The sequence below is a fragment of the Streptomyces sp. NBC_01520 genome (assembly GCF_045040375.1).
GTDB lineage: Bacteria > Actinomycetota > Actinomycetes > Streptomycetales > Streptomycetaceae > Streptomyces.
The window spans coordinates 1,259,249-1,316,919 of record NZ_CP109404.1 but is presented as its reverse complement, the minus strand read 5'-3'; the positions used below and the strand labels follow the sequence as shown (position 1 = coordinate 1,316,919).

At 71.2% G+C, this 57,671-nt stretch carries 50 protein-coding genes, 1 pseudogene and 1 riboswitch (2 of these 52 running past the window's edge); of the genes and pseudogenes, 38 read left to right on the top strand and 13 right to left on the bottom strand.

Features of this window, described 5'->3' with window-relative positions:
• Both efp and nusB read left to right on the top strand, forming a co-directional pair.
• On the top strand, positions 1-124 hold the end of the coding sequence (gene efp, locus OG524_RS05985) for an elongation factor P (RefSeq protein WP_031097761.1). The gene continues 443 nt to the left of window position 1, outside the view; only the last 124 of its 567 coding nucleotides appear in the window; its start codon lies beyond the left edge, outside the window; it ends in the stop codon at positions 122-124.
• Positions 125-126: 2 nt separating this feature from the next.
• Positions 127-558, top strand: a complete 432-nt coding sequence (gene nusB, locus OG524_RS05980; RefSeq protein ID WP_056787023.1) for a transcription antitermination factor NusB — start codon at positions 127-129, stop codon at positions 556-558.
• Positions 559-843: 285 nt separating this feature from the next.
• On the opposite strand, the gene bldD is transcribed toward nusB, so the two are convergent.
• Positions 844-1,344, bottom strand: a complete 501-nt coding sequence (bldD, locus tag OG524_RS05975; RefSeq protein WP_014157378.1) for a transcriptional regulator BldD — start codon at positions 1,342-1,344, stop codon at positions 844-846.
• 220 nt (positions 1,345-1,564) lie between these two features.
• Between bldD and pyrR the strand changes: the two genes are divergently transcribed.
• The 14 genes from pyrR (at position 1,565) to OG524_RS05905 (ending at position 18,227) form a co-directional block, all read left to right on the top strand.
• Complete coding sequence (gene pyrR / locus OG524_RS05970; protein ID WP_405391981.1) at positions 1,565-2,149, top strand: bifunctional pyr operon transcriptional regulator/uracil phosphoribosyltransferase PyrR; 585 nt, start codon at positions 1,565-1,567, stop codon at positions 2,147-2,149.
• A gap of 93 nt (positions 2,150-2,242) precedes the next feature.
• The gene (locus tag OG524_RS05965; RefSeq protein WP_405391982.1) at positions 2,243-3,226 is read left to right on the top strand and encodes an aspartate carbamoyltransferase catalytic subunit; all 984 of its coding nucleotides are present in this window, start codon (positions 2,243-2,245) and stop codon (positions 3,224-3,226) included.
• Between the two features lie 2 nt (positions 3,227-3,228).
• Positions 3,229-4,515, top strand: a complete 1,287-nt coding sequence (locus OG524_RS05960; protein ID WP_405391983.1) for a dihydroorotase — start codon at positions 3,229-3,231, stop codon at positions 4,513-4,515.
• Positions 4,512-5,099, top strand: a complete 588-nt coding sequence (locus tag OG524_RS05955) for a hypothetical protein (protein ID WP_405391985.1) — start codon at positions 4,512-4,514, stop codon at positions 5,097-5,099. The genes OG524_RS05960 and OG524_RS05955 overlap by 4 nt, the downstream gene beginning before the upstream one ends.
• Positions 5,096-6,238, top strand: coding sequence for a glutamine-hydrolyzing carbamoyl-phosphate synthase small subunit (gene carA / locus OG524_RS05950; RefSeq protein ID WP_405391986.1), 1,143 nt, complete (start codon positions 5,096-5,098; stop codon positions 6,236-6,238). The genes OG524_RS05955 and carA overlap by 4 nt, the downstream gene beginning before the upstream one ends.
• Positions 6,231-9,539, top strand: a complete 3,309-nt coding sequence (gene carB / locus OG524_RS05945) for a carbamoyl-phosphate synthase large subunit (RefSeq protein ID WP_405391987.1) — start codon at positions 6,231-6,233, stop codon at positions 9,537-9,539. Before carA ends, carB begins: the two co-directional genes overlap by 8 nt.
• A gap of 54 nt (positions 9,540-9,593) precedes the next feature.
• Positions 9,594-10,703, top strand: coding sequence for a quinone-dependent dihydroorotate dehydrogenase (locus tag OG524_RS05940; RefSeq protein ID WP_405391988.1), 1,110 nt, complete (start codon positions 9,594-9,596; stop codon positions 10,701-10,703).
• Entirely contained in the window at positions 10,700-11,539 is an 840-nt protein-coding gene (pyrF, locus tag OG524_RS05935; protein ID WP_405391989.1) for an orotidine-5'-phosphate decarboxylase, read from the top strand. The genes OG524_RS05940 and pyrF overlap by 4 nt, the downstream gene beginning before the upstream one ends.
• A gap of 244 nt (positions 11,540-11,783) precedes the next feature.
• On the top strand, positions 11,784-12,107 hold the full coding sequence (locus OG524_RS05930) for an integration host factor (RefSeq protein WP_056787057.1): 324 nt from the start codon (positions 11,784-11,786) through the stop codon (positions 12,105-12,107).
• Positions 12,108-12,145: 38 nt separating this feature from the next.
• Positions 12,146-12,763 carry a guanylate kinase gene (gene gmk / locus OG524_RS05925; RefSeq protein ID WP_405391990.1) on the top strand — a complete coding sequence of 206 codons (618 nt, stop codon included), beginning with the start codon at positions 12,146-12,148 and terminating at the stop codon, positions 12,761-12,763.
• A 94-nt stretch (positions 12,764-12,857) separates the two neighbouring features.
• On the top strand, positions 12,858-13,130 hold the full coding sequence (gene rpoZ / locus OG524_RS05920) for a DNA-directed RNA polymerase subunit omega (RefSeq protein WP_003970369.1): 273 nt from the start codon (positions 12,858-12,860) through the stop codon (positions 13,128-13,130).
• 170 nt (positions 13,131-13,300) lie between these two features.
• Positions 13,301-14,503, top strand: coding sequence for a bifunctional phosphopantothenoylcysteine decarboxylase/phosphopantothenate--cysteine ligase CoaBC (gene coaBC, locus OG524_RS05915; protein ID WP_405809364.1), 1,203 nt, complete (start codon positions 13,301-13,303; stop codon positions 14,501-14,503).
• A 241-nt stretch (positions 14,504-14,744) separates the two neighbouring features.
• Entirely contained in the window at positions 14,745-15,953 is a 1,209-nt protein-coding gene (gene metK / locus OG524_RS05910; protein ID WP_056787082.1) for a methionine adenosyltransferase, read from the top strand.
• 129 nt (positions 15,954-16,082) lie between these two features.
• Entirely contained in the window at positions 16,083-18,227 is a 2,145-nt protein-coding gene (locus tag OG524_RS05905) for a primosomal protein N' (RefSeq protein WP_405809362.1), read from the top strand.
• A gap of 307 nt (positions 18,228-18,534) precedes the next feature.
• Here the strand turns inward: OG524_RS05905 and OG524_RS05900 are convergent, their stop codons facing one another.
• Complete coding sequence (locus OG524_RS05900) at positions 18,535-19,074, bottom strand: hypothetical protein (protein ID WP_405391993.1); 540 nt, start codon at positions 19,072-19,074, stop codon at positions 18,535-18,537.
• A 295-nt stretch (positions 19,075-19,369) separates the two neighbouring features.
• Here OG524_RS05900 and fmt point away from each other — a divergent pair, with 295 nt between their 5' ends.
• Both fmt and OG524_RS05890 read left to right on the top strand, forming a co-directional pair.
• The gene (gene fmt, locus OG524_RS05895; RefSeq protein WP_405391994.1) at positions 19,370-20,302 is read left to right on the top strand and encodes a methionyl-tRNA formyltransferase; all 933 of its coding nucleotides are present in this window, start codon (positions 19,370-19,372) and stop codon (positions 20,300-20,302) included.
• 89 nt (positions 20,303-20,391) lie between these two features.
• Complete coding sequence (locus OG524_RS05890; protein ID WP_405391995.1) at positions 20,392-21,825, top strand: RsmB/NOP family class I SAM-dependent RNA methyltransferase; 1,434 nt, start codon at positions 20,392-20,394, stop codon at positions 21,823-21,825.
• Positions 21,826-21,896: 71 nt separating this feature from the next.
• Here the strand turns inward: OG524_RS05890 and OG524_RS05885 are convergent, their stop codons facing one another.
• The 4 genes from OG524_RS05885 to OG524_RS05870 all read right to left on the bottom strand — a co-directional run bounded on the left by OG524_RS05885 (position 21,897) and on the right by OG524_RS05870 (position 25,767).
• Positions 21,897-22,859 (bottom strand): TauD/TfdA dioxygenase family protein, encoded by a 963-nt coding sequence (locus OG524_RS05885; RefSeq protein WP_405809359.1) that lies wholly within the window; start codon positions 22,857-22,859, stop codon positions 21,897-21,899.
• A gap of 67 nt (positions 22,860-22,926) precedes the next feature.
• On the bottom strand, positions 22,927-23,772 hold the full coding sequence (locus tag OG524_RS05880; RefSeq protein WP_405391997.1) for an ABC transporter ATP-binding protein: 846 nt from the start codon (positions 23,770-23,772) through the stop codon (positions 22,927-22,929).
• Positions 23,756-24,811: an ABC transporter substrate-binding protein gene (locus OG524_RS05875; RefSeq protein WP_405391998.1), complete on the bottom strand. Its 1,056-nt coding sequence runs from the start codon at positions 24,809-24,811 to the stop codon at positions 23,756-23,758. The genes OG524_RS05880 and OG524_RS05875 overlap by 17 nt, the downstream gene beginning before the upstream one ends.
• 71 nt (positions 24,812-24,882) lie before the next feature.
• Positions 24,883-25,767, bottom strand: a complete 885-nt coding sequence (locus tag OG524_RS05870; protein ID WP_405809356.1) for an ABC transporter permease — start codon at positions 25,765-25,767, stop codon at positions 24,883-24,885.
• 664 nt (positions 25,768-26,431) lie between these two features.
• On the opposite strand from OG524_RS05870, the gene rpe reads away from it, so the two are divergent.
• Together rpe and OG524_RS05860 are read left to right on the top strand one after the other, a co-directional pair.
• Positions 26,432-27,115 (top strand): ribulose-phosphate 3-epimerase, encoded by a 684-nt coding sequence (gene rpe / locus OG524_RS05865; protein ID WP_405392000.1) that lies wholly within the window; start codon positions 26,432-26,434, stop codon positions 27,113-27,115.
• Positions 27,116-27,254: 139 nt separating this feature from the next.
• Entirely contained in the window at positions 27,255-28,241 is a 987-nt protein-coding gene (locus OG524_RS05860; protein ID WP_203187585.1) for a sugar-binding transcriptional regulator, read from the top strand.
• A gap of 137 nt (positions 28,242-28,378) precedes the next feature.
• On the opposite strand, the gene OG524_RS05855 is transcribed toward OG524_RS05860, so the two are convergent.
• The gene (locus OG524_RS05855; protein ID WP_405392001.1) at positions 28,379-29,443 is read right to left on the bottom strand and encodes a terpene cyclase; all 1,065 of its coding nucleotides are present in this window, start codon (positions 29,441-29,443) and stop codon (positions 28,379-28,381) included.
• A 296-nt stretch (positions 29,444-29,739) separates the two neighbouring features.
• Here OG524_RS05855 and OG524_RS05850 point away from each other — a divergent pair, with 296 nt between their 5' ends.
• The 5 genes from OG524_RS05850 to OG524_RS05830 all read left to right on the top strand — a co-directional run bounded on the left by OG524_RS05850 (position 29,740) and on the right by OG524_RS05830 (position 36,270).
• A complete protein-coding gene (locus tag OG524_RS05850) occupies positions 29,740-31,206 on the top strand; it encodes a GuaB1 family IMP dehydrogenase-related protein (protein ID WP_405393309.1) in 1,467 nt (488 codons plus the stop codon).
• A 198-nt stretch (positions 31,207-31,404) separates the two neighbouring features.
• Positions 31,405-32,865, top strand: a complete 1,461-nt coding sequence (locus OG524_RS05845; RefSeq protein ID WP_405809354.1) for an aldehyde dehydrogenase family protein — start codon at positions 31,405-31,407, stop codon at positions 32,863-32,865.
• A 111-nt stretch (positions 32,866-32,976) separates the two neighbouring features.
• Positions 32,977-33,432 (top strand): Lrp/AsnC family transcriptional regulator, encoded by a 456-nt coding sequence (locus OG524_RS05840; protein WP_384500113.1) that lies wholly within the window; start codon positions 32,977-32,979, stop codon positions 33,430-33,432.
• A 259-nt stretch (positions 33,433-33,691) separates the two neighbouring features.
• Entirely contained in the window at positions 33,692-34,489 is a 798-nt protein-coding gene (locus OG524_RS05835) for a carbon-nitrogen hydrolase family protein (protein ID WP_405392003.1), read from the top strand.
• 89 nt (positions 34,490-34,578) lie between these two features.
• On the top strand, positions 34,579-36,270 hold the full coding sequence (locus tag OG524_RS05830; RefSeq protein WP_405392004.1) for a flavin monoamine oxidase family protein: 1,692 nt from the start codon (positions 34,579-34,581) through the stop codon (positions 36,268-36,270).
• A 60-nt stretch (positions 36,271-36,330) separates the two neighbouring features.
• Here the strand turns inward: OG524_RS05830 and OG524_RS05825 are convergent.
• The 3 genes and pseudogenes from OG524_RS05825 to OG524_RS05815 all read right to left on the bottom strand — a co-directional run.
• Positions 36,331-36,558: pseudogene (locus OG524_RS05825) on the bottom strand (DUF5995 family protein); the annotation flags it as partial.
• 78 nt (positions 36,559-36,636) lie between these two features.
• On the bottom strand, positions 36,637-38,040 hold the full coding sequence (locus OG524_RS05820; RefSeq protein ID WP_405392005.1) for a uracil-xanthine permease family protein: 1,404 nt from the start codon (positions 38,038-38,040) through the stop codon (positions 36,637-36,639).
• 167 nt (positions 38,041-38,207) lie between these two features.
• A complete protein-coding gene (locus tag OG524_RS05815) occupies positions 38,208-39,437 on the bottom strand; it encodes an MFS transporter (protein ID WP_405392006.1) in 1,230 nt (409 codons plus the stop codon).
• Positions 39,438-39,578: 141 nt separating this feature from the next.
• Between OG524_RS05815 and OG524_RS05810 the strand changes: the two genes are divergently transcribed.
• A complete protein-coding gene (locus OG524_RS05810; protein ID WP_405392007.1) occupies positions 39,579-40,796 on the top strand; it encodes an ROK family transcriptional regulator in 1,218 nt (405 codons plus the stop codon).
• A gap of 183 nt (positions 40,797-40,979) precedes the next feature.
• Here the strand turns inward: OG524_RS05810 and OG524_RS05805 are convergent, their stop codons facing one another.
• The gene (locus OG524_RS05805; RefSeq protein ID WP_405809350.1) at positions 40,980-43,319 is read right to left on the bottom strand and encodes a chitinase C-terminal domain-containing protein; all 2,340 of its coding nucleotides are present in this window, start codon (positions 43,317-43,319) and stop codon (positions 40,980-40,982) included.
• A 286-nt stretch (positions 43,320-43,605) separates the two neighbouring features.
• A riboswitch (FMN riboswitch) is annotated at positions 43,606-43,736 on the top strand.
• Between the two features lie 159 nt (positions 43,737-43,895).
• Here OG524_RS05805 and ribD point away from each other — a divergent pair.
• The 10 genes from ribD (at position 43,896) to OG524_RS05755 (ending at position 52,496) form a co-directional block, all read left to right on the top strand.
• Positions 43,896-44,996, top strand: coding sequence for a bifunctional diaminohydroxyphosphoribosylaminopyrimidine deaminase/5-amino-6-(5-phosphoribosylamino)uracil reductase RibD (ribD, locus tag OG524_RS05800; protein WP_405392010.1), 1,101 nt, complete (start codon positions 43,896-43,898; stop codon positions 44,994-44,996).
• Positions 44,997-45,617 (top strand): riboflavin synthase, encoded by a 621-nt coding sequence (locus OG524_RS05795; protein ID WP_405809348.1) that lies wholly within the window; start codon positions 44,997-44,999, stop codon positions 45,615-45,617. It abuts the gene before it with no gap.
• Positions 45,614-46,258, top strand: a complete 645-nt coding sequence (locus tag OG524_RS05790) for a nicotinamide riboside transporter PnuC (protein WP_405392012.1) — start codon at positions 45,614-45,616, stop codon at positions 46,256-46,258. Before OG524_RS05795 ends, OG524_RS05790 begins: the two co-directional genes overlap by 4 nt.
• Positions 46,255-47,544, top strand: coding sequence for a bifunctional 3,4-dihydroxy-2-butanone-4-phosphate synthase/GTP cyclohydrolase II (locus OG524_RS05785; RefSeq protein WP_405392013.1), 1,290 nt, complete (start codon positions 46,255-46,257; stop codon positions 47,542-47,544). Before OG524_RS05790 ends, OG524_RS05785 begins: the two co-directional genes overlap by 4 nt.
• Positions 47,545-47,610: 66 nt before the next feature.
• Positions 47,611-48,096 (top strand): 6,7-dimethyl-8-ribityllumazine synthase, encoded by a 486-nt coding sequence (gene ribH / locus OG524_RS05780; RefSeq protein WP_362839990.1) that lies wholly within the window; start codon positions 47,611-47,613, stop codon positions 48,094-48,096.
• Positions 48,097-48,131: 35 nt separating this feature from the next.
• The gene (locus tag OG524_RS05775; protein WP_384501740.1) at positions 48,132-48,404 is read left to right on the top strand and encodes a phosphoribosyl-ATP diphosphatase; all 273 of its coding nucleotides are present in this window, start codon (positions 48,132-48,134) and stop codon (positions 48,402-48,404) included.
• A gap of 53 nt (positions 48,405-48,457) precedes the next feature.
• Positions 48,458-49,306, top strand: a complete 849-nt coding sequence (gene hisG / locus OG524_RS05770) for an ATP phosphoribosyltransferase (protein WP_405392014.1) — start codon at positions 48,458-48,460, stop codon at positions 49,304-49,306.
• A 76-nt stretch (positions 49,307-49,382) separates the two neighbouring features.
• The gene (locus tag OG524_RS05765) at positions 49,383-49,853 is read left to right on the top strand and encodes a PH domain-containing protein (protein ID WP_405392015.1); all 471 of its coding nucleotides are present in this window, start codon (positions 49,383-49,385) and stop codon (positions 49,851-49,853) included.
• A 184-nt stretch (positions 49,854-50,037) separates the two neighbouring features.
• Complete coding sequence (locus OG524_RS05760; RefSeq protein WP_405392016.1) at positions 50,038-51,405, top strand: hemolysin family protein; 1,368 nt, start codon at positions 50,038-50,040, stop codon at positions 51,403-51,405.
• A complete protein-coding gene (locus OG524_RS05755; RefSeq protein WP_405392017.1) occupies positions 51,402-52,496 on the top strand; it encodes a hemolysin family protein in 1,095 nt (364 codons plus the stop codon). The genes OG524_RS05760 and OG524_RS05755 overlap by 4 nt, the downstream gene beginning before the upstream one ends.
• A gap of 101 nt (positions 52,497-52,597) precedes the next feature.
• Here OG524_RS05755 and OG524_RS05750 read toward each other — a convergent pair whose 3' ends face one another.
• Both OG524_RS05750 and OG524_RS05745 read right to left on the bottom strand, forming a co-directional pair.
• Positions 52,598-54,499 carry an AAA family ATPase gene (locus OG524_RS05750; protein WP_405392018.1) on the bottom strand — a complete coding sequence of 634 codons (1,902 nt, stop codon included), beginning with the start codon at positions 54,497-54,499 and terminating at the stop codon, positions 52,598-52,600.
• A gap of 373 nt (positions 54,500-54,872) precedes the next feature.
• On the bottom strand, positions 54,873-55,487 hold the full coding sequence (locus OG524_RS05745; RefSeq protein WP_405809345.1) for a uridine kinase: 615 nt from the start codon (positions 55,485-55,487) through the stop codon (positions 54,873-54,875).
• Positions 55,488-55,672: 185 nt separating this feature from the next.
• Between OG524_RS05745 and OG524_RS05740 the strand changes: the two genes are divergently transcribed.
• Positions 55,673-57,043: a peptidase C39 family protein gene (locus OG524_RS05740; RefSeq protein ID WP_405809343.1), complete on the top strand. Its 1,371-nt coding sequence runs from the start codon at positions 55,673-55,675 to the stop codon at positions 57,041-57,043.
• Between the two features lie 627 nt (positions 57,044-57,670).
• A protein-coding gene (locus tag OG524_RS05735) for a polysaccharide deacetylase family protein (RefSeq protein WP_405809342.1) crosses the window boundary here: on the top strand, position 57,671 shows a 1-nt sliver of it. Its footprint extends 1,088 nt past the window's final position; a 1-nt sliver of its 1,089-nt coding sequence is all that appears in the window; the start codon is cut by the window's right edge — 1 of its three bases falls inside, at position 57,671; its stop codon lies beyond the right edge, outside the window.

The window sequence follows — 57,671 nt, the reverse complement described above, 5'->3', positions numbered from 1 at the left end:
CGGCAGCAAGCCCGCCACGCTGGAGACCGGTTACGAGATCGGCGTGCCGCTCTTCATCACCACCGGCGAGAAGATCAAGGTCGACACCCGTACGGGCGACTACCTCGGCCGGGTGAACAGCTAACCGTGGCTGCCCGGAACAAGGCCCGCAAGCGCGCCTTCCAGATCCTTTTCGAGGCCGACCAGCGCGGTGAGTCCGTGCAGACGGTCCTCGCGGACTGGGTCCGGCTCTCGCGGACCGACGACCGTCAGCCGCCGGTCGGCGAATTCACGATGGAGCTCGTCGAGGGGTACGCGCAGTACGCGGACCGCATCGACGACCTCATCGTCACCTACGCGGTGGACTGGGAGATCGACCGGATGCCGGTCGTCGACCGGAGCATCCTGCGGCTCGGTGCGTACGAGCTGATCTGGATGGACTCGACCCCGGACGCCGTGGTGATCGACGAGGCGGTCCAGCTCGCCAAGGAGTTCTCCACGGACGACTCCCCGTCCTTCGTGAACGGCCTGCTGGCCCGGTTCAAGGACCTCAAGCCGAACCTCCGCCGGGAGCAGTGATCCGGCGGCTTTCAGCCGAACGAAGGGCCCACGGTTGATGCGACCGTGGGCCCTTCGGCATACACGCGCGGTCCCGGGCGGACCGCCCCTGTCGCGCCGGGACCAAGCGGGTGACGCAAGCGGGGCGGCGGGTGCGGGTCAGGACGTCCCCGGCACCCCGGGATGCCCAGGGCGCGGGTCCGCAGGCCCCCGGTGACAGGGCCCGGCCGCCCCGGGCAACGAAAACGCCGGGCCGGCGGGGCTCAGGGCCCCGCCTACCCGGCGGTACGTTTCTGCGGGGGCGGCTCAGCCCTCGTCGTGAGCCACGGCGCGACGCGCGTCGGCGTCCAGCACGCCCCAGCTGATCAGCTGTTCCGTGAGCACGGACGGCGACTGGTCGTAGATCACGGCCAGGGTGCGCAGGTCGTCCTGGCGGATCGACAGCACCTTGCCGTTGTAGTCGCCGCGCTGGCTCTGGATCGTCGCCGCGTAACGCTGCAGCGGTCCGGCCTTCTCCGGCGGGACGTGGGCGAGGCGCTCCAGGTCCAGGACGAGCTTCGGCGGCGGCTCGGCGGCCCCGCCGGGCGTCGTGCCGGGCAGGAGCTCCTGCACCGGGACGCCGTAGAAATCCGCCAGCTCGGCAAGGCGCTGTACGGTCACGGCACGGTCGCCGCGCTCGTACGAACCGACCACGACGGCCTTCCAGCGGCCCTGGGACTTCTCCTCCACGCCGTGGAGGGAAAGGCCCTGCTGGGTGCGGATGGCGCGGAGCTTGGCCCCGAGCTGTTTTGCGTATTCGCTGGACATAAGGCTCCCCGGACGCTGGAACATTCTGCGGCTCCGCCGCGTGGCTGGTAACTCACTGTGAGGTTACGCAGCGTTACTTGGATGCGTCAAGCTGAAAAGTCCGGACTCCCACCTCCCGGGGGTGCGACCGGGGCCCGTACAAGCCCTGGTAACGTAGACGACGCAAATCCGACGTCCTTTAACGTCCGTCCAGTGAGGCGGAGAAGGAGGTCCGTTTCTTATGGACGCACAGCACGACCACACCGGCAATGCGGCACGCCCCGTTCTCGAGGCTCCCGACATCGCCCGGGTACTGACCCGGATCGCCCACGAGATCGTCGAACGCGCCAAGGGCGCCGACGACGTGGTGCTGCTCGGCATTCCGACGCGCGGCGTGTTCCTCGCCCGCCGACTGGCCGGGAAGCTCGAAGAGATCACCGGCCGGAACACGCCGGTCGGATCGCTCGACATCACGATGTACCGCGACGACCTGAGGATGCGCCCCGCGCGCGCCCTGGCCCGTACCGAGATCCCCGGTGAGGGCATCGAGGGCAGGCTCGTCGTCCTGGTCGACGACGTGCTCTTCTCCGGCCGCACGATCCGCGCCGCCCTCGACGCGCTCGGCGACATCGGCCGGCCCCGCGCCGTACAGCTCGCGGTCCTCGTCGACCGCGGTCACCGCGAACTCCCGATCCGGGCCGACTACGTCGGCAAGAACCTCCCCACGTCGCTGCGGGAGACGGTCAGGGTGCAGCTCGCCGAGGAGGACGGCCGCGACGCCGTGCTGCTCGGCCTCCAGCAGACCGTCCCGGCAGGCGAGCAGTAGCTGCTTTCCCGTCCCGTACGCCTCGTCGGCCGTACGGCCGCTTCTGCACGCCCACATGCCTGATTTCCTCCACCATCCACGGAGAACTCCCAGATGAAGCGACACCTCATCTCGGCCGCAGACCTCACCCGCGACGACGCCGTCCTGATCCTCGACACCGCCGAGGAGATGGCCCGGGTCGCGGACCGGCCGATCAAGAAGCTGCCCACCCTGCGCGGCCGTACCGTCGTCAACCTCTTCTTCGAGGACTCGACGCGCACCCGTATCTCCTTCGAGGCCGCCGCCAAGCGCCTCTCCGCCGACGTCATCAACTTCTCCGCGAAGGGCTCGTCCGTCTCCAAGGGCGAGTCCCTCAAGGACACCGCCATGACCCTGGAGGCGATGGGCGCCGACGCCGTCGTCATCCGGCACGGCGCCTCCGGCGCCCCCTACCGCCTCGCCACGTCCGGCTGGATCGACGGCGCCGTCGTCAACGCCGGTGACGGCACGCACGAGCACCCCACCCAGGCGCTGCTGGACGCGTTCACGATGCGCCGCCGGCTGGTCGGGGCCGACGCCGGGATCGGCAAGGACCTCGAAGGCCGCCGGATCACGATCGTCGGCGACATCCTGCACAGCCGGGTTGCCCGCTCCAACGTCCACCTGCTCACCACACTCGGCGCGCACGTCACCCTGGTGGCCCCGCCCACCCTGGTGCCGGTCGGCGTCGAGCAGTGGCCCTGCGAGGTCAGCTACGGCCTCGACGAGGTGCTGCCGAAGTCCGACGCGGTGATGATGCTCCGTGTGCAGCGCGAACGCATGAACGCCGCGTACTTCCCGACCGAGCGCGAGTACTCCCGCCGCTACGGCCTGGACGGCCTGCGCATGGCGCGGATGCCCGAGCACTCCATCGTCATGCACCCCGGGCCGATGGTCCGAGGCATGGAGATCACCGCCGAGGTCGCCGACTCGGACCGCTGCACCGCCGTCGAGCAGGTCGCGAACGGGGTCTCCACCCGTATGGCCGTCCTGTACCTGCTGCTGGGCGGCTCCGAGACCGCCCTGCCTTCCGCCGCACGCACCGAGGAGAACAAGTAACCATGAGCAAGATTCTTATTCGCGGCGCGAAGATCCTCGGCGGCGAGCCCAGGGACGTCCTCATCGACGGCGAGACCGTGGCCGAGGTCGGCACCGGCATCGAGGCCGGCGACGCCACCGTGATCGAGGCGGCGGGCCAGATCCTGCTGCCCGGCCTCGTCGACCTGCACACCCATCTGCGCGAGCCCGGCCGCGAGGACTCCGAGACCGTCCTCACCGGAACCAGGGCCGCCGCGTCAGGCGGCTTCACCGCCGTGCACGCCATGGCCAACACCTTCCCCGTCGCCGACACCGCGGGCGTCGTCGAGCAGGTCTGGCGGCTCGGCAAGGAGTCCGGCTACTGCGACGTGCAGCCCGTCGGCGCCGTCACCGTCGGCCTGGAGGGCAAGCAGCTCGCCGAGCTCGGCGCGATGCACGACTCCGCCGCCGGGGTGAAGGTCTTCTCCGACGACGGCAAGTGCGTCGACGACGCCGTGATCATGCGGCGCGCGCTGGAGTACGTGAAGGCGTTCGACGGCGTCGTCGCCCAGCACGCCCAGGAGCCCCGCCTCACCGAGGGCGCCCAGATGAACGAGGGCGTCGTCTCGGCCGAGCTCGGCCTCGGCGGCTGGCCCGCCGTCGCCGAGGAGTCGATCATCGCCCGCGACGTCCTGCTCGCCGCGCACGTCGACTCCCGGGTGCACATCTGCCACCTGTCGACCGCCGGCTCCGTGGAGATCATCCGCTGGGCCAAGTCCAAGGGCTGGAACGTCACCGCCGAGGTCACCCCGCACCACCTGCTCCTCACCGACGAGCTCGTCCGGTCCTACAACCCGGTCTACAAGGTGAACCCGCCGCTGCGCACCGAGGCCGACGTCATGGCCCTGCGCGAGGCGCTCGCCGACGGCACGATCGACTGCGTCGCCACCGACCACGCCCCGCACCCGCACGAGGACAAGGACTGCGAGTGGGCCGCAGCCGCCATGGGCATGGTGGGCCTGGAGACCGCGCTCTCCGTGGTCCAGCAGACGATGGTGGACACCGGGCTCATCGACTGGGCGGGCGTCGCCGACCGCATGTCGTTCCGTCCCGCGGCCATCGGCCGGCTCGAAGGACACGGCCGGCCCGTCTCGGCCGGTGAGCCCGCCAACCTCACCCTGGTCGATCCGTCATACCGTGGAGCCGTGGACCCCGCGGGATTCGCCTCCCGCAGCCGCAACACTCCCTACGAGGGTCGCGAGCTGCCGGGCCGAGTGACCCACACCTTCCTGCGGGGCCGTGCCACGGTCGTCGACGGGAAGCTCGCGTGACAACACTCAACCCCAGTTATCAGCTGTACCAGCTGGCCGCCGAGCAGAAGTCGGCCGAAGTGACGGACTGGTCCGCCCGCATCAGCTGGGTCGTCGGACTGCTCCTCTTCGTCGCCCTCGTCTACTGGCTGATGCGCCAGGGATGGAAGTGGCGGGCGAGCCTCCAGTCCGGACTGCCCGAGCTCCCGACCACGCCGGAAGGGTTCGCGGACGGCGGGACGCCGCTGACACTGACCGGCCGCTACCACGCCTCGACGACCGCGGGGCAGTGGCTCGAACGGATCGTCGCCCACGGCCTCGGCACCCGCAGCCGGGTCGAGCTGACCCTCACCGAGCAGGGCCTCGACGTCGTACGCCCCGGCGCGGCCGACTTCTTCGTCCCGGCCGCCGCACTCCGCGAGGCCCGGCTCGACAAGGCCCTCGCGGGCAAGGTCCTCCCCGAGGGGGGCCTCCTGGTCATCACCTGGGCGCACGGCGACCAGCTGATCGACTCCGGTTTCCGCTCCGACCACGCGGCCGAGCACCAGGCCTGGGTCGATGCCGTCAACCACCTCACCAGCACTACGGAAGGCACCGCACGATGACGATCTCCACCCGGGGGGCCGACAAAGCTCCCGCCGTACTCGTCCTGGAGGACGGCCGCTCCTTCCGCGGCCGCGCCTACGGGGCCGTGGGGGAGACCTTCGGCGAGGCGGTGTTCTCCACCGGCATGACCGGCTACCAGGAGACGCTCACCGACCCCTCATACCACCGCCAGGTCGTCGTGATGACCGCCCCGCACGTCGGGAACACCGGGGTCAACGACGAGGACCCGGAGTCGAAGCGGATCTGGGTCGCCGGTTACGTCGTGCGCGACCCCGCCCGCACCCCCTCCAACTGGCGCTCCCGGCGCTCGCTGGACGAGGAGCTCGTCAGCCAGGGCGTTGTCGGCATCAGCGGCATCGACACCCGTGCCCTGACCCGCCACCTGCGTGAGCGCGGCGCGATGCGCGTCGGCATCTTCTCCGGGAACGCCGTCCAGGACGAGGGCATACTGCTCGCCAAGGTGCGCCAGGCACCCGAGATGAGCGGCGCCGACCTCTCCGCCGAGGTCGCCACCAAGGAGGCGTACGTCGTCCCCGCGATCGGCACCAAGAAGTTCACCGTCGCCGCGATCGACCTCGGCATCAAGGGCATGACCCCGCACCGCATGGCCGAGCGCGGCATCGAGGTGCACGTCCTGCCCGCCACCGCCGGCCTCGACGAGGTGTACGCGGTGAAGCCCGACGGAGTGTTCTTCTCCAACGGCCCCGGCGACCCGTCCACCGCCGACCACCCGGTCGCCCTCATGCAGGGCGTACTGGAGCGGAGGACCCCGCTCTTCGGCATCTGCTTCGGCAACCAGATCCTGGGCCGCGCCCTCGGCTTCGGCACCTACAAGCTGAAGTACGGCCACCGTGGCATCAACCAGCCCGTGCAGGACCGCACCACCGGCAAGGTCGAGGTCACCGCGCACAACCACGGCTTCGCCGTCGACGCGCCCCTCGACAAGGTCTCCGACACCGAGTTCGGCCGCGCCGAGGTCTCCCACGTCTGCCTGAACGACCAGGTCGTCGAAGGCCTCCAGCTCCTGGACCGGCCGGCCTTCAGCGTCCAGTACCACCCCGAAGCGGCCGCCGGCCCGCACGACGCCGCGTACCTCTTCGACCGCTTCGTATCCCTGATGGAGGACCAGCGTGCCTAAGCGCTCCGATATCCAGTCCGTCCTGGTCATCGGCTCCGGTCCGATCGTCATCGGCCAGGCCGCCGAATTCGACTACTCCGGCACCCAGGCCTGCCGCGTCCTCAAGGCCGAGGGCCTGCGCGTCATCCTGGTGAACTCCAACCCGGCGACGATCATGACCGACCCGGAGATCGCCGACGCCACGTACGTCGAGCCGATCACCCCCGAGTTCGTCGAGAAGATCATCGCCAAGGAGCGCCCCGACGCGCTCCTGCCGACGCTGGGCGGCCAGACCGCGCTCAACACGGCGATCTCCATGCACGAGAACGGTGTCCTGGAGAAGTACGGCGTCGAACTCATCGGCGCCAACGTCGAGGCCATCAACAAGGGCGAGGACCGCGAGCTCTTCAAGGGTGTCGTCGAGGCCGTCAAGGCGAAGATCGGCTACGGCGAGTCCGCCCGCTCCGTCATCTGTCACACCATGGACGACATCATCGAGGGCGTCGACACCCTCGGCGGCTACCCCGTCGTCGTCCGCCCCTCCTTCACCATGGGCGGCGCCGGCTCCGGCTTCGCCCACGACGAGGAGGAGCTGCGCCGGATCGCCGGACAGGGCCTCACCCTCTCGCCGACCACCGAGGTGCTCCTGGAGGAGTCCATCCTGGGCTGGAAGGAGTACGAGCTGGAGCTGATGCGCGACAAGAACGACAACGTCGTGGTCGTCTGCTCCATCGAGAACTTCGACCCGATGGGCGTCCACACCGGCGACTCGATCACCGTCGCCCCGGCGATGACGCTCACCGACCGCGAGTACCAGCGGCTGCGCGACATCGGCATCGCGATCATCCGAGAGGTCGGCGTCGACACCGGCGGCTGCAACATCCAGTTCGCCATCGACCCCACCGACGGCCGGATCATCGTCATCGAGATGAACCCGCGCGTCTCCCGCTCCTCGGCGCTCGCCTCGAAGGCCACCGGCTTCCCGATCGCCAAGATCGCCGCCAAGCTGGCCGTCGGCTACACGCTCGACGAGATCCCCAACGACATCACCGAGAAGACGCCGGCGTCCTTCGAGCCGACCCTCGACTACGTCGTCGTCAAGGCCCCGCGCTTCGCCTTCGAGAAGTTCCCCTCCGCCGACTCCACCCTCACCACCACCATGAAGTCGGTGGGCGAGGCCATGGCGATCGGCCGCAACTTCACCGAGGCGCTCCAGAAGGCCCTGCGCTCCCTGGAGAAGAAGGGCTCGCAGTTCGCCTTCACCGGCGAGCCCGGCGACAAGGCCGAACTGCTCGCCGAGGCGGTCCGCCCCACGGACGGCCGCATCAACACCGTCATGCAGGCGATCCGGGCCGGCGCCACCCAGGAAGAGGTCTTCGACGCCACGAAGATCGACCCCTGGTTCGTCGACCAGCTCTTCCTCATCAAGGAGATCGCCGACGAGCTGGCCGCCGCCGACAAGCTCGTCCCCGAGCTGCTGGCCGACGCCAAGCGGCACGGCTTCTCCGACGTCCAGATCGCGGAGATCCGCGGCCTGCGCGAGGACGTCGTGCGTGAGGTCCGGCACGCCCTCGGCATCCGCCCGGTCTACAAGACGGTCGACACCTGCGCCGCCGAGTTCGCCGCGAACACGCCGTACTTCTACTCCTCCTACGACGAGGAGAGCGAGGTCGCGCCCCGCACCAAGCCCGCGGTGATCATCCTCGGCTCCGGCCCCAACCGCATCGGCCAGGGCATCGAGTTCGACTACTCCTGCGTCCACGCCTCCTTCGCGCTGAGCGACGCCGGCTACGAGACCGTGATGGTCAACTGCAACCCGGAGACCGTCTCCACGGACTACGACACCTCCGACCGGCTCTACTTCGAGCCGCTCACGCTCGAGGACGTCCTGGAGATCGTTCACGCCGAGTCGCTCGCGGGCCCGGTCGCCGGAGTCATCGTCCAGCTCGGCGGCCAGACCCCGCTCGGTCTGTCGCAGGCACTCAAGGACAACGGCGTGCCGATCGTGGGGACCTCCCCGGAGGCCATCCACGCCGCCGAGGACCGCGGAGCCTTCGGCCGGGTCCTCGCCGAGGCCGGTCTGCCCGCCCCGAAGCACGGCACCGCCACCACCTTCGCCGAGGCCAAGGCCATCGCCGACGAGATCGGCTACCCCGTCCTCGTGCGCCCGTCGTACGTGCTCGGCGGCCGTGGCATGGAGATCGTGTACGACGAGGCCCGCCTCTCCTCGTACATCGCCGAGTCCACCGAGATCAGCCCCACCCGGCCGGTCCTGGTCGACCGCTTCCTCGACGACGCGATCGAGATCGACGTCGACGCGCTCTACGACGGCACCGAGCTCTACCTCGGCGGCGTCATGGAGCACATCGAGGAGGCCGGCATCCACTCCGGCGACTCCGCCTGCGCGCTGCCCCCGATCACCCTCGGCGGCTACGACATCAAGCGGCTGCGGGCCTCCACCGAGGGCATCGCCAAGGGCGTCGGCGTACGCGGACTGATCAACATCCAGTTCGCGCTCTCCGGCGACATCCTCTACGTCCTCGAAGCCAACCCCCGCGCCTCGCGGACCGTCCCCTTCACCTCGAAGGCCACCGCGGTCCCGCTCGCGAAGGCCGCCGCCCGCATCTCGCTGGGCGCGACCGTCGCCGAGCTGCGCGAGGAGGGCCTCCTGCCGAAGCACGGCGACGGCGGCACCCTGCCGCTCGACGCGCCGATCTCCGTCAAGGAGGCCGTCATGCCGTGGTCGCGCTTCCGCGACATCCACGGCCGCGGCGTGGACACCGTCCTCGGCCCGGAGATGCGCTCCACCGGTGAGGTCATGGGCATCGACTCGGCCTTCGGCACGGCGTACGCCAAGTCGCAGGCCGGCGCGTACGGCCCGCTGCCCACCAAGGGCCGCGCCTTCATCTCCGTCGCCAACCGCGACAAGCGCTCGATGATCTTCCCGGCCCGCGAACTCGTCGCCCACGGCTTCGAGCTGATGGCCACCTCCGGCACCGCCGAGGTGCTCAAGCGCAACGGCATCAACGCCACCGTCGTGCGCAAGCAGTCCGAGGGCGAAGGCCCGAACGGCGAGAAGACCATCGTCCAGCTGATCCACGACGGCCAGGTCGACCTCATCGTCAACACCCCGTACGGAACGGGCGGCAGGCTCGACGGCTACGAGATCCGCACCGCGGCCGTCGCCCGCTCGGTGCCCTGCCTCACCACCGTCCAGGCGCTCGCCGCCGCCGTCCAGGGCATCGACGCGCTCAACCACGGCGACGTCGGCGTACGTTCCCTCCAGGAACACGCCGAACATCTGACCGCGGCCCGCGACTAGAAGCCAGCAGGGGGACACCGGAAACGGTGTCCCCCTCTTCATGAGGACAGTGTGATGTACAAACTCTTCTTCCAGCTGGTCTTCAAGCGCATGGACCCGGAGCAGGCCCACCACCTGGCCTTCCGCTGGATCCGCCTCGCGGCCCGGGTCCCCGTGCTGCGGACCTTCGTGGCCGCCGCGCTCGCCCCCCGGTACGAGGAGCTGCGCACCGAGGCTCTCGGGCTGCGCATGCACGGACCGTTCGGGCTCGCCGCCGGCTTCGACAAGAACGCGATCGCGATCGACGGCATGTCGATGCTCGGGTTCGACCACATCGAGATCGGCACGGTCACCGGCGAGCCGCAGCCCGGCAACCCCGAGCAACGGCTGTTCCGCCTCGTACCGGACCGGGCGCTGATCAACCGCATGGGCTTCAACAACGAGGGCTCCGCGGCCGTCGCCGAACGCCTGGCCGCCCGCACCCCCGTCTTCCGCACGACCGTCGGCGTCAACATCGGCAAGACCAAGGTCGTCCCCGAGGCCGAGGCCGTGGGGGACTACGTCAAGTCCACCGAGCGGCTCGCCGCGCACGCCGACTACCTCGTCGTGAACGTCTCCTCGCCCAACACCCCCGGCCTGCGCAACCTCCAGGCCACCGAGGCACTCCGCCCGCTGCTCACCGCGGTGCGCGAGGCAGCCGACCGCACCGTCACGGACCGGCGCGTCCCGCTGCTCGTCAAGATCGCCCCCGACCTCGCGGACGACGACGTGGACGCGGTCGCCGACCTCGCCGTCGAGCTCGGTCTGGACGGCATCATCGCCACCAACACCACGATCGCCCGTGACGGCCTCGGCCTGAAGTCCGCGGCCTCGCTGGTCGAGGAGACCGGCGGACTCTCCGGCGCACCCCTCAAGAAGCGCTCCCTGGAGGTCCTGAGCCGCCTGTACGCCCGTGTGGGGACCCGGATCACCCTGGTCGGCGTCGGGGGCGTCGAGAACGCCGAGGACGCCTGGCAGCGCATCCTCGCCGGTGCCACGCTCGTCCAGGGCTACAGCGCCTTCATCTACGAGGGCCCGTTCTACGCCCGCGCGATCCACAAGGGGCTGGCCGCCCGGCTGGCCGCCTCCCCGTACACCACCCTCGCCGAAGCCGTCGGCGCCGAGACCCGGAAGGTGACGCAGTGACCCCCGAACCCTTCGGCGCACGCCTGCGCCACGCCATGGACACCCGCGGGCCGCTCTGCGTGGGCATCGACCCGCACGCCTCGCTGCTCACCTCCTGGGGCCTGAACGACGACATCGCGGGCCTGGAGCGCTTCACCCGCACCGTCGTCGAGGCACTGGCCGACCGGGTCGCCGTGCTCAAGCCGCAGTCCGCGTTCTTCGAACGGTTCGGCTCGCGCGGCGTCGCCGTCCTGGAGAAGGCCGTCTCGGAGGCGCGCGCCGCAGGGGCGCTCGTCCTCATGGACGCCAAGCGCGGGGACATCGGCTCCACCATGGGGGCCTACGCCGCCACGTACCTCGACAAGGACTCGCCGCTGTTCTCCGACGCGGTCACCGTCTCGCCGTACCTCGGCTTCGGCTCGCTGCGCCCGGCGCTCGAAGCGGCCGCGGTCTCCGGCTCCGGCGTCTTCGTGCTCGCCCTCACCTCCAACCCGGAGGGCGCCGAGGTCCAGCGCGCCACCGTCGCGGACGGCCGGTCGCTGGCCCAGGTGATGCTCGACCACATGGCCGCCGAGAACGCGGAGGCCGCCCCGCTCGGCTCCGTCGGGGCGGTCGTCGGTGCCACGCTCGGGGACGCCGGCGCGAACCTGGCGATCAACGGTCCGCTGCTCGCTCCCGGGATCGGCGCGCAGGGCGCGACGCCCGCGGATCTGCCCGGTGTGTTCGGCGCCTCGGTCGGCAATGTGGTGCCCAGCGTGAGCCGGGGCGTGCTGCGCCACGGACCGGACGCTTCAGGGCTGCGCGAAGCCGCCGGACGGTTCGCGGACGAGGTCCGCGCGGCCGTCTCGGATGGCTGACCATGCCACGTAACAACGCGTTGACGTAATCCTGACCAGAAATCCGGGTTGTTATGACTGAAATGTCCTGGTCGGCTGAGGCTGACCAGGACTTTTCGTCTGTTCTCGCTGACTCAGGCGGCCTTGGCCGCTAGTCTCCGTCGAGGGCCAACGAGCACAGGTTGCTCGTTGCTCACCAGGTGTGGGGCCAACAGGTTCCGCACCGGTCCGTATCCGACAGATCGACATCCGAGGTGACGTAGGCGTGGCTCTTCCGCCCCTTACCCCTGAACAGCGCGCAGCCGCGCTCGAAAAGGCCGCCGCGGCTCGCCGGGAGCGGGCCGAGGTCAAGAATCGACTCAAGCACTCCGGCGCCTCCCTCCACGAGGTCATCAAGTCGGGCCGGGAGAACGACGTCATCGGCAAGATGAAGGTCTCCGCCCTGCTGGAGTCCCTGCCGGGCGTGGGCAAGGTCCGCGCCAAGCAGATCATGGAGCGGCTCGGCATCTCCGAGAGCCGCCGGGTCCGGGGTCTCGGCTCCAACCAGATCGCATCTTTGGAGCGTGAGTTCGGCGGCAGCGCCGCCTGACGTTCTCAGGCACTCCTGAGAAGCTGGATAATCGCTCCATGGCTGCAACATCCCGGGGGACGTCCCCCGTACCCCCGGACGTACGTCCGCGGCTGACCGTGCTCTCCGGCCCCTCAGGGGTCGGCAAGAGCACGGTCGTCGCTCATATGCGCAAGGTTCACCCCGAGGTCTGGCTCTCGGTGTCGGCGACGACCCGCAAGCCGCGCCCCGGGGAACGCAACGGAGTCCACTACTACTTCGTGGACGACGAGGAGTTCGACAAGCTGATCGCCAACGGCGAACTGCTGGAGTGGGCCGAGTTCGCCGGCAACCGCTACGGCACTCCGCGCCGGGCCGTACTGGACCGCCTGGAGGCGGGCGAGCCGGTGCTGCTGGAGATCGACCTGCAGGGCGCCCGGCTGGTCCGGCAGTCGATGCCCGAGGCGCAGCTCGTCTTCCTGGCCCCGCCGAGCTGGGACGAGCTGGTGCGCCGGCTCACCGGCCGCGGGACGGAAGCGCCCGACGTGATCGAGCGCCGGCTCACGGCCGCGAAGGTCGAACTGTCAGCCGAGGCGGAGTTCGATACGACGCTCGTCAACACCGCCGTCGAGGACGTGGCGCGTGAGCTGCTAACGTTGATGCTGCAGGCTTCCGGCCTCCGTGGCACCGACGACTGACCTCGCCGGACTCGCGCGGACGCAGAGCATCACCACTGCGGAACCAGCATGATCAAAGATCTCTTTGATCTCTATCCCCTTCGGAAGGCAGAGAGTGTCCTCTTCCATCACCACGCCCGAGGGCATCATCAACCCGCCGATTGATGAGCTCCTCGAGGCCACCGACTCGAAGTACAGCCTGGTCATCTACGCGGCCAAGCGCGCGCGTCAGATCAACGCGTACTACTCGCAGCTCGGTGAAGGCCTCCTCGAGTACGTCGGTCCGCTCGTCGACACCCACGTGCACGAGAAGCCGCTCTCGATCGCGCTCCGCGAGATCAACGCGGGCCTGCTGACCTCCGAGGCCATCGAGGGCCCCGCGCAGTAAGCAGGAATGCACCTTCACCACAGGCCCGGCGGCCAGCACCCGCCGGGCCTGTGGTGTGTCCGGGGCCGGGCCGCCGGGGACCGCCCGGCGCCGTGAGGCAGCATGGAGTGCGTACGCAAGAGGGCTGCACACCGGTGGAGTGCGCAGCGAGACGAGTGCGGGGAGACGCAGTGGACAAGCCGAAGGTCGTCCTGGGGGTCAGCGGGGGCATCGCCGCCTACAAGGCGTGCGAGCTGCTGCGCCGGCTGACGGAGTCCGGCCACGACGTACGGGTCGTCCCGACCGAGGCGTCGCTGAACTTCGTGGGGGCCGCCACCTGGTCGGCGCTCTCCGGCAACCCCGTGTCGACCGAGGTCTGGGACAGCGTGCACGAGGTGCCGCACGTCCGGATCGGCCAGGCGGCCGATCTCGTCGTGGTCGCGCCCGCCACCGCCGACATGCTCGCCAAGGCGGCCCACGGCCTCGCCGACGACCTCCTTACCAACACGCTCCTCACCGCCCGCTGTCCTGTCGTCTTCGCGCCGGCGATGCACACCGAGATGTGGGAGCACCCGGCCACCCAGGAGAACGTCGCCACCCTGCGGCGCCGCGGCGCGGTCGTCGTCGAGCCCGCCGTCGGCCGGCTCACCGGCGTCGACACGGGCAAGGGCCGGCTGCCGGATCCCGGGGAGATCTTCGAAGTCTGCCGCCGCGTCCTGGCCCGCGGCGTCGAGACCCCCGACCTCGCCGGACGCCATGTGGTCATCAGTGCGGGAGGCACCCGGGAACCGCTGGACCCGGTCCGGTACCTGGGCAACCGCTCCTCCGGCAAGCAGGGGTACGCGCTGGCGCGTACGGCCGTCGCCCGGGGTGCCCGGGTGACGCTGATCGAGGCGAACACCGGACTGCCCGACCCCGCGGGGGCCGACGTCCTGCGCGCCGGAACGGCCGTGCAGCTGCGCGAGGCCGTGCTGAAGGCGGCGGCCGACGCCGATGTGGTGGTGATGGCGGCGGCGGTCGCCGACTTCCGCCCCGCCGACTACGCCACGGGCAAGATCAAGAAGAAGGACGGCCAGGAACCGGCCCCCCTCACCCTGGTCCGTAATCCCGACATTCTCGCCGAGGTCGCCGCGGACCGGGCGCGTCCAGGACAGATCGTCGTCGGATTCGCCGCCGAGACCGACAACGTGCTGGCCAACGGCCGCGAGAAGCTCCGCCGCAAGGGCTGTGACCTCCTCGTCGTCAATGAGGTCGGAGAGCGCAAGACCTTCGGTTCGGAGGAGAACGAGGCCGTGGTGCTCGGGGCCGACGGCGGCGAGACCGTTGTGCCGTACGGGCCGAAAGAAGCACTTGCCGACACCGTCTGGGATCTGGTGGCGGCACGGTTCGGCTAGATTGCGTATGTGCCGCTCCGGCGGGAAGAAAGCGCAAGATCTTCGGTCATTTCTCGCCCCCGGAAGGAGTGATTGTCGTACCGCCGTCAACAGTGCCGCCGGTCACAGAGCTCCCAAGGGGCGAGACGCGTGGCCCATTCGCCGGAAGCGACCGATAAACTGGTCGACGGAACAAGCCGGGCGCAGCTCCCGGCGGTCCATCAATGATCAGCCAGCAGCCGCTGCAACCCCAGGGAGCGATGTGTCCCGCCGTCTCTTCACCTCGGAGTCCGTTACCGAGGGCCACCCCGACAAGATCGCTGACCAGATCAGCGACACCATTCTCGACGCGCTCCTGCGTGAGGACCCCTCCTCGCGCGTCGCCGTCGAGACCTTGATCACCACCGGTCTGGTGCATGTCGCGGGTGAGGTCACGACCAAGGCCTACGCCGACATCCCCAACCTCGTGCGCAACAAGGTGCTGGAGATCGGCTACGACTCCTCCAAGAAGGGCTTCGACGGAGCCTCCTGCGGCGTCTCGGTCTCCATCGGGTCGCAGTCCCCGGACATCGCCCAGGGTGTCGACACCGCGTACGAGCAGCGGGTCGAGGGTGACGAGGACGAGCTCGACAAGCAGGGCGCCGGCGACCAGGGCCTGATGTTCGGCTACGCCTGCGACGAGACGCCCGAGCTGATGCCGCTCCCGATCCACGTGGCGCACCGGCTCTCGCGCCGCCTGTCCGAGGTCCGCAAGAACGGGACGATCCCGTACCTGCGCCCCGACGGCAAGACCCAGGTCACCATCGAGTACGACGGCGACAAGGCCGTCCGTCTCGACACGGTCGTCGTCTCCTCGCAGCACGCGTCCGACATCGACCTGGACTCGCTGCTCGCACCCGACATCCGCGAGTTCGTCGTCGAGCACGTCCTGGGCCAGCTCATCGAGGACGGCATCAAGCTGGACACCGAGGGCTACCGCCTCCTGGTGAACCCGACCGGCCGCTTCGAGATCGGCGGCCCCATGGGTGACGCCGGTCTGACCGGCCGCAAGATCATCATCGACACGTACGGCGGCATGGCCCGTCACGGCGGCGGTGCCTTCTCCGGCAAGGACCCGTCCAAGGTCGACCGCTCGGCGGCGTACGCCATGCGCTGGGTCGCCAAGAACGTCGTCGCGGCCGGCCTCGCCGCCCGTTGCGAGGTCCAGGTCGCCTACGCGATCGGCAAGGCCGAGCCGGTGGGCCTGTTCGTCGAGACGTTCGGCACCGCCACGGTCGACACCGAGAAGATCGAGCACGCCATCGGCGAGGTCTTCGACCTCCGTCCGGCCGCGATCATCCGTGACCTCGACCTGCTCCGCCCGATCTACGCCCAGACCGCGGCGTACGGTCACTTCGGCCGGGAGCTCCCCGACTTCACCTGGGAGCGCACCGACCGCGTGGAGGCGCTGCGCAAGGCCGCGGGCCTCTAGGCACGCTGTCGTCAGCCCGTAGGCCGGGGCCCGGATGCCGTACACGGTGTCCGGGCCCCGGCTTCCGTGCTGCCGGGGCCCGGACCGGGACCACCACCGCTGTCAGTGCCGTCTGGTAGGAATTTGGCTGTGAGCAGCGACAACGAGCGGTCCGACGAGCCCGACGCCGGGGCACCGGAGCAGCTTGCGCTCATCCGGGAGACGGTGCGCCGGGCCAAGGTGCCACGGGCCAAGCCCCGGACCTGGCGGGGCGCCACGCTCGCCGGGGAGCTGCCGGTCGCCCGCGTCCTGGTCAACAAGGGGGCCCTCCACCTCGACCAGTACTTCGACTACGCCGTCCCCGAGGAGCTCGACGCCGACGCGCAGCCCGGCGTCCGGGTCCGGGTGCGGTTCGGGGCCGGGGGGAGGCAGGTCCGCGGCGGCAGGCGCGAGGGCGGCGGCCTCATCGACGGTTTCCTCATCGAGCGCCGTGCCGAATCGGACTACCAGGGTGCCCTGGCGGCCCTCGCCTATGTCGTCTCGCCCGAGCCGGTGCTCGGGCCCGAGCTGCTGGCCCTCTCCCGGGCCGTCGCCGACCGGTACGCGGGCAGCCTCGCCGATGTGCTGCAGCTCGCCGTGCCGCCCAGGAACGGCAGAGCCGAGTCCAAGCCCTCGCCCGCACCCCTGCCGCCGCCTTCCGCCCCGTCGCCCGGGACCTGGGAGCGGTACACCCAGGGGCGCGGGTTCCTGCGGGCACTGGCCGAGGGCGGTGCGCCCAGGGCCGTCTGGACCGCGCTGCCGGGGCCGCACTGGCCCGAGGAGATCGCCCGGGCCGTCGCCGCGACCCTGGCCTCGGGCCGTGGCGCGCTCGTCGTCGTACCGGACGGGCGGACCGCGGGGCGGGTGGACGCCGCGCTCACCGAGGTGATGGGCAAGGGGCATCACGCACTGCTGACGGCCGACTCAGGGCCCGAGAAGCGCTACCGGGAGTGGCTCGCCGTCCGGCGCGGATCCGTGCGCGCGGTCGTCGGGACCAGGGCCGCGATGTTCGCCCCCGTCGCCGACCTGGGGCTGGTGGCCGTCTGGGACGACGGGGACTCCAGCCACAGCGACGACAACGCCCCGTTCCCGCACGTCCGGGAGGTGCTGGAGCTACGGGCGACGCACGGCCGGTGCGCGTTCCTGCTCGGCGGGACGAACTGCACGGTGGAGGCCGCCCAGCTCGTCGAGAGCGGTTGGGCGCTGCCCCTGCGCGCGGACCGGGAGCAGCTGCGGATCGCCGCGCCCCTGGTGCGCACCGTCGGCGACGGCGAGCTGGCGCGGGACGGCGCGGCGCGCTCGGCCCGGCTGCCGAGCCTCGCCTGGCAGACCGTGCGGGACGGGCTGCGCAGCGGTCCGGTGCTCGTCCAGGTGCCGCGCCGGGGTTACGCGCCCAGGCTCGCCTGCGAGCGCTGCCGCGAGCCCGCGCGCTGCCGGCACTGCTTGGGGCCGCTCCAGGCCCCGGACCAGCAGGACCTCAACTGCACATGGTGCGGGCGCGCCGAGACGGCCTGGACCTGCACCTCCTGCGGAGGGCGGCGGCTCCGGGCGCAGATCGTCGGTGCCCGCCGGACCGCCGAGGAGCTGGGGCGGGCGTTCCCCGCCGTCCCGGTGCGCACGTCCGGGCGGGACCACATCCTGGATTCCGTGCCCGATCAGCCGGCCCTCGTCGTCAGCACCCCCGGGGCCGAGCCCGTGGCCGAGGGCGGCTACGCGGCGGCGCTGCTCCTGGACGGCTGGGCGATGGTCGGCCGGCCCGACCTGCGGGCCGGCGAGGAGGCACTGCGCCGCTGGACTGCCGCCGCCGCGCTGGTCCGGGGGCAGCCGGAGGGCGGCACGGTGGTGATCGTGGCCGAGCCGACCCTGCGCCCCGTCCAGGCCCTGGTGCGCTGGGACCCGGTCGGCCACGCCCGCCGCGAGCTCGCGGAACGGGCCGAGTTCGGTTTCCCGCCGGTCTCCCGGATGGCCTCGGTGACCGGGCCGCCGGAGGCGATCGCCGCGTATCTCGCCGCCACCGAACTGCCGCCCGAGGCGGAGGTGCTCGGCCCGGTCCCCCTGCCGGGTGCGGCCCCCGGCAGGCCCCGCAGACAGGGCGACGCCCCGTCCGGCGCGACCTGGGAACGGGCGCTGGTCAGGGTGCCGCCGGGGCGAGGGGCGGCGCTCGCCGCCGCCCTGAAGGCCGCGCAGGCGGCGCGGACGGCCCGGGGGAGCGGCGATCCGGTACGGATCAGGATCGATCCGCCGGACATCGGCTGAGACGGGGAGGGCGGGGCGGAGGCGGCTGCGCGTTCCGGCCGTGGCCGGGTGCGTCGCGGGGTCCGGCCCGGTGTCTTCGCCGTCGTCCGGGTGCGTCCGGCAGTTCCGGCGGGTACTTCGGCCGGGTGCGTCCGGGCGTGCCACGTCCTTCGGGCGCCGAGCAGGCCCGTCCGGCGCCGGCCGGCGGACCCGGACAGGATCTGCGTCTCCTTCGCCTGGCGGTGCCGACCCCGACCGGGCGGGACGCGACTCGACGCGCGCCGTACGCGCAGCACGCACCCGGCCGCCCCCGCGGCCGACCCGCGCGTCAGCCGTTGCGTGGGCCCGGGAAGGCGCCGGGGCGCAGCTCCTCGCGTGGTGAGGGACGGCCGGCCGACGGCTGGGGCGGCATGGAGCGGGCCGCGGGCACGACGGGCAGCGCGGGCGAGGAGCCGGACGGTGCGGGCAGCGGGCGGGCCACGGTCTCGGCGGCCTCGGCCGTCCCCGGCTGCGGGCTGTTGCGACGGGCGGCGCCGTAACGGCGGTGGACCGCCTGCTTGGTGACCCCGAGCGCCGAACCCACCGCGTCCCAGGAGAAGCCCAGCGAGCGGTCGAAGTCCACCGCGGCGGTGACCAGCGTCTCCACGCTGTCCCGCAGTTCCTGGGCGAGCCGGACCGTCGGGGCCGGTGCCCTGCCGTAGACGACGAAGCCCGCGGACGGGCCGGAGCGGCGCGGACGGTAGACATTGCCCAGCTGCGCAGTGAGGGTGCGCAGCGCGTCCACCTGCCGCCGGACCCGCTCGATGTCCCGCACCAACAGGTGCAGACTGGCACGCGCTTGGGCGTCGTGGGTTGCGTGGTCGGCCATGAACAAGCCTCTCGAACCGGCGTTGAAGTTGAAAGGGATCGGACCGCGCTGGGGCGGCCCACTTCGGTCAATCTCACTTGACCAACGCCTCACCCGTCGATGTGGTCACGCTGTAGGGGCGTATGTGCATATGCGCAGGGCGCACAGACATGCGTACGCCCCCGCCGGCCGGGCCCACGGGCCGGGCCGGCGGACCGCCGCAGTGCGGCAGGCGGTGGTCCCGTGGCACCGCCTAGACTGGTGTGCTGCTCGCCACGCCACCGTACGTTCCGGCCCGAGAGGCAGTCCGCCACCCATGAAGCTCGTCTTCGCAGGCACCCCCGAGGTCGCCGTTCCCGCCCTGGACGCCCTGATCGCCTCCGGCCGCCACGAGGTGGCCGCCGTCGTCACCCGTCCCGACGCACCCGCGGGGCGAGGCCGTCGGCTCGTCGCCAGCCCGGTGGCCGACCGCGCCGAGGAGGCCGGCATCGAGGTCCTCAAGCCGGTCAAGCCCCGGGACGAGGACTTCCTGGCCCGGCTGCGCGAGATCGCGCCGGACTGCTGCCCCGTCGTCGCGTACGGCGCGCTGCTGCCCAAGGCCGCGCTCGCCGTCCCCGCACGCGGCTGGGTCAACCTGCACTTCTCGCTGCTCCCCGCCTGGCGCGGCGCCGCACCCGTGCAGCACGCGGTGATGGCCGGGGACGAGGTCACCGGCGCGTCGACCTTCCTGATCGAGGAGGGGCTCGACTCCGGACCGGTCTACGGCGTCCTGACCGAGGAGGTGCGGCCCACCGACACGAGCGGAGACCTGCTCACCCGGCTGGCCTTCGCCGGCGCCGGGCTGCTCTCCGCGACCATGGACGGCATCGAGGACGGCACCCTGCACGCCGTCCCGCAGCCCGCCGAGGGCATCACCCCGGCACCCAAGATCACCGTCGAGGACGCGCAGGTGCGGTGGTCCGAGCCCGCGCTGCGGGTCGACCGCGTGGTGCGCGGCTGCACCCCCGCCCCCGGGGCCTGGACCCTCTTCCGCGGGGAACGCCTCAAGCTGGTCCAGGCCGTACCCGTCCTGGACCGCACCGACCTGGCCCCCGGCGAGCTGTCGGCGGGCAAGAACAGCGTCCACGTGGGCACGGGCTCGCACGCCGTGGAGCTCCTCTGGGTCCAGCCGCAGGGCAAGAAGCCGATGAAGGCCGCCGACTGGGCCCGCGGCGTCCGCATCGTCCACGGCGAGCTGCTGGGCCTCTGAGCCGCCCCGGGCGGTCCGGAGCCGGAGCGGGGGCGGGCGACGTAGGCTGGGTGGGTTCGCCCCCTCACCATCAGCGGAGCACCTTTCACGTGAACGACCAGCAGCGTCGCCGTCCCGCCAAGCCGCACCGCCGCCCCCGGAAGGACCCCGTGCGGTTCCTCGCCTTCGAGGCGCTCAGGGCCGTCGACGAACGCGACGCGTACGCCAACCTCGTCCTGCCCCCGCTCCTGAAGAAGGCCCGTGCCAAGGGCGACTTCGACAGCAGGGACGCGGCGCTGGCGACCGAGCTGGTCTACGGGACGCTGCGCCGCCAGGGCACGTACGACGCGATCGTCGCCGCCTGCATCGACCGGCCGCTGCGCGAGGTCGACCCGCCGGTGCTCGACGTGCTCAACATGGGCGTCCACCAGCTGCTCGGCACCCGCATCCCGACCCACGCGGCTGTCTCGGCCAGCGTGGAGCTGGCCCGGGTGGTGCTGGGTGAGGGGCGCGCCAAGTTCGTCAACGCGGTGCTGCGCAAGGTGACCGCGCACGACCTCGACGGCTGGCTGGAGCGGGTCGCCCCGTCGTACGACGAGGACGCCGAGGCCAACCTCTCCATCGTCCACTCGCACCCCCGGTGGATCGTCTCCGCCCTCTGGGACGCGCTGGGCGGCGGCCGTGCCGGGATCGAGGACCTGCTGGAGGCCGACAACGAACGGCCCGAGGTGACGCTGGTCGCCCGCCCCGGCCGCTCCACCACCGACGAACTGCTGGACGCACTGGGGGAGGAGAGCGGCCTTCCCGGCCGCTGGTCCCCCTATGCCGTACGGATGGCGGAGGGCGGCGAGCCCGGCGCCCTGGCCGCCGTACGGGACGGCAGCGCCGGTGTGCAGGACGAGGGCAGCCAGCTCGTCGCCGCCGCCCTGGCCCTCGCCCCCGTCGAGGGCAGGGACAGCAGGTGGCTGGACGGCTGCGCGGGCCCGGGAGGCAAGGCCGCGTTGCTGGCCGCGCTCGCCGCCGGACGCGGCGCGACCCTGCTCGCCGCCGAGAAGCAGCCGCACCGCGCCCGGCTCGTCGAGCGCGCGCTGGCCGGGAACCCCGGCCCGTACCAGGTGATCACCGCCGACGGCACCCGGCCGCCCTGGCAGCCCGGCTCCTTCGACCGGGTTCTGATGGACGTCCCGTGCTCGGGCCTCGGCGCGCTCCGCCGGCGCCCGGAATCCCGCTGGCGGCGCCGCGCGGAGGATCTGGAGAGCTTCGCCCCCCTGCAACGCGGCCTGCTGCGCGAGGCGTTGAAGGCCGTACGGATCGGCGGGGTGGTCGGCTACGCGACCTGCTCGCCGCATCTCGCGGAGACCCGCGTCGTCGTCGAGGACGTGCTCAAGGGGCGCGGCGGGGCACCGTTCGAGGCCGAGTGGGTCGACGCCCGCCCGCTGCTGCCCGGAGTTCCCGCGCTGGGCGACGGGCCGGACATCCAGCTGTGGCCCCACCTGCACGGCACGGACGCGATGTACCTCGCCCTGCTGCGCCGCACGGGCTGACCCTGCCGCCACGGGCTCGCGGGGCGCTTTCGGGGCCGACCCCGCGGAGCGCCCGCCCGCCCGGCCGTCCGTCAGTGTGGACGGTCGCCCGCGATCGCGACCCGCTCGGCCACCCTGCGGTGCGGGGTGTAGTCGTTCACCGCGTAGTGCTGCGTCGCCCGGTTGTCCCAGAACGCGACGTCACCCGCGCGCCAGTGGAAACGCACCTGGTACTCGGGTACGTGCGCCTGCTGGAACAGCAGGCGCAGCATCCGGTCGCTCTCCTCCCCGGCCCAGCCCACGATCCGGGTGGTGAACGAGGTGTTGACGAACAGCATGCGGCGCCCGGTGACGGGATGCGTCCGCACCACCGGGTGTTCGACCGGAGGGAAGCGGTCCTGGAAGGCGACCAGTCGCTCCCCGGGGGTGAAACGAGCGAAACCCGGTACGAAGTCGTGCACCGCGCGGGCCCCCTCCAGACGCGCCTTCACCTCCGTCGGAAGGTTGTCGTACGCGGCGGCCATGTCGGCCCACATCGTGTCGCCGCCGTACGGGGGCACCTCGCGCAGGTGGAGGACCGCACCCAGTGCGGGCCGCTCGCGGAACGTCACATCGGTGTGCCAGACGTTCTCGAAGCCCGGCGTGGAGGAGCGGTCGAAACGCGCCACCTCCGGATCGTCCCCGGCGGCGAGCAGGGGATTGGTCTCCAGCTCGCCCCAGTTACGGGCGAAGGCCCGCAGCTCGGCCGAGCTGGGGTGCTGCCCGCGAAAGAAGAGCACCTTCCATTCCAGCAGTGCCCGGTCGAGCTCCTCGCGCACGCCGGGCCCGAGCGGACGGGTCAGGTCGACACCGCCGATCTCGGCCCCGATGACCGGGCCGAGCGGAACGACGTCGAACAGCGAGTAGGGCAGGTCGGGCTGTCCCGGCGCCCGTCTGCGCAGCTCGCGAGGGCCTTCGTACAGCCCGTCCGGAGGCAGCCGGAAGGCGCGCAGCGCGGGCACGGAACCGGTGGGCGCGGTGGATCGGGCGGACCCGGTGGACGCGGTGAGGGACATGGGGGCTCCTGTCTGCGTGGGGGTGTGCGCGGGGCCGTCCGTCCCGGCGACGGGCGGCCCCGCCGGCTCAGCGGGCCGCGTCGCGTACCGCCGCTCCGATCTCGGCGCGCAGCGCGGCGTACTCGGGCAGCCCTCGCAGTCCGTCCGGGTCCTCCTTTCCGGTACGGGGCAGGGGGATGGGGACGTCCAGTGCGACGGTGCCCGGACCGGCGCTCAGGACGACCGCGCGGGTACCGAGGAAGACGGCCTCGTCCACACTGTGCGTGACGAAGACCGAGGTGATTCCCGTCCGGGAGCTCACCGTGCGCAGATCCTCCTGGAGCCGCTCCCGGGTGAGCGCGTCGAGGGCGGCGAACGGCTCGTCCAGCAGCAGCAGATCCTTGCCGCCGGCCAGGGCCCGGGCGATGGCCACCCGCTGCTGCTGGCCCCCCGAGATCTGCCAGGTCCTGCGTCGCGCTGTCCCGGCCAGCCCGACCCGCTCCAGCAACTCCTCCACGCGCGCGGGGCGTTCGGCCCTGGGGACTCCGGCGTAGCGCAGCGCCAGGGCGATGTTTTCCCCGACTGTGCGCCAGGGGAACAGCCGGGGCTGCTGGAAGACGACCCCGGCCTGACGTCCCGGCTCCGGCGTCCGGCCGTGCACGGTGACGTCGCCCGAGGAGGCGTGCTCGAAACCGGCGATCAGCCGCAGCAGCGTGCTCTTCCCGCTCCCGGACGGACCGACGAGCACCAGGAACTCACCTGCCGGGATGTCGAGCGACAGCGGGCCGAGGGCCGTCACGGAGTCTTCCCCGCGACCGTAGCGATGGGTCACGCCACGCACGGACACGGCGGCCGCGACGGTTGACGTACCGGTGCCGGTCCCGTCCGGAGCGGCTTCCCGGGCACCTGCCCGGCGGTCATCCGGAGACGGCATCGCTCAGCCCTTCCACGTACACGGCCTTCTCCAGCTCCGAAAGTTCCGGAGCGGCCGGGATCTGCTTCTGGCCGGCCAGGAACTCCGCCGCGCTCCGCAGGTTCTGTGCCAGGCCGCCGACCTGGCCTGGACGGCCCAGCCACTTGGCGTCCGCCTGTTCGGCCGGCTTGAGGAAGATGCCCTGCTTCAGCTGGGCGGCGGCGTCCTGGGGGTTGATCCCGAGCTGCTTGCCGACGGCCTCGGCAGCTGCCGACGGGTCGTCATGGATCAGGTCCAGGGCCTGTGCCTGGGCCTTGCGCCAGGCGGTGATCACCTCGGGCTGCTTCTCGATGAAGGCGGTGGACGCCACCCCCAGGTCGAGTGTGGGCCTGCCGGACGCGGCCAGTTCGCGGCTGGAGAGCAGGGTCGTGCCGGTCTTCCCGAGCTCGTCGAGCGTGGGCAGCCAGACATAGGCCGCGTCGATGTCCCCGCGCGACCACGCCGCGACGATGTCCTGCGGTTCGAGGTCGAGCAGCTTCACCTCGGAGGCGTCCACCCCCGACTTGTCGAGCGCGGCGAGCAGGCTGTAGTGCGAGGTGGAGCTGAAGGGGGTGGCGACCTTGCGGCCCGCCAGATCCTTGACGTCCTTGACGCCGGAGCCGTCCCGGGCCACCAGCGCCTCGTTGTCACCGGCGACATCCAGCACCCAGGTGACCTGGTACGGGATGTTCAGCGGCTCGGACAGACCGCGTGCCACCGGGCTGGAGCCGATCGCGGCCAGATCGACCGAGCCCGCGACGAAGGCGGTGTTGATGGTCGCACCGGAGTCGAATCTGATCCACTTGATCGTGTGGTCCGGCAGGGCCTTCTCCAGCCAGCCCTTCTCCTTCACGATCAAGTCGCCGCTGGGGAAGGCCTGGTAGGCGATCCGGATCGTCCTGCCGCCTCCCGCGTCGGCACCGCCGCCGCCACTTCCCGTACCGCAGGCGGTGACGACGACCAGCGCTCCCAGAGCCGCGACGAGCATGGAGGTGCGGCGCAGACCGCGTGTTCCGGACATGGCGTAGTCCTTCGTTCGTTGGTCGGAGGGCAGAGCGGCACAGGGTGGGGCGGGTGCAGGGGGCGGGAGGGTCACGACAGCCGGCGCCAGGGCGCGAGCCGGTTCTCGGCCCCCCGCAGCAGGGCGTCGATCAGCAGGCCGGAGATCCCGATCGCGAAGAGGCCGAGGACGACCACGTCGGACTGGTTGTAGCGCTGGGCGTCGCGGATCATCCCGCCGATGCCGGGCAGCCCGTTGACGGTTTCGGCGGCCACCACCGACGAGTAGGCGATCCCGAACGCCAGTCGCACGCCGACCAGGATCTCCGGCAGCGCGGACGGCAGGACCACGGAGGCCACCACCTGCGTGCGGCGTGCCCCGACGGCCCGTGCGGCCTCCACCAGCGAGGCGGGCGCGGAGGCGACGGCGGACGCGGTGGCCACGGCCACGGGCGGCATGGCGGCGATCGCCAGCAGCCACAGCTTGGGTGCCTCGTCGATGCCGAACCAGATGATCAGCAGGCTGAAGTAGGCGAGCGGCGGCAGGGTCCGGAGGAAGGCCACCGCAGGTTCGAACACGACCCGCACCCACGGCAGCGTGCCCATCAGCACCCCGCCCACCAGCCCGGCCAGGACACCGGCGCCCGCACCGATCGCGATCCGGCGCAGGCTGATGCCCAGGTGTTCGACCAGGGTGTGACCCTGGTAGCCGCGCACCCCGTCGTGGGTGCCTGACGTCGTGACGAGCGCGTCCCAGACGGCCGACGGCGGCGGCACCAGCAACGGTGACCACAGCCGCAGGGCGGTGAGGAGCTGCCAGAGGGCGAGCAGCACGACCAGCGCGAGCAGCCGCAGCCCCACCCTGCGCAGCCGTGCGTCCCACTCCGGCGAGCGGCGGCGCGGAAGGGCTGCGGGAGCGGGGTCACCGGCGAGCGCCGGGCCGGACGGCTGTTTCTCCGTGGTGGTGGGTGTGGTCATGGCGGACTCCGTCGGGAGATGCCCACGGACGCAGGGCCGCGAATGCGGCCAGGACCGGGCGGGGACGGGCAGGGGGACGCGGGGCGCGCACGACGGCGCCCGCGGACAAAGGGGGAAGGAACCCCACGGAACATGAGAAGCCGGTGCTCCGTACGCGGACGGGAACCGTCCGGTCCGGTTCGCGGACAGGGTTCCGGGGGAGGAGCGTCGGCTCACCCGAATCGTGGGCTCACGCGGGGGGTGACCGCCGGTTCACCCGAGGGGGCGGCCGGAAGGCGGGCGGACGATGCCGCGCCGTTCGGGAAGCGCTCGGCGCTACCGGTCCAGGCTCAACAGGAGCAGCTGGTCACACGGCAGAGATCGATGCTGAGGCGCGCCGTCAGGAACTGGTCGCTGATCACGGGGAGTTTTCTAACACAGCCTCAGCGCGGGCACCAGGGGCAGTCCGCGCCCTGGGCCGGGCACGACCGGCAGCCGAGACGGAATACGGGCGGCAGTCCCGGCGAACGGGACACCCCGGCCGCCGGAACCCGCCTGCCGGCCGGGACCGCGCGACGGATTCATGGGGTGAAATGGTCGGGATTGTGCGAACCGTAATGATCCCGTGAGGCTTTGGGGCGCACCGGGGCAGGGAAGTTGCGCCGAGCATGGCAGGCTTGGGTGCATGGCCCAGATCAACCCCAGCATTCTGTCCGCCGACTTCGCGCGTCTCGCCGAGGAGGCCAAGGCCGTCGAAGGCGCGGACTGGCTCCATGTCGATGTCATGGACAACCACTTCGTCCCGAACCTGACGCTCGGTGTGCCCATCGTGGAGGCGCTGAGCAAGGCCACGGACACCCCGCTGGACTGCCACCTGATGATCGAGGACGCGGACCGCTGGGCGCCGCAGTACGTCGAGGCCGGTGCCGGCTCCGTCACCTTCCACGCGGAGGCCGCGGCAGCGCCCGTACGGCTTGCGCGGGAGATCAGGGCGAAGGGCGCGCGCGCCTCGATGGCGCTCAAGCCCGCGACGCCCATCGAGCCGTACGAGGATCTGCTCCCCGAGCTCGACATGCTGCTGATCATGACGGTGGAGCCGGGCTTCGGCGGCCAGGCGTTCCTCGACATCATGCTGCCCAAGATCCGCCGTACCCGTGAGCTGATCTCCAAGCACGGCCTGGAGCTCTGGCTCCAGGTCGACGGCGGGGTCTCCGCCTCCACCATCGAGCGGTGCGCCGAGGCCGGCGCGGACGTCTTCGTCGCCGGATCGGCGGTCTACGGGGCCGCGGACCCCGCCGAAGCGGTGCGGGCACTGCGCGCGCAGGCGGACGCGGTCACCGCCGCGGCCCCCTGGGCATGCGGCCACTGAACAAAGGTCGGATGAACGCGGCCCGACGGGCCGGATCAAGGATCGCCGGATCTGACAGGATGGTCGGCGTACGGAGCGCGTGAACAGCAGTGAGGAGATCGCGGTGTCTGGCATCTCGGCGGGTCGGTCAGCCATGCGGATGGGACCCGCGGAGCTGGTGCAGGCGGCGGCCATGGCCCGCCGGTTCTACCTCGAGGGAAAGTCGAAGATCCAGATCGCCGAGGAGTTCGGCGTGAGCCGCTTCAAGGTGGCCCGGGTTCTGGAGACGGCCCTCGAACGTGATCTCGTACGGATCGAGATCCGGGTTCCGGCGGAACTGGACGCGGAGCGCTCGGACGCGCTCCGGGCCCGCTACGGCCTGCGGCACGCGGTCGTGGTCGAATCACCGGCGGAGGAGCAGGACGACGCCGCCGATCCGGAGAATCTCGGCGAGGTGGCGGCCGATCTGCTCGGCGAGCTGGTCAACGAGGGCGATGTGCTGGGCCTGGCCTGGGGCCGGTCCACCATCCACATGGCGGCGGCGCTCGACCGGCTGCCGCCCTGTACTGTCGTGCAGCTGACCGGGGTCTACGACGCGGGGACGGCCGAGCGCGGCTCCGTCGAGGCGGTCCGCCGCGCGGCCCAGGTGTCGGGCGGCGAGGCGCACCCCATCTACGCCCCGATGCTGCTGCCCGATCCGGCGACCGCGGCGGCGCTGCGGCACCAGACGGGTATCGCCCGCGCCTTCGAGTACTTCGACAAGGTGACGGTCGCCGCGGTCTCCATCGGCTCCTGGGAGCCGGGCATCTCCACCGTCCACGACATGCTGTCGGACGAGGAGCGGGGGCACTACGCCTCGCTCGGTGTGGCGGCGGAGATGTCCGCGCACCTTTTCGACTCCGACGGCCGCCGGGTCGGCCGGGACCTGGGCGAGCGGTGCATCACCGTGGAGGCGGACCGGCTGCGCCGGATCCCCGAGGTGGTGGCCATCGCGGGCGGACAGCGCAAGGCGGCGGCGATCGGTGCCGTGCTGCGCTCCGGTCTCGTCACCAGCCTCGTCACGGACACGGCGGCGGCCGACTACCTGCTGACGGAGTCCGCCGCGGGACAGCGCCCGGCGCTGGAGCGGGCCGACCCCGACGACTGACCGGGCCGCGCACGACGGAGGCCGGGCACGGCGGGGAACGCCCACGCCGGAGGCCGTACATGGCAGGGACGGCACACGGCAGAGGCCGCACACGACGGAGGCCGGGCACCCGCACAGGTGCCCGGCCTCCGTCGTGTTCAGCTCCGGTGCGCCTGGGCCGGTCCCTTTCCCAGGCCCGCGTGGCCGGCGGCCACGCCGAGGACCGTCTCCTCCAGGTACTCCCCGGGCTGGGTGTACTGGCTGACGTCCGCCGGGTTGTAGCGGGGCGTCTGCCGCGACCAGTCCAGATTGCCGCGCATCCAGCTCCCCATCCCGTCGAGATAGGGCGTGAGCATGCCGGCAAGCTGCGGGTACATGCCGAGCAGCTCCTCCTCGGCCCTGAGGAACCGCTCGGTCTCGGCGGCGATCTCGGCGCAGACGTGATCGAGTGCCTGCTGCTCCCCGTAGCCCCGGTGGTGGCGGACCAGGTGCACGAGGTTGTGGATCTCGCCGAGCACCTGCTCCTTCTCGAAGGAGTAGACGTCGTTGGCCCAGCACACGACGTTGCAGGAGGTCTCCAGCGCCGTGATGAACCGCGGGTCGTTGTGGATCGACTCGGGTGCCTCGATGCCCGCCACGATCTCGATCAGGTCCATGCACACATGGATCGCCCCGGTGTGCCGGCGTTTGGCGATGTACGTCGCCTCGGAGGGCACCGCTCCGTCGGCCCGGTTCCCCGCCTCCCAGGTGGTGGCGGTCGTCAGATACGTCGTGAGGTGCCACGCGAAACGTGTGCGCCAGTGCGGGGCGGCCCGGGGGACCGTACGTTCCCACAGATCGGCCAGGGCGACGACGGCGGTGGGGAGCTTCTCGCCCGGCAGCGGGCCGGTGTCCTCACCCTCCACGACGGATCGCATTCTGGCCACGACACTCTGTATTCGTTCCGGGCTGCGGCCCAGGTGCCCGTCGTCCAGCTGGTCGTCGACGAGGAAGAGCCAGACGAACCAGTCGGCGACCAGGTCCAGGTGCTCGGCGTTCGCCGTCGGATAGACCATGCCGACGAACGCGCCGAAGTCGGCCTGCTCGAAACGGCGCCTGGCGGACTCGCGGTGAACCAGTCCGGTCTGACGCGTCCAGGTGGCGAGGTGCTCGCGGGTGTGCCCTACATGCGGATTGCTCCGCTGCGGGAACGGGCAGTAGATGTCCGGCAGTTCGCTCTCCACAGGCGGATCTGGATCCTCTCCGGTCAAACGTGTGACGGCTGTTCCTGGCGCTCGTGGGCAGCGCGGCGGCCACCATGGCGACCTGCGAATTTTCAAGCTACCTGACCCTTCGTCACCCGGTCCAGGGATAGTGATCACTGATGGTTGAATCCTGTTCGGGTAGGGTCCCTGGGTAAGGCAGGTTCCACTTGCCCGGGCCCCGAGCACCTCCTTCGGAGGAACGAACGAACGTCGGGGTCCATTGCTGTGTCTTCGTGGAAACGACCTGCACCGTTTCGTATGAAAACATGAGTGATATGCGTTTTCTTGAGCCCGGCACGGGTCGTCACACGGCCTCCCCCTCGGTCCCCTACGACCTCACGTACGACGACGTCTTCATGGTCCCCGGCCGCTCCGCGGTCGGCTCCCGGCAGGCGGTGGACCTGTCCTCGCCCGACGGCACCGGCACCACCATCCCGCTCGTCGTCGCGAACATGACCGCGATCGCGGGCCGCCGGATGGCTGAAACCGTCGCCCGGCGCGGCGGCCTGGTCGTCATCCCGCAGGACATCCCGATCGAGGTCGTCACCGAGGTCATCGGCTGGGTCAAGACACGCCACCTCGTGCTCGACACGCCGATCGTGCTCGCCCCGGGCCAGACCGTCGCGGACGCCCTGTCCCTGCTGCACAAGCGGGCCCACGGGGCGGGCGTCGTCGTCGACGAGGACCACCGGCCCGTCGGCGTCGTCACCGACCACGACCTGACCGGGGTGGACCGCTTCACCCAGCTGTCCGAGGTCATGTCCAAGGACCTGGTGGTGCTCGACGCGGACATCGACCCGCGCGACGCGTTCAACAAGCTCGACGGCGCCAACCGCAAGCTCGCCCCCGCGGTCGACGCGGACGGCCGGCTCGTCGGCATCCTCACCCGGAAGGCCGCGCTGCGCGCCACGCTCTACACGCCTGCGACGGACGCCGCCGGCAAGCTGCGTATCGCCGCGGCCGTCGGCATCAACGGCGACGTCGCCGGCAAGGCCGCGCAGCTCATCGCGGCCGGTGCCGACACCCTCGTCGTGGACACCGCGCACGGTCACCAGGAATCCATGCTCAGCGCGGTCGCGGCCGTCCGGGCGCTCGACCCCGGCGTGCCGATCGTCGCGGGCAACGTCGTGGCCGCCGAGGGCGTGCGTGACCTGATCGAGGCGGGCGCCGACATCGTCAAGGTCGGCGTCGGCCCCGGCGCGATGTGCACCACCCGGATGATGACCGGGGTCGGCAGGCCGCAGTTCTCCGCCGTACTGGAGTGCGCCGCAGAGGCGAGGAAGCACGGCAAGCACGTCTGGGCCGACGGTGGCGTCCGGCACCCGCGCGACGTCGCCATGGCGCTCGCCGCCGGTGCGTCGAACGTGATGATCGGATCCTGGTTCGCCGGTACGTACGAGTCGCCCGGCGACCTCCAGCAGTCCGCCGACGGCCGCTGGTACAAGGAGTCCTTCGGGATGGCCTCGGCGCGCGCGGTGAAGAACCGCACCTCGGAGGAGTCCGCCTACGACCGGGCCCGCAAGGGCCTCTTCGAGGAGGGCATCTCCACGTCGCGGATGTTCCTGGACCCGGCCCGTCCCGGGGTCGAGGACCTGGTCGACTCGATCATCGCCGGTGTCCGTTCCTCCTGCACGTACGCGGGCGCGGCCTCGCTCGAGGAGTTCGCCGAGAAGGCGATCGTGGGTGTGCAGAGCGCCGCCGGTTACGCGGAGGGCAAGCCCCTGCACGCCAGCTGGAACTGACCTCGCGGTCCTCGCGTCACAGGTGCCCCTCCCGGGTGTTCGTTCCGGGAGGGGCACCTGTGTGTGCCGGTACGACAGGTGATCGAGCGAGTCCTTTTGCAGGCAACTGTTGAGCGTTCGGTTTCGTCTTCAACTCGGTTGAATTGTCAGTAACATGAACGGCAATCAGCTGCCTGCCTCTCTGCGGTAAGGGATCTCATGTCCTCCTTCTTCACCGACCTGGCCCATCAGTACATCGACGGCGAGTGGAGGCCGGGGAAGGGGTCCTGGGACATCATCGACTTCAACCCGTACGACGGGGAGAGGCTCGCGTCGATCACCGTCGCCACGGCCGACGAGGTCGACCAGGCCTACCGGGCGGCCGAGCAGGCGCAGCAGGCATGGGCCGACACCAACCCGTACGGCCGCCGGGCCGTCCTGGAGAAGGCGCTGCGGATCGTCGAGGAGCGCGAGGCCGAGATCGGCGACGCGATCGTCGCGGAGCTCGGCGGTACCCGGCTGAAGGCCGCCTTCGAACTGCACCTGGCCAAGGAATTCCTCCGCGAGGCGGTCCAGCTCGCCCTGCGGCCCACCGGCCAGATCCTCCCGTCGCCCACCGAGGGCAAGGAGAACCGCGTCTACCGCGTGCCGGTCGGCGTCGTGGGCGTCATCAGCCCCTTCAACTTCCCCTTCCTGCTGTCCCTCAAGTCGGTCGCGCCCGCACTGGCCCTCGGTAACGCCGTGGTCCTCAAGCCGCACCAGAACACCCCGGTCTGCGGCGGCACGCTGATCGCCAAGGTCTTCGAGGACGCCGGCCTGCCCGCCGGGCTGCTGAACGTCGTGGTCACCGACATCGCCGAGATCGGTGACGCGCTGCTGGAGCACCCCATCCCGCAGCTCATCTCCTTCACCGGTTCGGACAAGGTCGGGCGCCACGTCGCGACCGTGTGCGCGGCGAACCTCAAGCAGGCCGTGCTGGAGCTCGGCGGCAACAGCGCGCTGATCGTCCTCGACGACGCGGACGTGGACTACGCCGTCGACGCGGCCGTCTTCAGCCGTTACGTCCACCAGGGCCAGGTCTGCATGGCCGCCAACCGGATCCTGGTCGACCGCGCGGTCGAGAAGGAGTTCACCGAGAAGTTCGTCGCCAAGGTCGCCTCCCTGCGGGTCGGCGACCCGGCCGACCCCTCGACCCAGATCGGCCCGCTGATCAACTCCTCGCAGGCCGACGCGGTGTCCAAGCTCGTCGACCAGACCGTGGCCGACGGCGCCACGGCCCTGCTGCACGGCGGCGTCGAGGGCAATCTGGTGAGCCCGTCCGTGCTGACCGGGATCGCCCCCGATTCCCCCGTCCTGCACCAGGAGATCTTCGGCCCCGTGGCGCTGCTGGTGCCCTTCGACGGTGAGGACGAGGCGGTCCGGATCGCCAACGACACCCCGTACGGGCTCAGCGGAGCCGTCCACACCGGCAACATCGAACGCGGTGTGCGGGTGGGGCAGCGGATCCGTACCGGCATGATCCACATCAACGACGGCACGGTCCACGACGAGCCCATCGTCCCGTTCGGCGGGGAGAAGAACTCGGGTCTCGGACGGCTGAACGGGGAGGCGACCGTGGAGGCCTTCACCACCCAGAAGTGGATCTCGGTGCAGCACGGCCGCTCGCAGTTCCCCTTCTGACCCTGCCGCGCCCTCTGCGGTGAGCACGCCCCACGGGGCGTCATGGTCTACTTCGGGGGCGGCCCACGCCGCCCCCGAATCCGTCCACCGCAGAGAAGCGATCCACCTGACGTGCGCCTGAACGACCTCGACGAACGCATCGTCCACGCCCTCGCCGAAGACGCCCGCCGCTCCTACGCCGACATCGGCGCGCTCATCGGCCTGTCCGCCCCCGCGGTGAAACGCCGGGTGGACCGGCTGCGCGCCGAGGGCGCCATCACGGGCTTCACCGTGCGGGTCGACCCGGCGGCGCTCGGCTGGGCCACCGAGGGCTTCATCGAGATCTACTGCAGCCGCAACACCGCTCCCGAAGCGATCAGGAAGGGCCTGGCCCGCTACCCCGAGGTCGCGTCCGCCTCCACGGTGACGGGGGAGGCCGACGCGATCGTGCAGGTCTTCGCCGCCGACATGCGGCACTTCGAGCAGGTGCTCGAACGGATCGCGGGCGAGCCGTACGTCGAGCGCACCAAATCGGTGCTCGTCCTGTCCCCGCTGCTGCGCCGGTACTCCTCCGGCACACCGGGCTGACAGCCCGCGCCCACCCGTTCTCCGGGGCGCCGGCCCGGCGGGAGCACCCCCCCAGCGGCTCCGGTGCGAGAGCCTTCCGTCCGAGACCCAGATCACCCTCCTGACCTGCAAGGACGCACTGCGCAACGAATCGCCGTCCCGAGGACGTTCCACGCAACGGATCGACGGTGCACGCGCAACACTCGCGGCTTGTCGGGCCCGACGGGCGCGCCGTACCGTCAATACGTCCCCGCCCCGCCCGCCCCGCCCGAGGTCAGCCATGCCGCCGTTGCGTACCGCCCTGCTCCAGAGCTCCGGCCGCCCCGGTTCCCCGGACGAGAACATCAAGGTGCTCGACGAGGCCGCCGGGCGGGCCGCCGCCGCGGGCGCACGGCTGCTGATCGCCCCGGAACTGTTCCTCACCGGCTACGCCATCGGTGACGCCGTCGCCGAGCTCGCCGAACCCGCGGACGGCGCCGGCGCGCAGGCCGTCGCCGACCTCTGCGTACGGCATGGCATCGCCGTCCACTACGGCTACCCGGAGCGCGCGGGCGAGGCGGTCTTCAACACCGCGCAGCTCATCGGCCCCGACGGGACGACGCTCGCCGGCTACCGCAAGACCCATCTCTTCGGCCGCTTCGAGCGGGAGTGGTTCACCCCGGGCGAGCAGGCCGTCGTGCAGGCCGAACTGGACGGCGTCCGGATCGGCCTGCTGATCTGCTACGACGTGGAGTTCCCGGAGAACGTCCGGGCGCACGCACTGGCCGGGACCGACCTCCTGCTGGTGCCCACCGCGCTGATGCACCCCTTCCCGTTCGTCGCGGAATCGGTCGTGCCGGTCCGCGCGTTCGAGAGCCAGATGTACATCGCCTACGTCAACAGGACAGGCGCGGAAGGCGAGTTCGAGTTCACCGGACTGAGCTGCCTGGCCGGACCCGACGGCACCGTCCGGGCCCGCGCCGGACGCGGCGAGGAGCTCGTCATCGGCGAGGTGGACCCGGAGTTCCTGACCGGCTCGCGCGCCGCCAACCCGTATCTCGCAGACCGCCGCCCCGGTCTGTACGGCTCCCTCGCCTGAGCCATGAGCCATGAGCCCTGAGCCATGAGCCCTGAGCAGCCCTCCGCCCTCCTCTCTTCCCGCGCTTCCCTCCAAGGAGTCCGCAGCCCATGACGTCCACGGTGCCCAACGCCGTCCAGCACACCGACGCGCAGCCGCCGATCACCATGTTCGGGCCGGACTTCCCCTACGCCTACGACGACTTCCTCGCCCACCCCGCGGGCATCGGGCAGATACCCGCCACCGAGCACGGATCCGAGGTCGCCGTCATCGGCGGCGGGCTGTCCGGGATCATCGCGGCGTACGAACTCATGAAGATGGGCCTGAAGCCCGTCGTCTACGAGGCGGACCGCATCGGCGGCCGGCTGCGCACCGTCGGCTTCGAGGGCTGCGACCCGTCGCTGACCGCGGAGATGGGCGCCATGCGCTTCCCGCCCTCGTCCACCGCGCTCCAGCACTACATCGACCTGGTGGGCCTGGAGACCAGGCCGTTCCCCAATCCGCTCTCCCCGGCCACCCCGTCGACCGTCGTCGACCTCAAGGGCGAGTCCCACTACGCGACGACCGTCGACGACCTGCCGCAGGTGTACCGCGATGTCATGAACGCCTGGAACTCCTGTCTGGAGGAGGGCGCCGACTTCTCCGACATGAACCGCGCGATGCGGGAGCGCGACGTGCCCCGCATCCGGGAGATCTGGGCGGAGCTCGTCGAGAAGCTCGACAACCAGACCTTCTACGGCTTCCTCTGCGCCTCCGACTCGTTCAAGTCCTTCCGGCACCGCGAGATCTTCGGCCAGGTCGGCTTCGGCACCGGCGGCTGGGACACCGACTTCCCGAACTCCATCCTGGAGATCCTGCGGGTCGTGTACACCGAGGCCGACGACCACCACCGCGGCATCGTCGGCGGCAGCCAGCAGCTGCCGCTGCGCCTGTGGGACCGCGAACCGCGGAAGATCGTCCACTGGCCGCTCGGTACGTCGCTGGCCTCCCTGCACGACGGACAGCCGCGTTCCGCGGTGACCCGGCTCGACCGCACCGCGGGAAACCGGATCACGGTCACGGACTCCACCGGGGACATCCGCACCTACCGGGCCGCCGTCTTCACCGGGCAGTCCTGGCTGCTGCTCTCCAAGATCGCCTGCGACGACGCGCTCTTCCCCATCGACCACTGGACGGCGATGGAGCGCACCCACTACATGGAGTCGTCCAAGCTGTTCGTGCCCGTCGACCGGCCGTTCTGGCTGGACAAGGACGAGGTGACCGGACGCGACACCATGTCGATGACGCTCACGGACCGGATGACCCGGGGGACGTACCTCCTGGACGAGGGTCCCGACCGGCCCGCCGTCATCTGCCTCTCGTACACCTGGTGCGACGACAGCCTGAAGTGGCTGCCGCTCTCCCCGAACGAGCGCATGGACGTCATGCTCAAGTCGCTCGGCGAGATCTATCCCGACGTCGACATCCGCAAGCACGTCATCGGCAACCCGGTCACCGTCTCCTGGGAGAACGAGCCCTACTTCATGGGCGCGTTCAAGGCCAATCTGCCCGGCCACTACCGCTACCAGCGACGCCTGTTCACCCACTTCATGCAGGACCGGCTGCCCGCCGACAAGCGGGGCCTGTTCCTCGCCGGGGACGACATCTCGTGGACGGCCGGCTGGGCCGAGGGTGCCGTGCAGACCGCGCTCAACGCCGTGTGGGGCGTCATGAGCCAGTTCGGCGGCAGCACCGATCCGACCAACCCCGGCCCCGGTGACGTCTTCGACGACATCGCCCCGGTCGAACTCCCGGAGGACTGAGCGGCGGGGCGGCACCCCGGGGCCCCGGCTCCCGGGGCAGGCGAAACGTAGCAGCGGCACCGGCGTGAGCAGAAAGCGCCCCACCAGGCCGATCCCCGCATCCATCCGGGTGCCGAACTCCTCGGCCGGCGGCGGCACCCCGCGCAGCCGCCACAGCACCCGCGCCGCCGGCCACGACGCCTCACGGGCCCCTTCCAGGCTCCAGATGCTCGCCGGACGGGTGAGCGGGTCGGCCACCTCCAGCAGGTCGGGACCCGGCATCAGATCATCACGGATCCGCTCCTCCAGACGGCTGCGGGGGCGAGGCCGGTTCGTTCACCCCGGACTACCCCTACGCGCCGGCCACCGGCTGAGGGAGGTGCCGGGTCAGGACCTACCGGAGGCGGCCGGCGGCTCCTCGTCGTCGTACGCCGACGTACCCGAGTCCAGGAGGGGCTCCTGGGTCTTGAGGTACGCCGGGGCGAACGCCCGCAGCGCGTGGTAACCGGTGATCACGACGAGGGTGCCGAGCGCGATACCGCCCAGCTCGAAGTTGTCGGTGACCTTCAGGCTGACCCCGCCGACGCCGATGATGATGCCCGCCGCGGCCGGCACGAGGTTCAGGGGGTTGCGCAGGTCGACCTTCGCGTTCAGCCAGATCTGGGCGCCCAGCAGGCCGATCATGCCGTACAGGATGACGGTGATGCCGCCGAGCACACCGCCGGGGATCGCCGCGACGACCGCGCCGAACTTGGGGCAGAGACCGAAGAGGAGGGCGAAGCAGGCGGCGGCCCAGTACGCGGCGGTGGAGTAGACCCGGGTCGCCGCCATCACGCCGATGTTCTCGGAGTACGTGGTGTTGGGCGGCCCGCCCAGGGCGGTGGACAGCATCGACGCGGCGCCGTCGGCCGCGATGGCGGTGCCCAGCTTGTCGTCGAGCGAGTCCCCGGTCATCTCGCCGACGGCCTTCACATGCCCGGCGTTCTCGGCGATCAGCGCGATGACGACGGGCAGCGCCACCAGGATCGCCGACCACTCGAAGGCCGGGGCGTGGAAGGACGGCAGCCCGATCCAGTCGGCGTCCGCCACGGCGGACAGGTCCAGCCGCCAGTGGTCGACGGCCTCGGCGCCGCCGGCCGGGGAGTGGATCTTCCCGAGGACCAGGTCGAGCACCCAGGACAGCACGTACCCGAAGACGAGTCCGAGGAAGATCGCGATCCGGGAGAAGAAGCCCCGCAGGCACACCACGGCCAGCCCGGTGAACAGCATCACCAGCAGGGCCGTCCACTGGTCCTGCGGCCAGTACGTCGACGCGGTGACCGGCGCCAGGTTGAAACCGATCAGCATGACGACGGCACCGGTGACCACCGGAGGCATCGCCGCGTGGATGATCCGCGCACCGAACCGCTGCACCAGGAGGCCCACCAGGAACAGCACGGCGCCCACCACCAGCACCGCGCCGGTGACCGTGGCACTGCTGCCGCCACTGGCCCGGATCGTGGCGGCGACCCCCACGAAGGAGAGCGAGCAGCCCAGATAGCTGGGCACCCGGCCGCGCGTCGCCAGCAGGAAGATGGCGGTCGCGACACCGGACATCATGATCGCGAGGTTCGGGTCCAGGCCCATCAGCACGGGCGCGACGAAGGACGCGCCGAACATCGCCACCACGTGCTGCGCGCCGAGCCCGAACGTACGGGGCCAGGAGAGCCGTTCGTCGGGGCGCACGACAGCCCCCGGTGCGGGGGTCTTCCCGTCGCCGTGCAAGGTCCAGCGCACGCCGAGGCCGCCCATGGTTCGCTCCCTGTTCTGTGTGCGGTGTGTGCCCACGGGGGTGTCCGGGGGTGTCCACCCGCGTCTCCACCCGTGCGGTCACCCGCGGAAAAAGATCAGCGCCATGGTAGTGCCGCACGCCGGTGACCTCGTGTGCGGCCCCGTGGGCGTACCTCCGCCGCCGGCCGTCAGCTTCCCGTAGGGCTCCCGGTGGGGGCGGGCGCGGGCACGCCCCCGTCCGCGACCTTGCGGTCGCCCGCCCGGAGCACCCCGGCGCCCAGCACCAGCCCGAACGCCAGCACCGTCACCAGGCCGAACGACGCGAGCAGCGAGGTCGCCTCCGCCAGCGAGCCGACGGCGGACGGGGCGATGAGCCCGGAGGTGTACGTGATGGTGGCGACGCCCGCGATGGCGCGGCTCGGGTTGTCCCCGCTGCGCCCGGCCGCGGCGAACGTCAGCGGGACGACGACCGCGACACCCAGTCCGAGCAGCCCGAAGCCGCACAGCGCCGCCGCCGGGCCGGGAGCCAGGACGACCAGCAGCCCGCCGACGGTGGCCATGACGCCACCGACCCGCACGGTCCGTACGGCGCCGAAGCGGTCGACCACCCGGTCCCCGGCGATCCTGGCGATGGCCATCATCAGGGCGAACGCCGTGGTGGACGCCGCGGCGAGCCCGGCGGAACTGCCCATGACGTCCCTGAGGTACACCGCCGACCAGTCCATGCTGGCCCCCTCGGCGAACACCGCGCAGAAGCCCACCGCACCGATGAGCAGCGCCGACCTCGGCGGCAGGGTGAAGCGCGGCGGCGGCTCCTCGTCCGGTTCGCTGCGCAGGTCCAGTACGTTCCGGCAGGCGAACAGGCCGAGCGCGGTGAGCACCAGCGCCGCGACCGTGTGGTGCAGCCGCGCGTCGGTACCCGTATGGGCGGCGACCGTGCCGGCCGCCGAACCGATCAGTGCGCCCACGCTCCACATGCCGTGCAGCCCGGACATGATCGACTTGTCGAGCCGGTTCTCCACCTCGACGCCCAGCGCGTTCATCGCCACGTCCGACATCCCGGCGCTCGCCCCGTACACGAGGAGTGCCGCGCAGAGCGTCAGCAGATTCGGGGCCAGCGCCGGCAGGATCAGCGCCAGGGTCCACAGGGCGAGCAGACCGCGCAGAGCCGTCCGGGCGCCGAACCGGTGGCTGACCCGGCCGGCCAGCGGCATGGCGAGCGAGGCCCCGACGGCAGGGAAGGCGAGGGCGAGACCGAGCTGCCCCGCGCTCACCGAGGCATGGTCCTGGATCCAGGGCACCCGGGTCGCGAAGCTGCCGGTGACCGCTCCGTGCACGGTGAAGACCGCGGCGACGGCGTAGCGCGCCCGCCGTACCTGTTCCGTGCCGAAACCGGTGGCCGTGGGTTTCGTGGTCATGCGCCGTGCCCTCCCCTGGCGATGACGGCTCGCCGGTGCCTCCGGCGGCCGCGTTCGCGGTGCGCGCAGTAAACTATCAGGAACCCTGCCTGATAAATAGCGCATGAAGGCGGTTCCGCAGTGATCTGGAAGGATCCCGGCATGCCCGCATCCCCGAGCACCGCCCGGGCCATCAACGACCGGCTCGCCCTGCGACTGCTCCAGCAGGACGGCCCGCTGACGGCCACTCAGCTGAAGACCCTGACCGGACTGTCCCGCCCCACGGTCGCCGACCTGGTGGACCGGCTCCAGGAGGCCGGGCTGGTCCGGGTCGTCGGCGAGAGCGGTTCGGACCGGCGTGGCCCCAACGCCCGGCTGTACGGGATCGTCGCCGACCGGGCGCACCTGGCCGCCCTCGACGTGCGTACCGACAGCGTCGCCGTGGTCGTCGCCGACCTGCTCGGTGCCACGCTCGCCGAGGCCACCCTGCCGATCGGCAGCGACACGGGGACGCAGTCGGCCGTGGAGCAGGCCGTCGCGCTCCTGGAGCGCACCGCCCGCAGCGCGGGCACGGCCCCGCTGCACAGCGTCGGCATCGGCGCCCCCGGCCTGATCGACCCGGTCTCCGGCGAGCTCCGCGACACCACCGGACTCCCGGCCTGGCACCGGGGCCTGGTCGGAGAACTCCAGCAGCGGCTGCCCGCAACCGTCCTCGTCGAGAACGAGACCAACCTCGCCGCCGTCGCCGAACACCGCGTCGGAGCCGCCCTCGACCGCGACACCTTCGTCCTGCTCTGGCTCGGCCACGGCATCGGCGCCGCCGTGATGCTGGACGGGAAGCTGCGCCGCGGCGCCTCGGGAGGCGCGGGCGAGATCGGCTTCCTGCCGGTGCCGGGAACCACCGGGGTGCCGTCCGCGCTCAACTGCGACGGCGGGTTCCACTCGCTGGTGGGCTCCGTCGCCGTCTGCGAACTGGCCGCAGACCACGGCATCAAGGCCCGCGGGCCCGCGGGGGAGGGGGCACAGGAGCAGGATCCCGCCGCCGCGTTCGCCGTCCGGGCCGCGCTCGCCGACGGAGGGCCGGACGGCGAGGCGTTCCTCGCGGTGCTCGCCGACCGCCTCGCGCTCGGCGCAGCCTCCGTCGTCGCGGTGCTCGACCCCGGCTGCCTCGTCCTGGCGGGCGAGGTCGGCCGCGCCGGGGGTGACGCCCTCGCCGCCCGCGTCGAGGAGCGGCTCGCCCGCATGTCGCCGCTGCGTACGGAGGTCAGGGCCGGGACCCTGGGCGGCGGCGCGGTCCTGCGCGGCGCGCTGCTCGCCGCCCGCGAGGCCGCACAGGACGTGCTGTTCGCGCCGGGTGGGGCAGGCGGCGAGCGGGCGTAGGCGGATCCCGGCGTGCGCGGGGGCACCCGTCGGCCTTGCCGTGCCCCCGCGCACGCCCGGGCCGGGAGGCCGATCAGGCGGTTCCGCACGGCGAAGGTTCTCGACGGCGAAAGGTCCCGCACGGCGTCGAGCCCGGCGGTGACCGGCGTCGTGCCGGTCACCGCCGGGCGGTCAGCCCCGGGTTCAGCAGGCGCCGAGGTCCTGCCAGACGCCCCACTCACCGGTGGAGCCGGGCGTTTCGCCCTTCGTCCACCACCGGGCCTTCCACGTGTGCGAGCCGTGGCTCACCGTCGCGCCACTGCCGTACTCCGCCGTGGCGCTCCACGCCGTCGCCGGGCAACTGCCGCCGCCCGGATCCGGGGTGGGGGTCACGGTGGGTGTCGGGGTGGGGCCGGTCCCCGTCCCCGGCTGGACCACGGTGGTGCCGCGTGCCAGGTCCCCGGCGAGGGAGTAGGTGGACCCGTCGAAGGTCACCGTCCAGTTGGACGGGGTCGACGTCGGGAGGTAGTAGACGAAGTCCAGTTGTACGGAGGCTCCCGGGGCCAGCGTCTGCCAGGCGGGCAGCTTCAGCGAGACCCGGTTGTAGTCGCCCTTCAGGCCTCCGATGTTGTTCGCCGCGGTGTGGTCGCTGCGCACGATCGTCGTGCCGAAGCCCGACTGGTCCTTGGCGTTGGCGGGGGCCGAGGTCGCGTAGTCGAACCGGAACTCCGTGCCGCCCGGCAGGGTCGCCGACGTGTTGTTGGTGATCTTCAGCTTCGGGCCGATCGGATAGTTCGAGTCGCCCAGCGGGAACTGCTCGAACGACACGTCGATGTCGAGGGCCTCGGTGGGCAGGTCCACGGTCGACCGCTTCGCGCCGTACGGGGTGGCCGACCTGAACGCGTCGTACATCGCCGTGGTCAGCGTGGAGCCCGGCTCGTACTGCCCCTTGGCGGCGTTCCAGCCGTAGTCGCCCGCGAGCTCCCAGATCATCGTGCCGCCGATGCCCTTGTCGACGACGTAGTCCGCCTTCGCGGCCACCGACTGCTCGTCCTCGGTGGACAGGAAGACCTTCTTCTGCGCGTTCCACAGCCAGGGCGCGACCAGCGTCGAGTCGTAGTTGCGGACATAGGTGCCGGTCAGCTCGGTGCCGGCCGGGAAGCCGTACTGCGTGACGTAGTCGCCGACGACGCCCTTCTCCAGGTTCTTCGCGTGCCACATGGGGTTGGAGCCCGCCGGGGACTCCTTGCCCGCGGTGTCCTTGTCGTGCCAGAGGTTGTCGATGCCGACGGCCCCGTCGCCGCACTTGGTCAGACCGGCGCCCGCGGGACAGTCCGTGGTGGCGGCCTTGCCCCACAGTCCGTTCGTCCCGCCCTGCACGTTCTTGAAGCCGCGGGTGTAGTACGGCAGCCCGATGTTGATCCGGCCGGCCGGCATGGAGCCGCGGAAGTAGTGGTAGGCCCAGTCGGTGTTGAGGTAGCCGGTCCCGCCGTACTGCGAGGTGGAGTAGACGCCGGCCTGGGCCAGTTCGGCGTCCTTGCCGTCGTCGTAGAGCGAGGCGTTCGGGCCGACGTACTCGTTCCAGGCGCCGTGCAGGTCGTAGGACATGATGTTCACGTAGTCCAGGTACTTCTGGACCTGGAACGTCTCCATGCCGCGCAGCAGGTAGCCGGAGGAGGGTGCCGCGACGGTCAGCAGGTAGTGCTTGCCGTCGGCGGCGGACGCGCGGTCGAGCTTCTCGCGCAGCGTCTTCATCAGGGCGGCGTAGCCCTTGACCAGGCCCGGCCGGCGCGCGTTGGACAGTGTGTGGTCGAGCGGATTGCCCGCGTCCTTCATCGTCGTCGGGTATTCGTAGTCGATGTCGACGCCGTTGAACCCGTACGTCCGGAGGAAGGTGACGGCCGAGTCGGCGAAGGTGTCGATACCGCCCTGGTTGACCGAGCCGTCGGCGTTCGTGGCCATGGAGTAGAAGCCGCCGGAGTCCACCCGGTCGCCGTTGTCGTCGAAGTAGCCGCCGGTCTCGGCCCAGCCGCCCACCGAGACGAGGGTCTTCACGTCGGGGTGCTGCTTCTTGAACTTGTTGAGCAGATTGAAATGCCCCTTGTAGGGGAGGGCGGGGTCCATCTCGGCACCCGCGACACCGGGCCAGGTCATCCCGGTGGACGCGTTCTGCGGGCTGTCCGTGCCCACGGAGATCTTGTTGGCGCCGTCGATGTGCGCGAACGCGTAGTTCAGGTGGGTGACCTTGTCCCAGGGGATGTCCGGGGCGAGGTAGGCCGGCTTGCCGTCCTTGCCGGTCCGCCAGTTGGTGAAGTAGCCGATGACGCGCCGCTGATGGTCGGCGCCCATCTTCTCGCGGCCTTCACCGTCGTAGACGGAGCAGTAGGGCACGTCGACGCCAGGGGTCCGGTACAGCCCGTCGGGGCGACAGGACTCCTGGTCGGCGGCGGCCGAGGGAGCGGCGGTGAGCGAGCCCAGCAGCAGTCCGGCGACGGCTGCGCCGGCTGCGAGCAGGGTGGTTCTCGCACGGGTGGGGGACAGCATGTGTTGTTCCTCCTGGGGAGGTCGGCAGAACACAACTGGCAAGGGGGCTTTGCGATGTACACGGTGCCCGGGTGTGCGCACACCCGGCAGACGTTCCTCGGAGGTGACGCAGAGATTAAGAGGACTAGACCAGTGAGTCAATAGGTCTGGACCATTTGGGGGTCGGTGTCCCGTCCACGGGCCTGCCCAGCCGTGAGCGGAGGCTTCATCCGTCTGTGAGCGGTGCCACAGAAGTCGCCCGTTCGGCCCATGGCCGGTCGTGGCACAATGTGTTCTGTACCAGTAGCAGCGCACTCCGGGGTCGGTGCAATTCCGAACCGGCGGTTATAGTCCGCGACCCGTCCGCATCCAGCGGCCGGTTGACCAGGTGAGATTCCTGGACCGACGGTTAAAGTCCGGATGGGAGGCAGTGCGCGGCGGGCCGTCACAGGTACGCCGCCGTCGGCGGATGCGTTCCGGGATCTCCCGGGACGGTCGCATCCGTGTCTTCGGTCGCGGCGTCCCCTGCTGCGTTCCGCTTCATCTGTCGTCATCGACAGGCCCCGGAGTCCGTGCCCGAAGAGGCAGGAGGACCCGGTGGCCACCGCAGCCGATATGGACGCCATGCGGCGGGCGATCACGCTCGCAGCCCGCGGACTCGGCGCCACCAGCCCCAATCCGGTCGTCGGATGCGTCATCCTCGACGCCGCCGGACAGCAGGCCGGTGAGGGCTTCCATCAGCGCGCCGGAGGGCCGCACGCCGAGATCCACGCCCTGCGCGCGGCCGGCGAACGGGCCCGTGGCGGCACGGCCTACGTCACCCTCGAACCCTGTAACCACACAGGACGCACCGGCCCCTGCGCCCAGGCACTCCTGGCCGCCGGCGTCCGCCGCGTCGTGTACGCCGTCGGCGACCCGAATCCGCAGGCCACCGGCGGTGCGGACACCCTGCGCGCCGGGGGTGTCCGGGTGGAGCGGGGCCTCCTCGCCGACGAGGCCGAGGCGGGCAACACCGCCTGGCTCACCTCGGTACGCCTCGGCCGCCCGTACGTCCTGTGGAAGTACGCGGCCACCCTCGACGGCCGCATCGCCGCAGCCGACGCCACCAGCCGCTGGATCACCTCCCCCGAGTCCCGCGCCGACGTCCACCGGCTGCGGGCCGAGGCCGACGCCGTCGTGGTCGGCTCGGGAACCGCCCGCGCCGACGACCCCCAGCTGGGCGTACGCGGCATCGAGGGCGCCACTCAGCCGCTCCGGGTGGTCGTCGACACCGGCGCCACCGCCGTACGCCCCGGAGCCCGGGTCCTCGACGGCACGGCACCCACCCTGATCGCGGTCGCCGACGACGCCGACAGCGCACACCTCCCCGAGGGCACCGTGCTGCGCCTGCCACGCGCCGCCACCGGTCCCGGCCTGGACATCCCGGCCCTGCTCGCCGCCCTGCACGGGCGCGGCATCCGCTCCGTACTCCTCGAAGGCGGCCCGGTCCTGGCCGGCTCCTTCGTCGCCGCGGGAGCGGTCGACACCGTCGTCGGCTATCTCGCCCCGGTTCTCCTCGGCGCGGGCCCGGCGGCCCTCGCCGACGCCGGAATCTCCACCATCTCCCAGGCGTTGCGCCTCGATGTGACCGGGACCGTCCGTATCGGTCCCGATCTGCGCATCACCGCCGTCCCCGTCCCTGCTCGGAAGGGAAACTGAGTGTTCACCGGAATTGTCGAAGAACTGGGTGAGGTCACCGCCGTCGAGAAGCTCGACGACGCCTCCCGCTTCCGACTGCGCGGCCCCGTTGTCACCGAAGGTGCCAAACACGGCGACTCCATCGCCGTCAACGGTGTCTGCCTCACCGTCGTGGACCTCAAAGAGGACGAGTTCACCGCCGACGTGATGGCCGAGACGCTGAACCGCTCCAGCCTCGGCGCGCTGACGACCGGCTCCCGGGTCAACCTGGAGCGCCCCATGGCGCTCGGCGGCAGGCTCGGCGGGCACATCGTCCAGGGCCACGTCGACGGCACGGGCCGCATCATCGAGCGCACGATCTCCGAGAACTGGGAGATCGTGAAGATCGCCCTGCCCGCCGAGCTGACCCGCTACGTCGTGGAGAAGGGCTCGATCACGGTCGACGGGGTGAGCCTGACCGTCGTCGACGCGGGCACCGACCACTTCACCATCAGCCTCATCCCCACCACCCTCGCGCTGACCACGCTCGGCATCAAGGAGCCCGGCGACCCGGTCAACCTCGAGGTGGACGTCCTCGCGAAGTACGTCGAGCGGCTGCTCGGCGGGACGGCCACGCAGGATCCCGGGGAGCCGGTCGCATGAGCACCCTGGACTGGCTGAACGCGGAGGCGTTCACCGCCTTCGGGCAGCACATCATCTGGTCGGACATGCTCGGCAACACGATCGGTCTGATCGCCCTGGCCCTCGGCTGGCTGCGCTCCGTCTGGACCTGGCCCGCGCAGCTCCTGTCCGGCGTGGTCCTGGTCGCGGCGAACGTGTCCGTGCAGCAGGCGGGCAGCGTCGGCAAGCAGCTGATCGTCATCGCCGTCGCCGTCTGGGGCTGGCAGCAGTGGACCCGCGGCAGGCAGCAGGCCCAGGACGGCTCCATCGCCGTACGCTTCGCCACCTGGCGCGAGCGCGGGTACCTGCTGGGCGGCGCCGTCGTCGGCACCCTCGCGGTCGGCGGCCTCTTCACCGCCTTCCCCTCGCTCTCCTGGAGCCCGTGGGCGGACGCGTACATCTTCGCCGGCACGCTCGTCGCGATGCTGGCCCAGGCCCGCGGCATGGTCGAGTTCTGGTTCGCGTGGCTGCTCGTCGACCTCGTCGGCGTACCGCTCAACTTCCACAGCGGACTCGCCTTCTCCGGTCTCATCTACGTCGTCTACGGCGCCCTCGTCCTGTGGGGCATGCGCGACTGGTGGCTGCGTACGCGGACACCCGCTCTGGAAGGAGCCACGGCATGACTGCCCAGCGCACCTGGCTGCACGACCGTGCGGCCGAAGACCTGTCCCTGGACCCCGTCGAGCAGGCGATCCGCGACATCGCCGCAGGCCGGCCCGTCGTGGTCGTCGACGACGAGGACCGGGAGAACGAGGGCGACCTCGTCATCGCCGCCGAGAAGGCGACCCCCGAGATCATCGCGTTCATGATGAGCGAGTGCCGCGGCCTGATCTGCGCACCCATGGAGAACGACGAGCTGGAACGCCTCGGACTCCCGCAGATGGTCGACAACAACACCGAGTCGATGAAGACCGCCTTCACCGTCTCCGTGGACGCCTCCGCCGAACACGGGGTGACCACCGGCATCTCCGCCGCCGACCGGGCCACCACGCTCCGGATGCTGGCGGGCGGCAGGGCCGGCCCGGCCGACTTCGTCCGGCCCGGACACATCTTCCCGCTCCGGGCCCGCTCCGGCGGAGTCCTCGTACGCAACGGCCACACCGAGGCCGCCGTCGACCTTGCCCGGCTCGCCGGACTGCGCCCCGCCGGCGCCATCGTCGAGATCGCCGGCGAGGACGGGGTGATGCTCCGGCTGCCCGAACTCGTCCCGTTCGCCCGCAAGCACGGCCTGACGATCATCTCCATCGAGGACCTGATCGCCTACCGGCGCAGCTCCGAGCCGACCGTCCGCCGCGAGGCCGAGGTCCGGCTGCCCACCTCGTTCGGCGCGTTCACCGCGTACGGCTACCGCTCCACCGTCGACGGCGTCGAGCACGTCGCGCTCGTCCACGGCGACATCGGCGACGGCGAGGACGTCCTCGTCCGGGTCCACTCCGAGTGCCTGACCGGCGACATCTTCCAGTCCCAGCGCTGCGACTGCGGCCCCCAGCTGCACGCCTCGATGGAACGCATCACGACCGAGGGCCGCGGCGTCGTCGTCTATCTGCGCGGTCACGAGGGCCGTGGCATCGGCCTGCTGTCCAAGCTGCGGGCGTACGAACTCCAGGAGCGCGGCGCCGACACCCTCGACGCCAACCTCGAACTCGGCCTCCCGGCCGACGCGCGGGACTACGCGGCGGGCGCGCGGATCCTCCAGGACCTCGGCGTGCGCAGCGTGCGGCTCATGACCAACAACCCGGACAAGACCGCCGCGCTCGTACGGCACGGGCTCGGGATCACCGGGCGCGAACCCATGCCCGTACAGGCTGGTGAGCACAACCTGCGGTACCTGCGCACCAAGCGGGACCGCATGGGGCACGACCTGCCCTGGCTCGACGCCACCGCCGCGTCGACCTGCGTCAACCAGTGAGCACCGCGGGCGGCCCGCACGGACCGCCCGCGGCTACCGGACACGAACCCACGAAGTAGGAGAGACATGAGCGGCAAGGGCGCACCCGAACTGTCCGTACGCAACTGCGGTGACCTGCGGGTGGCGGTGATCGCGGCCCAGTGGCACGAGAAGGTCATGGACGGGCTCGTCGACGGGGCCCTGCGTGCCCTGCACGACCTCGGCATCGACGAGCCGACGCTGCTCCGGGTCCCCGGCAGCTTCGAGCTCCCGGTGGTCGCCAAGGTCCTCGCCGGACGCGGCTACGACGCGATCGTCGCCCTCGGAGTGATCATCCGCGGCGGCACCCCCCACTTCGAGTACGTGTCCCAGGGCGTCACCCTCGGCCTCACCCAGGTCACCGTCGACACCGGAGTGCCCGTCGGCTTCGGCGTCCTCACCTGCGACACCGAGGAGCAGGCCCTGGACCGGGCCGGACTCGAAGGGTCCAACGAGGACAAGGGGCACGAAGCGGTCACCGCCGCCGTCGCCACCGCTGCCACGCTGCGCACCGTCAGCGAACCCTGGCGCTGAGCGAGGGTCCGGGACCCCGTATTCTAAGGACCATCATGGCGAACAAAACCTTCGAAGAGCTCTTCGCCGAGCTGCAGCTCAAGGCCGCCGACGGCGACCCCTCCACCTCGCGCACCGCCGAACTGGTGCACAAGGGCGTGCATGCCATCGGCAAGAAGGTCGTCGAGGAGGCCGCCGAGGTCTGGATGGCCGCCGAGTACGAGGGCAAGGAAGCCGCCGCCGAGGAGATCTCGCAGCTGCTGTACCACGTCCAGGTGATGATGGTCGCCCGCGGAATCTCCCTCGACGACGTCTACGCCCACCTCTGAGCACGCCCCCGCACGTTCCCGGAACTCCCTCCGCACAAAGGAAACCTGACCTCATGCTGCGCATCGCCGTCCCCAACAAGGGTGCAATCTCCGGGCCTGCGATGGCGATGCTCCATGAGGCGGGCTACCGGCAGCGCAAGGAGTCCAAGGAGCTCGTCCTCGTCGACCCGACGAACGAGGTCGAGTTCTTCTACCTGCGGCCGCGTGACATCGCGATCTACGTCAGTTCCGGCCGGCTGGACATCGGCATCACCGGCCGCGACCTGCTGCTCGACTCCGGTGCGGAGGCCGAGGAGATCCTTCAGCTCGGCTTCGCCCGTTCGACCTTCCGCTACGCCACCAAGCCCGGCACGGCCACCGGCCCGCAGGACTTCGACGGCATGACGATCGCCACGTCCTACGAGGGCATCGTCGCCAAGCACCTCGCCGACATCGGCGTCAACGCCTCCGTCGTCCACCTCGACGGCGCCGTCGAGACCGCCATCGAGCTCGGCGTCGCCGAGGTCATCGCGGACGTGGTCGAGACCGGCACCAGCATGCGCAACGCCGGCCTCGAAGTCATCGGCGAACCGATCATGACGTCGGAAGCCGTCGTGATCCGCCGCAAGGGCGCCCCCGGCGACGAGCCCAAGGTGCAGCAGTTCCTGCGTCGGCTGCAGGGCGTCCTGGTGGCCCGCAGCTACGTGATGATGGACTACGACTGCCGCGTCGAGCACCTGGAGCGCGCCGTGGCCCTCACCCCGGGCCTGGAGTCGCCGACCATCTCCCCGCTGCACCACGAGGGCTGGGTGGCCGTCCGCTCCATGGTCGCCGCCAAGGAGGCCCAGCGGATCATGGACGACCTGTACGAGCTCGGGGCCCGCGCCATCCTCACGACGGCCATCCACGCCTGCCGCCTCTGACGACGGGCTCCCGAGACCCCGGCACCCCGGCACCCCGGCACCAGAGAACGCCCAAGGACAAGGACGACAGCGCATCATGTCCGCCCCCGCGCCTAGGCCGACCGACCTCCCGGCCACCTTCCGGCCCACCCGTACCCGGGTGGTCCTGCTGTCCGCGGGAGCGATGATGTTCGTCGTCATCACCGCGATCGCGATGATCCTGGACCACCTGAGCCCGGGGGAGCGGACCAGCTTCGTCTTCGTCGCGCTGCTCTTCCTCGGCGTCCTCGCCCTGCTCAGCAGGCCCAGGATCGTCGCCGACAGCACCGGGATCACCGTGGTCAACATCACCCGGACCCGACGGCTGGCCTGGGCGGAGATCGTGCGCGTCAACCTGCGGGCCGGTGACCCGTGGGTATTCCTCGACCTCAGCGACGGAACGAGCCACCCCGCGCTCGGTATCCAGCCCGGAATCGCCAGGGAGCAGGCCATCCGCGACGCCCGTACGCTCCGCGCACTCGCCGAATTCCACGGCAGTGGAGTGGACGAGACCGCGGAGAACGGCTGAGCCCTCTGCCCCGCGAGGCCCCTTCTTGATTACTCTGTAGGGCGGAGGCGCCATGCGCGCCCCGCCCCGCACGAGAGGTCCACGAGGCCCGCGGGGCATTCCTGCGACCCAAGGAGTGACTCCCTCCAGCAATGGACGGATCGTCCGGTAGTACCTGCGCCGCCCTCTCCCCGGAGGCGGCGGCATGACCACCCCCCTGTTGCTGCTCAGCGCGGCATTCCTTCTCATCCTCGCCAACGGATTCTTCGTGGCAGCCGAATTCGGGCTCGTCACGGTGGACCGGCCGGACGCCGAACGCGCCGCCGCCGAAGGTGACCGCCGGGCCCGCACCGTCGTCGCGGCCCTGCGCGAACTCTCCTTCCAGCTCTCCGGCACCCAGCTCGGCATCACCATCACCTCGCTGGTCGTCGGCATGCTCGCCGAACCGGCACTCGCCCAGCTGCTCGCCGGCCCCCTCACCGCCACCGGACTGCCCGAAGGGGCCGTTTCCGGGGTGAGCGTCGTGATCGGCATGCTGCTCGCCTCCGCCGTCCAGATGGTGATCGGCGAGCTCGTACCGAAGAACTGGGCGGTCTCCCGGCCGCTCCAGGTCGCCCGGTTCGTCGCCGGACCCCAGCACCGCTTCTCCACCCTCCTGCGCCCGGTGATCACCGCACTGAACACCTTCGCCAACCGTCTGGTGCGGCTGCTGGGCGTCGAACCCACCGATGAACTGGCCTCCGCCCGGACCCCGGGCGAACTGGTCTCCCTCGCCCGGCACTCCGCCGAGGCCGGCACCCTCGAACAGGACACCGCGGACCTCTTCGTACGGACCCTGTCCCTGGCCGGACTGAGCGCGCAGCACGTCATGACCCCGCGGGTGAAGGTCAGCGCACTGCAGTCGTCGGCGACGGCGGCGGACGTCCTCAACCTCACCCGGGCCACCGGCCTCTCCCGCTTCCCCGTCTACCGGGACCGCATCGACGAGGTCGTCGGCATGGTCTACCTCAAGGACGCCCTCGCCGTACCCGCGCAGGACCGGATGCGCACCTCGGTGGGACGGATCGCCGTACCGCCGCTCCTCGTGCCCGAGAGCCTGCCCGTAGAGCAGCTGCTCCGTCAGCTGCGCCGCGACCAGCCGATCGCCGTCGTGGTCGACGAGTACGGCGGCACCGCCGGTGTCGTCACCCTCGAGGACATCATCGAGGAGCTCGTGGGCGAGGTGCGGGACGAGCACGACGCCGAGGGCTCCGACCGTCCCGAGCTGACGTCGGTCGTCGCCGACGACGGACGTCCCGGCTGGGACGTGGAAGGCAGCTGCCGGGTCCTGACCCTGCTCCGGATAGGTCTCGACGTGCCCGAAGGGCCGTACGAGACCGTGGCGGGACTGGTCGCCGACCTGCTGGGACGCATCCCCGCCCCGGGTGACCGCGCCGAACTGCCCGGCTGGCGGATCTCCGTCCGCCAGGTCGGGCACTACCGCGCCGAGCAGGTCCGCTTCGTCCGGCTGACGGACGTCGCGGAACCGACGGCGGAGCAGGCCGCCCGAGGTCTGCTGGAGGCCGTGCGATGAGCCTTGTGCAACTGCTCTTCGCCGGAGTCCTCGTGCTGGCGAACGGCTTCTTCGTCGGTGCCGAGTTCGCGCTCGTCTCCGTACGGCGCAGCCAGATCGAGCCCCTCGCGGCGAGCGGGTCGAAACGGGCCGGGCAGGTGCTCCACGGCCTGGAGAACCTGCCGCAGATGATGGCCGCCGCGCAGTTCGGCATCACCGTCTGCTCGCTCACCCTCGGCGCCGTCGCCGAGCCGACCGTGGCCCGTCTCCTGGAGCCGGTCTTCCACGCGATACACGTGCCCGAGGGGCTCATCCACCCGCTGGGCTTCGCCCTGGCACTCGTCTCCGTGGTCGTCCTCCACCTCGTCATCGGCGAGATGGTCCCGAAGAACCTGGCCATGGCCGCTCCGGAGAAGACCGCGCTGTGGCTCAGCCCCGGCCTGGTCGGCTTCGCGCGGCTCTGCAGGCCGGTCACCTCGGCGCTCGGAACCTGCGCGCGGCTCGTGCTGCGGCTCTTCAAGGTCGAGCCGAAGGACGAGGTCGAGGCCGTCTTCACCAGTGAGCAGCTCAACCGGCTGGTGGAGGACTCCGGACAGGCCGGACTCCTGGAACCGGAGGCGCGGGAGCGGCTGGGGGACGCGCTGGAGCTGGGCAGCAGGCCCGTCACCGACGTGCTGCTCGACCGGGCGTCGCTGGTGACGGTGGACCCGTCCGTCACCCCGCGCATGATCGAGGAGCTGACCGTGCGGACCGGCTACTCCCGCTTCCCCGTCTGCGCGGAGGGCGGCGGTCCGTTCATGGGCTATCTGCACGTCAAGGACGTCCTGGAGCTGGAGGACGGCGAGCGGGCCGTCCCGCAGCAGGTCTGGCGTCCGATGGCGACCCTGCGGGCGGAACTCCCGCTGGACGACGCCCTGACCGTGATGCGCCGTGCGGCGACGCACCTGGCGCAGGTCGCCGACGCCTCCGGCAAGGTGCTCGGACTGGTCGCCATGGAGGACGTCCTGGAGACGCTCGTCGGTGAGGTCAGGGACCCGGCGCACCGGGTCGCGGTGCCCCGCCGCACCGTGGAGGTGCCGAAGGTCATGGCCCCCATGGGGCTGACCCGGTGACCCGCCTCAGGACGGGATGAACCGGCGCCGGGCGGGCACGGAAGAGCCCGCCCGGCGGCCGGAACCGCGCACCGCCGCCGCACCGCCGGAACTCCGCACTGTCACAGCGCCCCCGGTTCCTGCTTCCCCCGGTCCACCGGCCCCCGCCCCGACAGCACCTCGCCGTACGCCTGCATCAGGTCCGGCAGGCGCAGGGTGGCCAGGTCGTCCCGGGTCGGCTCGGCGGTGTAGCCGGAGAGCCGCAGATCACGGTAGGCGCAGCTCTTCTCGTACAGCGTGCGGATGAAACGGCCGTTGCCCAGCTCGTCGATCCAGCTCTGGTCGACCACGTGCCCGCTGATGCTGCGCAGCTCGTCCAGGGACTCCTCGTCCCACACGTCGCCGTTCTCGGCGGCCAGCACCCCGCCGATCGCGGTCAGTTCCAGCGGGCGGTAGCTGGGGAAGTCGACCCGGGTGGTGAAACGGGAGGACAGCCCCGGATTGGTGGAGAGCAGACGGTCCATGCCCTCCGGGTACCCCGCGAGTATGACGACGAGATGGTCCCTGTTGTCCTCGGCCCGCTTCAGGAGGACCTGGAGGGCCTCGTCCCCGTACGCGTCGCCCTTGCTGTAACCGGTGTTGGAGAGGCTGTACGCCTCGTCGACGAAGAGCACCCCGCCGAGCGCCGAATCGATCAGCTCGTTGGCCTTCACCGCGGTCTGGCCGAGGAACTCACCGACGAGGTCGGAGCGCTGGGCCTCCACGAGATGGTCGCCGCCGAGCAGCCCGAGTGCGTAGAAGACCCGGCCGAGGATACGGGCGACCGTGGTCTTGCCCGTCCCGGAAGGGCCGGAGAAGACGAAATGACGCTTCGGCGGCTGCACCGGCAGATCCTGCTCGGCCCGCAGCCGTGCCATGTTCAGCTGCGCGGAAAGGGCCTTGACCTGGCGTTTCACGGGTTCGAGCCCGACCATCCGCTCCAGCTGGGCCAACGCCTCGGCAAGCAGGGCGGGATCGCTCGGCCCGGCCGGGAACGGCGCGGGCGCCGGCGGAGCCGGTTTCTCCCGCACCCCGTTGGTGCGGGGCGGCGGCACGACGGCTCCCGGCATGACCTGGGCGTCCCTGCCCGGCCAGGGCTCACGGCCGTCCACCAGGTCCGTACCCAGCAGCGAGTCTCCGTCCGGCTGGGTCTCCATGCCCGTACCGTCCGAACCGAAGCCCGCCAGGGACACCGCGGCCAGGTCGGCCGCCTCGTCGTAACCGTCGCCCTCCGAGATCGCGGCGAGCCGGGCCGACGTGTCCATGAAGGCCGGGTCGACGCGGTGCACCGCCCGGTACAGCGGCAGGGCCGCCGCGCTGCGGCCGGTGCCCTCATGCGCCCGCGCCAGCCAGTAGCGCAGCTCCTTGCGCTGCGGCTGCTCGCTGCGACATCGCATCAGGGAGGCGGACAGCAGCGGCTCGGCCTGCCCGTACATCTCCAGGCGCACCCGGGCCATGCCGCCGAAGAGCCCCGCCTCGATGCCGAGCAGCGGATCGTCGACGAGCTGTTCCGTGGTGCGGACGAGCTGTTCCCAGTCCTTGACCAGATAGGAGCGGCAGGCGTGCAGGAAGCGCACCTGCGGATCGGCGTCGACCGGCGGAAGACCCGCCAGCGCCCGGTCCAGCTCCGGCACATGGCGGCCGTCCAGCCAGTGCGAGGCGTGCGCGAGGAGCAGATCGCGCGGGCTCTCCAGCACCGGCTGCACCCACCAGCCCAGCCAGTACCAGGAGTTGAGGGTACGGCGATGGCGGTTGCGCTGTTCACCGAAGCGGTCGCGATGGCGGTACATGCGTAAGAGCGCCGTGGTGGTTTCGATCCGCAGCGCGTGGAGGCCCAGCCAGCCGTCCGCCATCCCCGGATCGAAGCGCACCGCGGTTCTGAATTCCTCTTCGGCCTGCGGGTACGCGCCCATCGTGTAGGCGTCCACGCCGCGCAGCCAGGCAAGGTCGGCCGGGGCCTGTGTGCCCTGCGTGCCGATGTCCATCAGGTCCCCCACAAACCGTGCCCCCAGAATGTCCCGCCCGCACAGCATGCCCATCGGAGCGCGTTGAATCACTGTTCCGGGGGCGGGAATTGACCGCACCGGCTGCATCGTACCTGCGCGGGGAGCGGGCGGTTAAGGGCGATACCGGCGCTTCGGCAGTCGTGACCGAGGGTGAGCGGAAGCCGTTCGCCGGAGGTGGGGGAGGGGGTGTGGGGGCAGAACGAAGCCCCCGGTCACGGGGGAACAACCGGGGGCTTCGCGTCTACGGGGGCTCCGAAAAGCCGCACATTGAACGTAGGACCTGTAAGGCCCCTCGGTCAAGCCGAGTTGAGGCGGTTCCGGAGGGATTTCGGAAGACCCCGGAGGGCTCCCCTCAGTCTTCACCCTGCGTGAGGAAACGATTCGTTCCCGCTGTCACACGAGGCCCTTCCAGCCACACGTACCCCTCAGGCACCTGCCGTATCACCGCGTCCGCGAACGGATACGAGGGGTCGTCGGCGAAATGCCGCTGCTCCGCGACGGTCCACCCGTCCCAGAACTCCGTGAGCCCGGGTCCGTCGCGGTGCCGGCCCCGCTCCCAGGACCTCGCACGCTCCAACTCCAGCCACAGCAGCCCCGCGAGGAACGGCCGCACCGCGGCGCGGCCCGCCCCCACGCCCTCGATCAGCATCACGGGGGCGGGTTCCAGCGTCCGGGCCGGCCCGAAGCGCCGTGCCGTCCAGTCGTACGGGGTATAGCGTGCGGGCTCGCCGCGTGACAGCGGATCCAGCACCTGCGCCCGGATCCGGTCCGCCCAGGCGAAGAGCTCCTCGTGGGTGGCCAGGTCGTCCAGATGCAGCACCGGGGCGCCGCCGAGTGCCGAGGCCAGCCGCCCCGCGAAGGTGGTCTTGCCGGACCCGGCGTGACCGTCGACCGCGATCAGCCGCACCGGCCCGCAGGACGAGGGCAGGCTGCGCAGGCGGCGGGCGCGGTCCGCCAGGTCATTCATGCCCCCACCCTACGAGACGCCGGGATCGGGTCCCGGGCAGCCGCAGGTCACGTCAGTGGACCAGACCAATATTGGTCCGGCGGCACAGGCCGAATCGCTGGCCGGATCCGTCCCGGACCCGCGATAGTTGGCGCACCGATCGGCACCCGCAGCCCCAATCCGCCTCACGACCGGGGGTCTCGCCCATGACCAGACCGACTTCACGCAGGACCGTACTCACCGCCGCACTCGCGGCCGCGGCCGGGGCGGGCACGGTGGCCTCCGCCGGCCCCGCGACGGCCACCCCCTCCTCACCTTCCCCCTCCTCACCTTCCCCGGCGGCGGCCTCGCTCGTGGACAACCGCTTCTGGAGCACGTACACCGACTGGCGCTGCGGTTCCGCCGTGGGGACCCGCGCCGTCGCCGGGTCCCGGCCCGGCCTGGTGTTCTCCACCCCCGCCGGAACCACCGACTACACCGATCCGCACACCGGCACGACGACCAGCTGGGAGTACGCCACCTGGACCTCGCCGGTCCACCGCTCCGCCGTCCCGGCCACCGAGGTGATCGCCTCCTGGAACGCCCGGACGCCGGCGGGCACCTGGATCCAGATCGAACTGCGGGGCAGCTACGCGGACGGTACGGACACCCCCTGGTACGTGATGGGCCGCTGGGCGTCGGGGGACGCCGACATCCGCCGGACCTCCGTCGACGACCAGAGCGACGGCAGGAGCAGCGTCTGGACCGACACGTTCTCGGTGGACGACGCGGCGAGCGGGCTGCGACTCGTCTCGTACCGGCTGCGGCTCACCCTCCACCGGACCCCGGGCAGCCGCCTCACGCCCACGGTCCACCGTGTCGGCGCGATGGCCTCGGACGTCCCGGACCGCTTCACCGTGCCGGCAAGCGCCCCCGCGCTCGCCCGCGAGCTGGCGGTGCCCCGCTACTCGCAGAACGTGCACGTGGGCGAGTACCCCGAGTACGACAACGGGGGCGAGGCCTGGTGCAGCCCCACCTCCTCGCAGATGATCATCGAGTACTGGGGGCGCGGGCCGACAGCGGAGGACCTCGCCTGGGTCAAGCCGGGCATCGCCGACCCGCAGGTCTGCCACGCGGCCCGCTACACCTTCGACTACCAGTACGAGGGCTGCGGCAACTGGCCCTTCAACGCCGCCTACGCCGCCACGTACAAGGACATGAGCGCGGTCGTCACCCGGCTCGGGTCGCTGGCGGACCTGGAGAAGCTGGTCGGCGCGGGCATTCCGGTCATCACGTCGCAGTCCTTCCTCAAGGAGGAGCTGACCGGGGCGGGCTACGGGACCTCCGGCCACCTGATGACCGTCATCGGCTTCACGGCCGACGGCGACGTGATCGCCAACGACCCCGCGTCGCCGGACAACGACGCCGTGCGCCGCGTCTACCGCCGGCGTGAGTGGGAAAACATCTGGCTCCGCACGAAGCGCTACGACGCCACCGGCAAGGTCAGGAGCGGTACGGGCGGCGTCTGTTACGTGTACTGGCCCGCCGCACCGACAGCGAGTCAGCGCCGCGTGCTGAAGGCGCTCGGGCTGGTGTGAGCATGTGCGGCCCCACGGCCGTCCTGACGTCCCGACGACCTGACGGCAGCGTTCCCGGCCGTCCTGCGTGAGGTGGCCGTACTTGTCCACCGTGACCTTGACCGAGCGATGCCCGAGCCGACGAGACACTCGTGGACGGATACGCCGCTCGTCAAGGTCACGGTGGTCCGTTCGTGCCGCAAGTCGTGTGGATTGCATTCGGGCAGCCCGAGCCTCCTGATGGCCCGATCCCACGACTTACGCAGGAGACCGGGGACCGGCAGGCCGCCATGTGCGTCGGCAGGTGCGCTCGACGCCCCGGGTGACGTATTGAGCCCCGTGACGGGCGACGGCCGGCGCGATCCAGATCCGGCTATGAAGCCGACATGTTGGTTCAGCGTCCGGTATCACATCGACGATCCCGAGTCCCGGCAGCGACCGTAGATTCTCGATCGGGCTCCGGTTCGCCGGCGCTCAGCCCCATTCCAACTCGTTGAGGTATGCACGTGATTGGTTGCCGCAGCGGGGGCGGTGTGTCAAGATCGCGGCCGAATCTGCGGCGGTCCCGCGGCGGTCCCGCGACGATCCCACGGGACCTTGAGGCGGCTGGCCGGTCTCGGTCGGAAGGGGGTCGTCTCTCGCAGCTCCT

Coding starts and splice junctions, on each gene's coding strand:
- bldD (WP_014157378.1), bottom strand. CDS start 1,344: ATGTCCAGCGAATACGCAAAACAGCTCGGGGCCAAGCTCCGCGCCATC.
- pyrR (WP_405391981.1), top strand. CDS start 1,565: ATGGACGCACAGCACGACCACACCGGCAATGCGGCACGCCCCGTTCTC.
- OG524_RS05965 (WP_405391982.1), top strand. CDS start 2,243: ATGAAGCGACACCTCATCTCGGCCGCAGACCTCACCCGCGACGACGCC.
- OG524_RS05960 (WP_405391983.1), top strand. CDS start 3,229: ATGAGCAAGATTCTTATTCGCGGCGCGAAGATCCTCGGCGGCGAGCCC.
- carA (WP_405391986.1), top strand. CDS start 5,096: ATGACGATCTCCACCCGGGGGGCCGACAAAGCTCCCGCCGTACTCGTC.
- OG524_RS05940 (WP_405391988.1), top strand. CDS start 9,594: ATGTACAAACTCTTCTTCCAGCTGGTCTTCAAGCGCATGGACCCGGAG.
- gmk (WP_405391990.1), top strand. CDS start 12,146: ATGGCTGCAACATCCCGGGGGACGTCCCCCGTACCCCCGGACGTACGT.
- OG524_RS05900 (WP_405391993.1), bottom strand. CDS start 19,074: ATGGCCGACCACGCAACCCACGACGCCCAAGCGCGTGCCAGTCTGCAC.
- fmt (WP_405391994.1), top strand. CDS start 19,370: ATGAAGCTCGTCTTCGCAGGCACCCCCGAGGTCGCCGTTCCCGCCCTG.
- OG524_RS05885 (WP_405809359.1), bottom strand. CDS start 22,859: ATGTCCCTCACCGCGTCCACCGGGTCCGCCCGATCCACCGCGCCCACC.
- OG524_RS05880 (WP_405391997.1), bottom strand. CDS start 23,772: ATGCCGTCTCCGGATGACCGCCGGGCAGGTGCCCGGGAAGCCGCTCCG.
- OG524_RS05875 (WP_405391998.1), bottom strand. CDS start 24,811: ATGTCCGGAACACGCGGTCTGCGCCGCACCTCCATGCTCGTCGCGGCT.
- OG524_RS05870 (WP_405809356.1), bottom strand. CDS start 25,767: ATGACCACACCCACCACCACGGAGAAACAGCCGTCCGGCCCGGCGCTC.
- rpe (WP_405392000.1), top strand. CDS start 26,432: ATGGCCCAGATCAACCCCAGCATTCTGTCCGCCGACTTCGCGCGTCTC.
- OG524_RS05860 (WP_203187585.1), top strand. CDS start 27,255: ATGGGACCCGCGGAGCTGGTGCAGGCGGCGGCCATGGCCCGCCGGTTC.
- OG524_RS05850 (WP_405393309.1), top strand. CDS start 29,740: ATGCGTTTTCTTGAGCCCGGCACGGGTCGTCACACGGCCTCCCCCTCG.
- OG524_RS05845 (WP_405809354.1), top strand. CDS start 31,405: ATGTCCTCCTTCTTCACCGACCTGGCCCATCAGTACATCGACGGCGAG.
- OG524_RS05835 (WP_405392003.1), top strand. CDS start 33,692: ATGCCGCCGTTGCGTACCGCCCTGCTCCAGAGCTCCGGCCGCCCCGGT.
- OG524_RS05830 (WP_405392004.1), top strand. CDS start 34,579: ATGACGTCCACGGTGCCCAACGCCGTCCAGCACACCGACGCGCAGCCG.
- OG524_RS05820 (WP_405392005.1), bottom strand. CDS start 38,040: ATGGGCGGCCTCGGCGTGCGCTGGACCTTGCACGGCGACGGGAAGACC.
- OG524_RS05815 (WP_405392006.1), bottom strand. CDS start 39,437: ATGACCACGAAACCCACGGCCACCGGTTTCGGCACGGAACAGGTACGG.
- OG524_RS05810 (WP_405392007.1), top strand. CDS start 39,579: ATGCCCGCATCCCCGAGCACCGCCCGGGCCATCAACGACCGGCTCGCC.
- OG524_RS05805 (WP_405809350.1), bottom strand. CDS start 43,319: ATGCTGTCCCCCACCCGTGCGAGAACCACCCTGCTCGCAGCCGGCGCA.
- OG524_RS05790 (WP_405392012.1), top strand. CDS start 45,614: ATGAGCACCCTGGACTGGCTGAACGCGGAGGCGTTCACCGCCTTCGGG.
- OG524_RS05785 (WP_405392013.1), top strand. CDS start 46,255: ATGACTGCCCAGCGCACCTGGCTGCACGACCGTGCGGCCGAAGACCTG.
- ribH (WP_362839990.1), top strand. CDS start 47,611: ATGAGCGGCAAGGGCGCACCCGAACTGTCCGTACGCAACTGCGGTGAC.
- OG524_RS05775 (WP_384501740.1), top strand. CDS start 48,132: ATGGCGAACAAAACCTTCGAAGAGCTCTTCGCCGAGCTGCAGCTCAAG.
- hisG (WP_405392014.1), top strand. CDS start 48,458: ATGCTGCGCATCGCCGTCCCCAACAAGGGTGCAATCTCCGGGCCTGCG.
- OG524_RS05765 (WP_405392015.1), top strand. CDS start 49,383: ATGTCCGCCCCCGCGCCTAGGCCGACCGACCTCCCGGCCACCTTCCGG.
- OG524_RS05760 (WP_405392016.1), top strand. CDS start 50,038: ATGACCACCCCCCTGTTGCTGCTCAGCGCGGCATTCCTTCTCATCCTC.
- OG524_RS05755 (WP_405392017.1), top strand. CDS start 51,402: ATGAGCCTTGTGCAACTGCTCTTCGCCGGAGTCCTCGTGCTGGCGAAC.
- OG524_RS05750 (WP_405392018.1), bottom strand. CDS start 54,499: ATGGACATCGGCACGCAGGGCACACAGGCCCCGGCCGACCTTGCCTGG.
- OG524_RS05745 (WP_405809345.1), bottom strand. CDS start 55,487: ATGAATGACCTGGCGGACCGCGCCCGCCGCCTGCGCAGCCTGCCCTCG.
- OG524_RS05740 (WP_405809343.1), top strand. CDS start 55,673: ATGACCAGACCGACTTCACGCAGGACCGTACTCACCGCCGCACTCGCG.